Here is a 45,983-nt window from a genome sequence, read left to right as displayed (position 1 = left end):
GGCGAGGACGCCGACCGTTACGGCGCCGGATGCAACGCGACCTCCTGGGCCTTCACGGCCAGCGAGACGCGGTCCCCGGGAGTCAGGCGCAGTTCGGCGGCCGATTCGGCGGTGATGGCGGCCGCCAACCCGGGCACGCCCCCGGGCTGCTCCGCCGCCCGCACCCGTACCGCCGGCCCGCTGCTGTCCACCTCGGCGACCGTGACCTCGACGGTGTTGCGCGGGCTGCCGTGCGGACGCTGCCGGTACACCGCGACGGCCGCGGGCCGGAAGATCGCCACCGCCGGCTCACCGCTGACCACGTCGTCGGCCGCGACACCGTGCCAGTCGACGCCGCCCGCGTGGAGCACGCCCGCCGGCCCGGCAACGCCGACCACGAGGTTCACCCCGGCGAACCGGGCGCCGAACGGGCTGCGCGGCGCGGTGAGCACCGCGTCTGCCGGACCGGCCTCGGCGACCCGGCCGCCGTCGACGACCACGACCCGGTCGGCCAGTGTCGCGACGTCGACCAGGTCGTGGGTGACCAGCACCGCTGAGCGGCCGTCCTGGGTGAGCACCCGCCGCAGCACACGTCGCATCGCCCCCGCGACGGCGACGTCGAGACCGGCCAGCGGTTCGTCGAGGAGCAGCACGTCGGGTTCGGCGGCCAGCGCACGCGCCAGGGCGACCCGCTGCGCCTGGCCGCCCGACAGCTGTCGCGGCATCCGCCCGGACAGCTCGGCGGCATCCAGTTCACCGAGCCAATGCTGGGCGCTCGCACCGGCTTTCGCACGCGACCGGCCGGAGCTTCTGGCACCGAACGCGACATTGGCCGCGACCCGGAGGTGCGGGAACAGCAACGGATCCTGCAGGAGCAGCCCGACCCGCCGACGATGCGTCGGCAGGTGCACACCGGCGGCCGTGTCGGTGAGCAGACGGTCACCGACCCGGACCACGCCGTCGTCGGGCCGCACCACCCCGGCGATCACGTGCAGCGCGGTCGACTTGCCTGCGCCGTTGGGTCCGAGCACCGCGAGCACCTCCCCCGGGCCGACGGCGAAATCGACGTCGACACCGCGGCGCTCGACGCGCGCCCGCACCGCCAGCCCGGTCACGTCCAGCCCTGCGCGCGTAGGCGGCGACTGCCCAGGCCGACGACGACCACCGCCGCGACCGCCACCAGGAGCACCGACAACGCCACGGCCGCGTCCGGGTCGCTTTCGCGCTGCAGGTAGATCTCGAGCGGGAGCGTGCGGGTGACACCCTCGCGAGACCCGGCGAACGTCAGCGTCGCGCCGAACTCGCCGAGCGCCCGCGCGAACGCCAACACCGAGCCCGAGACCAGGCCGGGTGCGAGCAGCGGCAGCGACACCCGCCACCAGACGGCCGACGGCCGGGCCCCGAGCGTGGCCGCCACGACCTCGTAGTCCGTCCCCGCGGTCCGCGCCGCCCCCTCCAGCGCGATGACCAGGAACGGCAGCGACACGAACGTCTGCGCCAGCACGACGGCCGCGGTGGTGAACGCGATCTGGATGCCTGCCGCCTCGAGATACCGGCCGAGCAGCCCGAGCCGGCCGAAGGCGTAGAGCAGCGCGATACCGCCCACCACCGGGGGCAGGACCAGCGGCAGCAGCAGCACCGGGCGCACCGCCCGCACGACACGTGACCGGCTGCGGGCCAGCACCATTGCCATCGGCACTCCGAGCAGCACGCACAGCACGGTGCTCGCGGTGGCCGTCTGCAGGCTCAGGACCAGCGCGGCGACCGAGGATTCGCTGCTCACCAGCGTCGCGAAACGCGGCCAGTCGACCTTCGCGGCGACCGACACCAGCGGAAGCGCCACGAACAGCGCGCCGGCCACCGCCGGCACGTAGATCCACCGGGGCAGCGCGGACCCCTCGGTGACGGTCACGCGATGCACATTAGGTCACCGGCGTGCGCCTATACCGCATCGTCCGCGCGTCGATTAACCCGAGGTAGCTACCGTCCAGTAACATCGACGCGAGACCGCGGCCCCCGCGTGCTGTGGTCGAGCCGACGAGGAGGGTATGGCGATGGAGGTGCTGGTCACCGGCGGTGATACGGATCTGGGACGGACGATCGCCGCGGGGTTCCGCGACGACGGGCACCAGGTGGTGATCGCCGGCGCGCTGCGAGAGGACCTCGAGATCGCCGCCAAGGAACTCGACGTCGACTCCATCGTGTTCGACAACACCGACCCGGCCAGCGTCGAAGAGGCCCGGTCGCTGTTCCCGCACCACCTCGACACTCTCGTCAACGTGCCCGCACCCCGGTACGCCGCGGAGGACCCGCGCACCTTCGGCCTGGCCGACCACGCGCTCGCCTGGCGGCGCGCCCTGGACACCACCGTGCTGTCGGCGGTGCTGACCGTCCAGATCGTCGGCGACCACCTCCGTTCGGGCGGGTCGATCGTCAACGTCATCCCCGAGAACGTCGTCATCGCCCAGGCCCGCGAGGGCAGCGTCGACGCCGCGATCAAGGCGGCGCTGTCCGACTGGACCGCCGGGCAGGCCACCCACTTCGGCACCCGCGGGATCACCGTCAACGCCGTCGCGACCGGGAAGAGCGCCGAGCCGTCCTACGACGGTCTGTCGAGCACCCCGCCCGCCGTGGCCGCCGAGATCGCCCGGCTGGCCCTGTTCCTGTCGACGCCGGCGGCCCGCCACATCACCGGTCAGACGATGCACGTCAGCCGCGGAGCGATGGCCAACTTCGGCTAGCCCGATAGGGTCGATGGAGTGACGATTCGACTCGGACTCCAGATCCCGAACTTCAGTTACGGCACCGGCGTCGCCGAACTCTTCCCGACGGTCATCGCGCAGGCCCGCGAGGCCGAGGAGGCGGGCTTCGACTCCGTCTTCGTGATGGACCACTTCTATCAACTGCCCGGGCTGGGCACCCCCGATGCCCCGATGCTCGAGGCCTACACCGCACTCGGCGCGCTGGCCACCGCCACCGAACGCATCCAACTCGGCACGCTGGTCACCGGCAACACCTACCGCAACCCCACGCTGCTGGCCAAGGCGATCACCACGCTCGACGTGATCAGTCAGGGCCGGGCCATCCTCGGACTCGGCACGGGCTGGTACGAGCTGGAACACGATGCGCTGGGCTACGAGTTCGGCACGTTCACCGACCGGTTCAACAAGCTGGGCGAGGCGCTGCAGATCATCCTGCCGATGCTCGGAGGTGAGCGCCCGACGTTCGAGGGCCGGTACTACCGCGTCACGGAGGCGATCGCCGAGCCACGCTTCCGCGACCACATCCCGCTGATGATCGGCGGCAGCGGCGAGAAGAAGACGATCCCGTTGGCCGCCCGCCATTTCGACCACCTCAACATCATCGCGGGGTTCGACGAACTGCCTCGCAAGATCGAGGTCGTCAAGCAGAAGTGCGAGGAGATCGACCGGGACCCGGCGACGCTGGAGACCAGCATGCTGGTGGTGGCGATCATCGACGAGAACGTCACCGGCGACGTCATCCCCGACGACTTCAAGCAGCAGGCCGTGTACGGCAGCGCCGAGCAGATCGTCGACCAGATCAAGACGAAGGTGCTCGGCGCGGGTGTCGACAGCGTGATCCTGAGCCCCGTCACCAGCCTCAACGGATACCAGCCGGGCGGCATCACGGAGGTCGCCGCGTTGTTGAAGCCGGTGCTGGGCGTTTAGTTCCGCGCCTCGCGTGGCATAAGCCACAACCGACCGAGTGCCCAACGCCGGGCACCGCCGACTACCGTAGAGGGCGAGAATTCGCATGTCCCGCCCGTCGAGGAGCACTGATGAGCCATCCCGGAGCCACTCCAACGGATCGGCACAAAGTCGTCATCATCGGGTCGGGGTTCGGTGGCCTGAGCGCCGCCAAGACCCTCAAGCGCGCCGATGTCGACATCAAGCTGATCGCCCGCACGACCCACCACCTGTTCCAGCCGCTGCTGTATCAGGTGGCGACCGGCATCATCTCCGAGGGTGAGATCGCCCCGGCGACCCGCGTGGTGCTGCGCAAGCAGAAGAACCTGCAGGTGCTGCTCGGCGACGTGACACACATCGACCTGCAGAACCGGCTCGTGCACTCCGAGCTGCTGGGCCACGACTACGCCACGCCCTACGACAGCCTGGTCGTCGCCGCGGGCGCCGGTCAGTCCTACTTCGGCAACGATCACTTCGCCGAGTGGGCGCCCGGCATGAAGTCCATCGACGACGCGCTGGAGTTGCGTGGCCGCATCCTCGGCGCCTTCGAGCAGGCGGAGCGGTCGAGCGATCCGAAGCGACGCGAGAAGCTGCTCACCTTCGTCGTCGTGGGTGCCGGGCCGACGGGCGTGGAGATGGCCGGCCAGATCGCCGAGCTCGCGGACTACACGCTCAAGGGCACGTTCCGGCACATCGACCCGACCAGCGCCCGGGTGATCCTGCTCGACGCGGCACCGGCGGTGCTGCCGCCGATGGGCGAGAAGCTGGGCAAGAAGGCGGCGGCCCGGCTGGAGAAGATGGGCGTCGAGATCCAGCTGAATGCGATGGTCACCGACGTCGACCGCAACGGGATCACGGTCAAGGATCCCGACGGCAAGCTGCGGCGTATCGAATCCGCGTGCAAGGTGTGGTCGGCCGGCGTGTCCGCCAGCCCGCTGGGACGCGATCTGGCCAACCAGTGCGAGGTCGAGGTGGACCGCGCCGGACGCGTCAAGGTGCTGCCCGACCTGTCGATCCCGGGGCACCCGAACGTGTTCGTCGTCGGCGACATGGCCGCCGTCGAAGGCGTGCCGGGTCAGGCGCAGGGCGCCATCCAGGGTGCCCGCTACGCCGCGAAGCTGATCAAGAACGAGGTCAAGGGCGCGAACCCCGCGTTCCGCCAGCCGTTCGAGTACTTCGACAAGGGTTCGATGGCGACGGTGTCGCGGTTCTCCGCGGTCGCCAAGGTCGGTCCGCTGGAGTTCGGCGGTTTCATCGCCTGGCTGGCATGGCTGGCGCTGCACCTCGTGTACCTGGTCGGCTTCAAGACCAAGATCGTCACGCTGATCTCGTGGACGGTGACGTTCCTGTCGACCAAGCGCGGACAGCTCACGATCACCGAACAGCAGGCGTACGCCCGAACGCGCATCGAGGAACTCGAGGAGATCGCCGCGGCGGTCACCGAGACCGAACGGGAGAGGGAGCAGGCGGCTAGTTAGTCAGCCGCTCCCCCTGCCAGGTCGCCAGGCACCCGCCGGCCGCCAGCGCGAGCACCATGCCGTCGGACGCGAACGACGGTTCGGGATAGCGCAATTCGCTCACGCACGCCAGCGGGCGGCCGAGTGCGTCGTCGGCGGCCGATCCGCTGCCCAGCTCGACGCGGTGCCGCAGCAGCGGTGCGCCGTCGACGTCGGCGTGCAGGGCGCCGGACCAGAAGCCCTCTCGTTCACCGGTTCTGCCGATCTGCACCCGCTCCCGCAGGCGGATGCCGCCCGCGCCGGCCAGCCGGATGCGCGTGGTCGTCAGGTGCCGCGAGGCGCCCGCGACGACGGTGGGCTGCGGGTCGATGTCGAGGTCCCCGGCGGATTCGATGTCCCAGCACGTCCGCGACTCCGGGGTCGTCGCGCTCGGCAGCGTCACGGTGGCCGCCGCGCTGCGCACCACCAGCCGGGCGCCCGGTTCCACCACGACACGCACGCTGATCACGTCGCCACCCAGCGGCGTGGCCGCCGCGGACACCAGGTGCACGGTGTCGTTCCCGGTGTGGCGCACCGCGATCCCGCCGGTGTGCTCGATGCGGGGGGTGCGCCTCGGCGACGCGACGATGAGGACGTCGGAACGCACTAGCCCTGCACCGGCACCCTCAGCTGTGCGCGCACCCACTCGAGCACCGGCCCGGCCGTCGGATCGGCGGTCAGCGAGATGAGCACGAAGGGCCGGTCGCCGCGCACCGCGGCCGAATCGCGTCGCATCACGTCGAGATCGGCGCCGACCATCGGCGCCAGGTCGGTCTTGTTGATCACCAACAGGTCCGAGAACGTCACCCCCGGTCCACCCTTGCGGGGTACCTTGTCACCCCCGGCGACGTCGACGACGAAAATCTGCACGTCGACGAGCCCGGACGAGAACGTGGCGGTGAGGTTGTCGCCGCCTGATTCCACCAGGATGAGATCAAGCCCGCCGAGGCGGTCCTCCGGGCCGGAATGCGCGGCGATGAGGTCGTCGATGGCGTCGAGGTTGGCGGTGATGTCGTCGCGGATGGCGGTGTGCGGGCAGCCGCCGGTCTGCACGGCGGCGATCCGGTCGTCGGGCAGTACCGCGTGGCGCCGCAGGAAGTCGGCGTCCTCGGTCGTGTAGATGTCGTTGGTCAGCACCGCCAGCGACAGTTCGTCGCGCAGTTGCCGGCACAGGGCGGCCACCAGCGCCGTCTTACCGGAGCCGACGGGGCCGCCGACGCCGATGCGCAGGGGCTCCCCCGGCGTGCGGACCCGTCTCGGGCGGTCGGTGTGGCCGTGGGGTTGGCCGTCGAGCAAATGCGGTGGCATGACGAACCTTTCAGGAGGCGAACAACGGCCGCTCGCGGGCGCCGTGCCGCTGGGCCAGCACGTCGAGCAGCGGATCGGACAGATCGGCGGGCTCTTCGGTGGCGACCGCGGCGACCTCGTCGCACAGCGGGGCCAGCCCGAGGGTCAGTGCCGCGACGTCACCGGGGTCGAGCGCGAGCAACCGCTGCGCGGCGGTGGCCGAGCCCGTCATCGTGGTGTAGACGACCGACAGCGCCGTCTGCCCGGGGGTCAGCCCGGCCGCGGCACCCACCGCGCCCGAGGCGACGGGCAGGTGCGGCGTGCGGCCCAGGGCGTCCCAGTCGTGGTCCGGCCAGACCCGGCGGGCCAGCCGTGCCAGTCCCCTGCCCTGCGCCCGGGAGGCGGCGCGTGCGGCCGGAGCCGGTGTGCGCGCGTCGGTTTCGCGGTCGGCCACCGCCACCGTAAGGCTGCCCGCGTGTACGGCCGCGGCGATCGATGCGGCGACCAGACCCTGGGTGCGCACCCGCCGGACCAGGTAGGCGTGCAACGTCTCGACATCGGTGACGAGCCCGCTGGTGACGGCTTCCTCGACACCGCCGGAGTGGACGTGGCCACCGGTGGGAAGTCGGGAGTCGGCGAGGGCCAGCAGGGTGGTCAGTGCGGTCATCAGAACAGGAAATAGCGTTGCGCCATCGGCAGTTCGGTGGCCGGCTGCTCCTGCCACACGTCGCCGTCGATCCGCACGGTGAAGGTATCGGGGTCGACCTCGATGCGGGGCAGTGCGTCGTTGAGCGGCATCTGAGCTTTCCCGACTTGCCGGCAGTTCTTGACGGCGACCAACGAGCGCCGGATGTCGAGGCGGTCGGCGAGGCCGTCCTCGACCGCCTGCGGCGAGACGAAGTGCACCGACGTCGCGGCGGCCGAAGCCGGTGCCGCACCGAACATCGGGCGGGGCAGCACCGGTTGTGGTGTGGGGATCGAGGCGTTGGCGTCACCCATCGCGGCCCAGGCGATCATGCCGCCCTTGACGACCGCGTGCGGGCGGACGCCGAAGAACGCCGGCTCCCACAGCACGAGGTCGGCGAGCTTGCCCACCTCGACGGAGCCGATCTCGTGGTCGAGGCCGTGTGCGACGGCCGGGCAGATCGTGTACTTGGCGACGTAGCGGCGGGCGCGCAGGTTGTCGGCCCGGCCGTCGCCCTCCAGTGCGCCGCGGCGCCGCTTCATCACGTGTGCGGTCTGCCAGGTGCGCAGCACCACCTCCCCGATCCGGCCCATCGCCTGCGCGTCGCTGCCGATCATCGAGATCGCCCCGATGTCGTGCAGCAGATCCTCCGCGGCGATGGTCGACGGTCGGATGCGACTCTCCGCGAAGGCGAGATCCTCGGGGACGCTGGGGTTGAGGTGATGGCACACCATCAGCATGTCGAGGTGTTCGTCGAGGGTGTTGACGGTGTGCGGGCGGGTCGGATTGGTCGAACTCGGCAGCACGTTGGGGTGCGAGGCGACGGTGATGATGTCGGGTGCGTGGCCGCCGCCCGCGCCTTCGGTGTGGTAGGCGTGGATCGACCGGCCCTTGATCGCCGCCAGGGTGTCCTCGACGAAGGCCATCTCGTTGAGCGTGTCGGTGTGGATGTTGACCTGGACGCCCGCCGCATCGGCGACGGTCAGGCACGCGTCGATCGCGGCCGGGGTGGTGCCCCAGTCCTCGTGCAGCTTGAATCCCGCTGCGCCGCCCCGTAACTGCTCCCACATCGCCTCGGCGGACACGGTGTTGCCCTTGCCGAGGAGCACGACGTTGAGCGGCCAGGTGTCCAGCGCCTCGAGCATTCGGGCCAGGTGCCACGCCCCCGGGGTGACGGTGGTGGCCTTGCTGCCCTCCGCCGGCCCGGTGCCGCCGGCGACGATCGTCGTGATGCCGCCGCCGAGGGCTTCTTCCATGATCTGCGGGCAGATCAGGTGGACGTGGCAGTCGATGGCGCCCGCGGTGACGATGCGCCCGTTGCCCGCGATGACCTCCGTCGAGGGGCCGACCACCAGGCCGGGGTGCACACCGTCCATGATGTCGGGGTTGCCGGCCTTGCCGATCGCGACGATGCGACCGTCGCGGATACCGATGTCGGCCTTGACGATTCCCCAGTGGTCGAGGATGACGGCGCCGGTGATGACGGTGTCGGGGGCGCCGTCGGCGCGGGTCGCCCTGGCCTGTCCCATCGACTCGCGCAGGACCTTGCCGCCACCGAACACGGCCTCGTCGCCCGCGAGTCCGGGTCCACCGCTGTGATCCTCGGTGATCTCGATGACGAGGTCGGTGTCGGCCAACCGGATCCGGTCACCGACGGTGGGGCCGTAGAGCGCGGTGTAGCGATCGCGCGACAGGCTGGTCATCGCGTCCCGTCCAACCGGCCCGGCGGGTTCGGCGACAACCCGTGCACCTCACGCGTACCGCGCAGCGGGACGAGCCGGACACGCTGCGCGACACCGGGTTCGAAACGCACAGCGGTGCCCGCGGGGACATCGAGGCGGTGACCGTGTGCGACGGTCCGATCGAAGTCGAGTGCGGCGTTGGCCTGCGGCAGGTGCACGTGGCTGCCGACCTGCACCGGCCGGTCACCGGTGTTGACGACCTCCATCTCGAGACGCTCGGCACCGGCGTTGATCTCGATGGCCCCCTCGCCGAAGAGGATCTCGCCGGGCACCATGGGCGCGGTCACGGGATCGGGTGGTGGACGGTGACGAGTTTCGTCCCGTCCGGGAACGTGGCCTCCACCTGCACGTCGTGCAGCATCTCGGGCACTCCCTCCATCACGTCGTCGCGGCTGAGCACATCGCGTCCGCTGACCATCAGCTCCGCCACCGTGCGGCCGTCGCGGGCGCCTTCGAGCAGGTGGTCGGTGATGACGGCGACGGCCTCGGGATGGTTGAGGCGCAGCCCACGGGCTCGCCTGCGCCGTGCGAGGTCGGCGGCGTAGGAGATCAGCAGGCGGTCCTGCTCATGCGGGGTCAGACGCATAGTGGGCGATCCTGCCATGGTGCGCCATGCGCGGCAGCGCTCACGCCCGAGGACCCTAGGCGTCGGCGATGTTCTGCAGCCGAACCTGACCGCGCGCGACCAGCCTGTCGTTCTCGTCGGTGATGGTGATCAGCCACAACTGCTGTCGACGACCGCGGTGGATCGGCGTGGATACCGCGGTGACGGTTCCCGAGGAGATGGCGCGCAGGAAGTCGGTGTTGTTGTTGACGCCGACGACCGTGCCGCCGCCGTTCTCGCTCAGCCAGACGTGGCCGGAGACACTGGCGAGGCTCTCGACGATCGCGCAGTAGACGCCGCCGTGCACGATGCCCCATGGCTGCAATAGTTTGTCGTGGATCGTCAGCTGTGCCCGGCCGCCGTCGGGGGTGATCTCGAGATAGGTGAGGCCGAGTTCCGAGTCGTAGCCGTCGCCGAGGCCGTCGGGTACCTGTGTGGTCACAGCAGACGTGTCTACACCGCGGCGTGGGGCGGACGCGACACGGGTTGGGCGAGAAAGCGGACGGGCCCCGCACGTGATGTGCGAGGCCCGTCCTTTTCGATGGACCGGGGGTCTCTGCAGCCCTCAGGACTCCGGCGCGGTCCGGTGGAACATGATTAGAATAGGCAAGGCTGCCCTAATTAAGCAAGACCTTCCCCCCGCTGCCGCGCACCGCACCGCGGACGGGAAGGCCGAATCCGACGAGCGCGTCGAGCACGGCCTGGCCGCGGCGCATGCTGGTCCATTCGCTCGAGCCGGCGAGCAACGGAACCTGGGTGGCCGCGCCGACTACCGCCCCGCCGACGAGGTGCCACATCGCCGGCACGGACATCGCGCCGCCGCTGACGGCGGCCAGCCTGGTGAACAGCGGCGCGAGCGCACGGTGACTGCGATGGGCCACCCACGTGGCCAGCGCGGCCTCGCTCGGCAGCGCGACGATGCCCTGCGGCGCCCCGAGCCGCAGCCGGGCCGGGCCGTCGACGTGGGGATCGTCGGGCAGTGCGCGCAGGGTGGGGTCCACGACGCCGACCCAGTCGATGGCGCCCTCGGAGTCGACGTGCACCCACAGGTTCTCCAGCCCGGTGTCCCAGGCGCGGCCCTCGAGCACCAGCAGCGGGATGACCCGGCCGAGGACGACGTGGGCCAGCGTGGCGGCCAGCTGCTGGGCGACCGCGGCACGGTTGTCGGTCTCGGCGCTGGCCAGGTCGAACATCGCCTGCAGGCGATCACCGGTGAGCGCCTCGGTCAGCGGCCACCACCGGCGCCGGGACAGGTCACCCATGACGGCGACCCCGTAGACCCGTGGGCACTCGGGGTACAGCTCGCGCAGCCGTCGGCTCGATTCGTGCAGCGGGAGTGTCCGCTTGATGGTCATGCCCGCGATCAGCGGGTCCTCGATCAGTACGGTCACTGCACCTCCGGCGGCTGGCTTGAGTTAGGTTAGCCTTACTATAACTACGAGCCCGGGCGGGGCCAGAACGTGTGATCGGTCTCACAGGACCGCCCCGGTCACCAGGGCGGGAATGTCCGCGATGAGGAAGACTGTTGCTCCTCTGCATCGGATACGACGCGCGGTAGTACCCTGGTTCTACTGTTGGAGAGAGTGACGGGAACATGGCCAAGTTGACACGTCTGGGCGAGCTCGAGCGCGAGGTGATGGACCACCTGTGGTCCGCCCGCGAGCCCCAGACCGTGCGCCAGGTGCACGAAGCGCTCGCCGCTCGACGCGACCTGGCCTACACCACGATCATGACGGTGCTGCAGCGGCTGGCGAAGAAGAACCTGGTGGTGCAGCACCGTGACGACCGGGCGCACCGCTACGCCCCCACCCACGGTCGCGACGAACTGGTCGCCGGGCTGATGGTGGACGCCCTCGACCAGGCCGCCGATTCCGGTAGCCGGGAGGCCGCCCTGGTGCACTTCGTCGAGCGCGTCGGCGCCGACGAGGCCGCCGCGCTGCGCCGGGCGCTGGCCGAATTGGAGGGCAAGCAAGGTCTCACCGAGCCCGCTGGCGGTCCGGGCACCGCCTGAGCGACAATCGAGGGGTGTCCGCGCTGGCCTTCACCCTTGTCGCGCTGCTCCTCGTGGGGCCGGTGCCGGCATTGTTGGCGCGTGCGTCCTGGCCGATGCGGGCTCCGCGCGCCGCGGTGGTCCTCTGGCAGTCCATCGCGCTGGCCGGTGTGCTCTCGGCCTTCTCCGCCGGAATCGCGATCGCGAGCCGGCTGTTCGTCCCCGGCCCCGACGGCCGACCGACCGCCACCGTCACCAGTGAGATCGACGCGCTCGGCTGGCCGCTGTGGTTGCTCCACGTCGTGGCCTTCGCCCTCACCCTGCTGATCGGCGCCCGCCTGATCGTCTCGGTGCTGCAGGTGGCCGTCGCCACCCGCCGCCGGCGCGCCCACCACCGGATGATGGTCGACCTGCTCGGGGTGTCCCGCGACGCGGTGCCCACCGACGTCCGCAGGCAGGCGACCGGCCTGCGCGTCCTCGACGTCGAGCAGCCGCTGGCCTACTGCCTGCCCGGGGTGCGCAGCCGGGTGGTGCTCAGCGACGGGGCGCTCAAGACGATGACCCGCGAGGAGATCGCCGCGATCCTCACCCACGAACGCGCCCATCTGCGCGCCCGGCACGACCTGGTCCTGGAGATGTTCACCGCGGTGCACGCCGCGTTCCCCCGGTTCGTCCGCAGTGCCAGCGCCCTGGACGCGGTGCGGCTGCTGGTCGAACTGCTCGCCGACGACGCGGCCGTGCGCACGGCGGGCCCCACTCCGCTCGCGCGCGCCCTCGTCGCCTGCGCCGCGGGGCGTGCCCCCTCCGGCGCGCTGGCCGCGGGTGGCCCGACCACCGTGATCCGGGTGCGCCGTCTCGGGGGCCGGCCGAACAGCCTCGCCCTGGCCGCCGCCGCCTATCTGGCCGCGGCGGTGGTGCTGGTCGGTCCGACCTTCGCCGTCGCCGTCCCGTGGCTGACCGAGCTGCACCGCCTGTTCGTCCGCTAGGCCCACCCCGCGAGAACACAACAGAAGAGGAAAGGCTGCGCCCATGAGCTCGTCCGAGAAGTCCACCGCAGGCACCGCGCAGATCGGGGTCACCGGCCTGGCCGTGATGGGCTCGAACATCGCCCGCAACTTCGCCAGGCACGGCTACACCGTCGCCCTGCACAACAGGTCGGTGGCCAAGACCGACGCGCTGCTGGCCGACCACGGTTCCGACGGCTCCTTCGTGCGCACCGAGACCATCCCGGAGTTCCTCGCCGCGCTGGAGAAGCCGCGGCGGGTGCTGATCATGGTCAAGGCCGGCGAGGCCACGGACGCCGTGATCGACGAGCTCGCCGATGCGATGGAAGAGGGCGACATCATCATCGACGGCGGCAACGCGCTCTACACCGACACGATCCGCCGGGAGAAGGCGATCCGCGAGCGGGGCCTGCACTTCGTCGGCGCGGGGATCTCCGGTGGCGAGGAGGGCGCGCTGAACGGGCCGTCGATCATGCCCGGCGGACCGAAGGAGTCCTACGAGAGCCTCGGCCCGCTGCTGGAGGAGATCTCCGCGCACGTCGACGGCGTCCCCTGCTGCACACACATCGGACCCGACGGCGCGGGGCACTTCGTGAAGATGGTGCACAACGGCATCGAGTACTCCGATATGCAGCTCATCGGGGAGGCCTATCAGTTGCTGCGCGACGGTCTCGGCAAGTCGGCCCCCGAGATCGCCGACGTCTTCGACGAGTGGAACCGCGGTGACCTCGACAGCTTCCTGGTGGAGATCACCGCGCAGGTCCTGCGCCAGACCGACGCGAAGACCGGCACACCGCTGGTCGACCTCATCCTCGACGAGGCCGAGCAGAAGGGCACCGGCCGCTGGACGGTGAAGTCCGCGCTCGACCTCGGTGTGCCCGTCACCGGCATCGCCGAGGCCGTGTTCGCCCGGGCGCTGTCCGGTTCGGTGGCCCAGCGCAAGGCCACCACCGGCCTGGCCGCCGGTCACCTCGGCGAGAAGCCCAGCGACGCAGCGCAGTTCACCGAGGACATCCGCCAGGCCCTCTACGCCTCGAAGATCATCGCCTACGCCCAGGGCTTCAATCAGATCCAGGCCGGCAGCGCCGAATACGACTGGGGCATCACCCCCGGCGACATGGCCACCATCTGGCGCGGCGGCTGCATCATCCGGGCCAAGTTCCTCAACCGGATCAAGGACGCCTTCGACGACGATCCCGACCTGCCGACCCTGATCGTCGCACCGTACTTCCGCGACGCGATCGAGGCCGCGATCGACAGCTGGCGCCGTGTCGTGGCCACCGCCACCCAGCTGGGCATCCCGATCCCCGGATTCAGCTCCGCGCTGTCGTACTACGACGGGCTGCGCACCGAGCGGCTGCCCGCCGCGCTGACGCAGGGGTTGCGCGACTTCTTCGGCGCCCACACCTACGGCCGCATCGACACCGACCCGGCCAAACGCTTCCACACCCTGTGGAGCGGCGACCGCACCGAGGTCGAGGCGTAGCTCTCTCGCGAGCAGACACAGATTCGCGCTCTTGACGCGCTCATCACGCGAATCTGTGTCTGCTCGCGGCGGGGAGCGCGCAACTAGACTGGCCGGCGATGAGATTTCTCGACGGCCACCACCCGGCATACGACCTGACCTACGACGACGTCTTCGTCGTCCCGCAGCGGTCCGACGTGGCGTCGCGGTTCGACGTCGACCTGTCCACCGTCGACGGCTCGGGCACCACGATCCCGGTCGTGGTCGCCAACATGACCGCCGTCGCAGGCAGGCGGATGGCCGAGACCGTGGCCCGCCGCGGCGGTCTGGTGGTCTTGCCGCAGGATCTGCCGATCTCGGCGGTCCAGCAGACCGTCGACTTCGTCAAGAGCCGCGACCTGGTCGTCGACACCCCCGTCATGCTCGCGCCCGACGATTCGGTGTCCGACGCGATCGCGCTGATCCACAAGCGCGCGCACGGGGCGGCGGTCGTGGTGTTCGAGGGCCGCCCGATCGGGCTGGTGACCGAATCGACCTGCGTGGACGTCGACCGGTTCACCCGGGTCCGCGACGTCGCGATCACCGACTTCGTCACTGCACCGGTGGGCACCGATCCGCGCAAGGTCTTCGACCTGCTCGAACACGCCCCCGTCGGGCTCGCGGTGCTCACCGAACCGGACGGCACGCTGGCCGGCGTGCTCACCCGCACCGCCGCCGTCCGCGCCGGCCTCTACTCCCCAGCGGTCGACCGGCACGGACGACTGCGCATCGCCGCGGCCGTCGGCATCAACGGCGACGTCGGGGCGAAGGCGCGAGGGCTCGCCGAGGCCGGGGTCGACCTGCTGGTGATCGACACCGCGCACGGTCACCAGACCAAGATGCTCGAGGCGATCCGGGCGGTGGCCTCCCTCGATCTGGGCCTGCCGATCGCGGCGGGCAACGTGGTCTCGGCCGAGGGCACGCGCGACCTCGTCGCCGCGGGCGCATCGATCATCAAGGTCGGTGTCGGCCCCGGCGCGATGTGCACCACCAGGATGATGACCGGCGTCGGCCGGCCGCAGTTCTCGGCGGTCGTCGAATGTGCCGCGGCGGCAAAGGATCTCGGGGCACACGTGTGGGCCGACGGCGGGGTGCGTCATCCCCGGGACGTGGCGCTCGCCCTCGCGGCGGGTGCGGCCAACGTGATGATCGGATCGTGGTTCGCCGGCACGTACGAATCCCCCGGTGACCTCATGCACGACCGCGACAACCAGCCGTACAAGGAGAGCTACGGAATGGCCTCGAAGCGGGCGGTCGCGGCGCGCACCGCCGGGGACAGTTCGTTCGACCGTGCCCGCAAGGCGCTCTTCGAGGAGGGCATCTCGAGGTCGCGGATGAGCCTCGACCCGACCCGTGGCGGCGTGGAGGACCTGCTCGACCACATCACCTCCGGGGTCCGCAGCACCTGCACCTATGTCGGCGCCACGACCCTGCCCGAACTGCACGACAAGGTGCTGCTCGGGGTGCAGTCGGCCGCGGGCTTCGCCGAGGGCCGCCCACTGCCGACCGGCTGGTGAGAGTCCGGCTACGATTGGGCATTCGCGCCGTCACTCGCTGACGCCCGACGTCCGACCGAGGAAGGGATCACGTGCCGCAGGCACCCGCCGAGGCCCGGTCTGCACCGGAGGCCTGCCGGGCCGAGCACCCGTCCATCGAGCCCCCCGACGCCGAACCGTCTTCTAGACTGCCGGGCTCACGGCCCGGCGCACCGGTGACGATGCGATGAGCGTCGTGTACACCCTGCTCTCACTGCTGGCGATCGTGCTGTTGACCGCGGGTACCGCGGTGTTCGTCGCCGCCGAGTTCTCGTTGACGGCGTTGGAGCGCAGCACCGTCGAGGCCAACGCGCGCAGCGGGCACCGACGCGACCAGATGGTGCGTCGTGCCCACCGCACCCTGTCCTTCCAGCTCTCGGGCGCCCAGGTGGGTATTTCGATCACCACGCTGGCCACGGGCTACCTTGCCGAACCCGTGGTGGCCCGGCTGCTGCATCCGGTTCTGGACGCGATCGGACTGTCGGAGCGGGCCGCCGGCGGCGTGGCCCTGTTCCTGGCGATCCTCATCGCCACCTCGCTGTCGATGGTCTTCGGTGAGCTCGTCCCGAAGAACCTGGCCGTGGCCAGGCCGGTGCCGACCGCGCGCGCATCGGCCCCTCCGCAGCTGCTGTTCTCCGCGATCTTCACGCCGCTGATCCGGTTGACCAACGGCACCGCGAACCTGATCCTGCGCCGGCTGGGCATCGAACCCGCCGAGGAGCTCCGGTCGGCGCGCTCGGCGCAGGAGCTGATCTCGCTGGTGCGCAATTCGGCGCGCAGCGGGTCACTCGACCCGGTGACCGCCGTGCTCGTGGACAGATCGCTGCAGTTCGGCGACCGCACCGCCGAGGAGCTGATGACACCGCGCACCGAGATCGAGGCCCTGCAGGCCGACGACACCGTCGCCGATCTCATCGCGGCGGCGATCGAGACGGGGTACTCGCGCTTCCCGATCGTCGAGGGCGACCTGGACGAGACGATCGGTGTCGTCCACGTCAAACAGGTGTTCTCGGTGCCGCGCGACGACCGCGGACGCACCCGCCTCGCGGCGCTGGCGATTCCGGTCGCGACCGTCCCCTCGACCCTGGACGGCGATGCGGTGATGACCCAGATCCGCGCCAACGGCCTGCAGACCGCGCTGGTGGTCGACGAATACGGGGGCACCGCGGGCATGGTGACCGTCGAGGACCTGATCGAGGAGATCGTCGGCGACGTCCGCGACGAGCACGACGACGCCACACCCGACGTCGTGGCCGCCGGCGAGGGCTGGAAGGTGTCGGGTCTGCTGCGGATCGACGAAGTCGCCGCCGGAACCGGCTTCCGCGCCACCGAGGGCGAGTACGAGACCATCGGCGGGTTGGTGCTGCAGGAACTCGGGCACATCCCGGAGGTCGGTGATGCGGTCGAGCTGACCGCTTTCGATCCGGACGGACCGCTCGAGGACCCGATCCGCTGGCAGGCCAGGGTCGTGCAGATGGACGGCCGCCGGATCGACCTGGTGGAACTGACCGAACTCGGGCGCCGCGGCGACACCGATCACGAGCACGCCGGCGACGGTGCCGAGCCGGAGGAGGACCGCTGATGGGTGGCGATCTGTTCGGCGTGCTGCTGACCGTGCTGCTGCTGGGTGCCAACGCGTTCTTCGTCGCGTCCGAGTTCGCGCTGATCTCGGCGCGCCGCGACCGGCTCGAGGCGCTGGCCGAGCAAGGCAAGAAGAGCGCGGTGACGGTCATCCGGGCCGGTGAGAACCTCTCACTGATGCTGGCCGGATCCCAGCTGGGCATCACGATCTGCTCGATCCTGCTGGGCCGGGTCGGCGAACCCGCGGTGGCGCATCTGCTGGAGAAACCGTTCGGGCTGCTCGGCATCCCGGACGCGGTCCTGCACACCGTGTCGTTCGTGGTGGCGCTGAGCGTGGTGGTGACGCTGCACGTGCTGCTCGGCGAGATGGTCCCGAAGAACATCGCGATCGCCGGACCCGAGTCGGCGGCGATGCTGCTGATCCCCGTCTATCTCGTCTACATCAGGGCGGCGCGCCCGCTCATCGCGTTCTACAACTGGTGCGCCAACGCCACGCTGCGGGCCGTCGGCGTGGAGCCCAAGGACGAACTCGACGTCAACGTGTCGACGGTCGAACTGTCGGAGATGATCGCTGAGTCGGTGTCCGAGGGTCTGCTCGACCCCGAGGAGCACACCCGGCTGACCCGCGCCCTGCAGATCCGCAACCGCGCCGTCAAGGACGTGGCGATGCCACTGGACACCATCCACGCCATCCCGGCGTCGGTGCCGGGGCAGGGCCCGACGGTCGCCGCGGTCGAACGGGCGCTGGCCGAGACGGGGTACTCCCGGTTCCCGGTGACCGCACCGTCCGGGCAGTTCCTGGGCTACCTGCACATCAAGGACGTGCTCCCGCTGGTCGGTGACCCCGACGCGGTGCTGGACCGGTCGATGGTGCGCCCGCTCCCCCAGCTGCCCGCGTCGCTGCCGTTGCCCGAGGCGCTGACCCGGCTGCGCCGCACCAACAGTCACCTCGCTCTGGTCACCTCCGACGGGGCGATCACCGCGATGGTGGCGCTCGAGGACCTCGTCGAGGACCTCGTCGGAACGGTGCGCGACGGAACGCACCGGCGGTGATGGTCGAGGTCCTCGACGAGTCGGTCTGGGTGCGGCGGGAACGCACCCACCGCGATCGCGTGGACGCGTTCTGCGCACCGCATCAGGCGAGGCGCAGTGCGGGCCGGACCCACCCGGTGTGGGACTTCCTGTTCACCTACTACAGCCTGCGTCCCCGCCAGTTGCGGCGCTGGCACCCCGGATTCGGCGTGGTGCTCTCGGGGCCCGCCGCCCGCGACCGTCCGGGCCGTTCCGGCTACGGCGCGGTTCCCGGTGGGGCGACCGTGACCGTCGAGCACCTGCGCTCGCGGGCCGACACCGTGGCGTTCGTGGCCGGCCTGCTGCGGGCCACCGCCGCGCGCCCGGCGCGGCTGAACTGCTTCGGATTACACGAGTGGGCCATGGTGTACCGCTGCCCCGAGACCCGCCACGACGCGGTGCCGTTACGCCTCGGACGGCGGGGAACGGACGCGGTGGTGGAATCGATGTCTCTGCGCTGCAGTCATTTCGACGCCTACCGGTTCTTCACCGACGCTGCGGTCGGCCGCAACGTCGAACCGTTGAGCCGCGCGCGTCAGATCGACACCGAACAGCCTGGCTGCCTGCACGCGGCGATGGATTTGTACAAGTGGGCGTACAAACTCACACCGCTGGTGGCGTCCGATCTCGTGATGGACTGCCTGGAACTGGCGGCCGACGCGCGGGTGCTCGACATGCGCGCGAGCCCATACGATCTCCGCGGCTACGGATTCGACGCCATCGCGATCGAAACCCCGGCGGGGCGGGCCGAATACGTCCGCGCGCAGCAGGACATCGCCGACCGGGCGGCCCCGCTGCGCGCCACACTCGCGGCGCGATGTGACGCACTGCGCACCGCACTGGCAGCAGACGGCGCGGCGCCGGTGCGCGCTGGATTCGCCGAGGTTACCCATGGGTAAGCTGGATCGACGGCGGCGCGCCGGGTGGCGCCCGCGGAGTACGGCCGAGGAGGAAGACGATGACTGATCGGGTGACGGTGGGAAACCTGCGCGTGGCCCGCGCGCTCTACGACTTCATCACCGATGAGGCGCTGGCCGGTACCGACCTCGACCCGGACAGCTTCTGGGCGGGCGTCGACAAGGTCGTCGCCGACCTGACTCCGCGCAACCAGGAACTGCTCGCGCGCCGCGACGACCTGCAGGCGCAGCTCGACAAGTGGCACCGACAGCGGGCGATCGGTCCGCACGACGCCGACGAGTACAAGCGCTTCCTCACCGAGATCGGCTACCTGGAGCCCGATCCGGGCGACTTCACGATCACCACGACGAACGTCGACGACGAGATCACCACGACCGCAGGCCCACAGCTGGTGGTGCCGGTGCTCAACGCCCGCTTCGCGCTCAACGCCGCGAACGCGCGGTGGGGTTCGCTCTACGACGCGCTCTACGGCACCGACGTCATCAGCGAGGAGGACGGCGCCGAGAAGGGCACCAGCTACAACCGCGTCCGCGGCGACAAGGTGATCGCCTACGCCCGCGAATTCCTCGACGGCGCAGCGCCGTTGGAGTCGGGCGGCTGGAGCGACGCCACCGGCTTCAAGATCGAGGACGGGCAGGTGCTCGTCGAGGTCGGCGAGCGGTCGGTCGGCCTGGCCGACCCGGCCCAGTTCGTCGGCTACACCGGCGAACTCGGTTCGCCGCAGTGGTCGATCCTGCTGTGCAACAACGGCCTGCACATCGAGATCCTCATCGACCCCGAGTCACCCGTCGGCTCGACCGACAAGGCCGGTGTCAAGGACGTCGTGCTCGAATCCGCCGTCACCACGATCATGGATTTCGAGGATTCGGTGGCCGCGGTCGACGCCGAGGACAAGGTGCTGGGTTACCGCAACTGGCTGGGACTCAACCGCGGCGACCTGAGCGAAGAGGTGAGCAAGGGTGGCGAGAGCTTCACCCGCGTGCTCAACCCGGACCGCACGTACACCACCCCGGACGGTTCCGGCGAGCTCACGCTGCCCGGGCGCAGTCTGCTGTTCGTGCGCAACGTCGGGCACCTGATGACCAACGACGCGATCACCGACGCCGAGGGTCATGAGGTGTTCGAGGGCATCCAGGACGCCCTGTTCACCGGCCTGATCGCGATGCACGGCCTCAAGGAGAGCGAGTCGAACGGCCCGCTGCGCAACAGCCGGACCGGCTCGGTGTACATCGTCAAACCGAAGATGCACGGACCTGCCGAGGTGGCGTACACCGTCGACCTGTTCAGCCGCGTCGAGGACGTGCTCGGGTTGCCGCAGAACACCCTCAAGGTCGGCATCATGGACGAGGAGCGGCGGACCACACTGAACCTCAAGGCGTGCATCAAGGCCGCCGCCGACCGGGTGGTGTTCATCAACACCGGCTTCCTGGATCGCACCGGCGACGAGATCCACACGTCGATGGAGGCGGGCCCGATGATCCGCAAGGGCGCGATGAAGAGCCAGCCGTGGATCAAGGCCTACGAGGACCAGAACGTCGACGTGGGTCTGGCGACCGGCTTCTCGGGCCGGGCCCAGATCGGCAAGGGCATGTGGGCGATGACGGACCTGATGGCCGACATGGTCGAACAGAAGATCGGTCAGCCGAAGGCCGGTGCCACCACCGCGTGGGTGCCGTCCCCGACGGCGGCGACGCTGCACGCCATGCACTACCACCAGGTCGACGTGTACTCGGTGCACAAGGAACTCGAGGGCAAGCAGCGCGCGACGATCGACGACCTGCTCACCATCCCGCTGGCCAAGGAACTGGCCTGGGCGCCGGAGGAGATCCGCGAGGAGGTCGACAACAACTGCCAGTCGATCCTGGGTTACGTGGTGCGCTGGATCGACGCCGGCGTCGGCTGCTCGAAGGTGCCCGACATCCACGACACGGCCCTGATGGAGGACCGCGCGACGCTTCGGATCTCCAGCCAGTTGTTGGCCAACTGGCTGCGTCACGGCGTCATCACCGAAGAGGACGTCACGACGAGCCTGCGCCGGATGGCCGCGGTGGTCGACGAGCAGAACGCGAAGGATCCCGATTTCAGGCCGATGGCCACCGATCCGGATGCGAGCATCGCCTTCCAGGCCGCCCAGGAGCTCATCCTCGCCGGCGGGGCCCAACCAAACGGCTACACCGAGCCGATCCTGCACCGGCGCCGCCGCGAGTACAAAGCCGGCGTTGCCGGCGCCTGAGAGCGGCGATGACCGAGCGATGATCAAGCGACGACGCCAAGACGGGAGCTGGAGTGGGTAGGCACAGCATTCCCGATCCCGAGGACTCCGACAACGAAGCCGGTGTCCCCTACGACGGGATCGACGAGGGCGGGTACGGCGCCGAGTCCGGTCCGTCGGGCCGGCACAGTGGCGAGTTCCCGGCACAGCCCGGGGGCGGGGACGAGACCCGCAACCCCGACGGCGGCTACGACAGCGGCGAATGGACGGGCAGCCACCGTGCGGTCACACCCGGCCGGCGCGGCATCAGCGTAGGGGTCATCGCGGCGCTGGTCACGGTCGTCGTGGTGGTCGGCGCGGTGATCTTGTGGCGTTTCTTCGGCGACGCCCTCTCCGAGCGCAGCGATGCCGCATCGGCCCGCTGCGTCGACGGCAACCTCGACGTCTCCGTGCTGGCCGACCCGTCGATCGCCGATACGATCCGCGGATTGGCCGACCGGTACAACGAGAACGCCGCGCCGGTCGGTGACCGCTGCGTGAAGGTCGGCGTCACATCGGCCGGATCCGACCAGGTGATCGCCGGTTTCACGAACTCCTGGCCGTCCGACCTCGGCGAGCGGCCGGCGCTGTGGATCCCGGCGAGCGGCGTCTCGGCGGCCCGGCTCGAGGCGGCGACGGACCAGAAGACAGTCAGCGATTCCCGCACCCTCGTCAGCACCCCGGTCGTGCTCGCGGTGCGGCCCGAACTCAAACCCAAACTGGCGCAGCAGAACTGGGGCACCCTGCCGGGTCTGCAGACCAACCCGACGGCACTCGACGGACTCGGCCTGCCCGGATGGGGCGCACTGAAGCTGGCCTTGCCGCGCAGCGGGAACGCCGACGCGTCGTATCTGGCGGCCGAGGCGGTCGCGGCGGCCACCGCACCCGACGGCGCCCCGGTGACCGACGGGGTCGGCGCGATCAACACGCTGGCCGCCGGCGCACCGGATTTGAAGGCCGACAGCGCTGACGCCGCCATGGAGGCACTGCTGCGCTCCGGCGACCCGGCCAGGGCACCGGTGCACGCCGTGGCGACCACCGAACAGCAGGTGGTGGCGCGGGCCGCGTCGATGCCGAATGCGAAGTCCACCCTCGCCTCGTGGCTGCCTCCCGGCCCCGTCGCGACCGCCGACTATCCGACGGTGCTGCTGTCGGGCGACTGGCTCGAGCGGGAACAGGTGACCGCCGCCAGCGAGTTCGCCCGGTTCATGCGCGAACCCGACCACATGAGCGAACTCGCCAAGGCCGGTTTCCGCACCCAGGGCGGCACTCCCCCGCGCAGTGACGTCACCGACTTCCCGAGACTGGCCGCCCCGTTGTCCGTCGGCGACGGTGCGGCGCGGGTCGAGCTGGCCGAGGCCCTGACCTCGCCGGCGCAGGCGTCGACGACCACGATCATGCTCGACCTGTCCATGCCCGGCCTGGAGGGTGCCAACACGCGGATGGGCAACGTCGTCAACGCGCTGATCCCACGGGTGGAGGCGCTACCGCCGACGACCGCGGTCGGGCTGTGGACGTTCGATTCCACCGCGGGCAACTCACAGATCACCACCGGTCCGCTCTCCGAACCGGTGGGTGATCAACCGCGCTCGGCCGCGCTGACCTCGACGCTCGACACGCTGTCGTCCACGTCCGGTGGCGCGGTGTCGTTCACCACGCTACGGCTGGTCTACAACGACGCGCTGGCCAAGTTCCGCCAGGGGCAACCCAACTCGGTGCTGGTCATCACCGAGGGGCCGCACACCGACCGGACCCTCGACGGTGCGGGGCTCGAGGCGTTCATCCGCGACGCGTTCGATCCCGCCCGGCCGGTCGCGGTCAACGTCATCGACTTCGGTGACGACTCCGACCGGGGAACGTGGGAGACCGTCGCGCGGACGACCCGAGGCCAGTACCAGAACCTCGCGACGTCGGATTCGCCCGAGTTGGCGGCGGCGATCACCGCGATGCTCAAGTGATCAGCCTCAACGCGTCGAGGTTCTAGCCTTCGCAAAAACCCCGGGACGAGGGTGCGCATTGCCCGCCCACGCGATCCGGAGCCGATGTTAGATACGGACCATGGCGGGGCAGAGCAGCGATGACCTCATCGTCGAGGATGCGACCAGCGGGGACGACACCCGCGGTGATGCCGCGGTGCGGGCGTACGCGCGAGCAGGCGGCTCCCGGAGGCTGATCGTCGCGGCGGTCGTCGGGTTCGTGGCCTTCAACGCCGGATCCACCTGGCTCTTCGGGATCGCCGGGAAGTGCGGGATCCTGCATTTCGCCTCTCAGTTCTCCGGCGGGAGTGAGCGGTTCGACTGGCTCGTGCAGGGGTGCACCGTTCCGGCTTCGGTCCAGATGATCCTGCTGCCCGACTTCCTCGTGATGGCCGGATATTGGCTCATGTTCACAGCCATCATCGTCGGTGGCTGGTGGCGGATCACGGTGCCCGCACTGCGCCGCGCCGCGTGGGTGCTGTGGCTGCCGACGATCGCCTTCGCCTGCGATGCGGTCGAGTACGTTCTGCTCTCGGTGCTGATGCACAAGCGGCCCGACGGTCAATTCGCCTACCGGGGCGAGGGCGGGCTGCTGAATGTCGTCCAGATGGCGTTCTCGTCGGCCAAATGGCTGGCGGTCGCTGCGATGGTGGTCGCGGGCCTGGTGGCGGCAGCGGCGTGGTTCACCCGGCGGGATGCCGCCTTTCCACCCGGGGTGTCACCGCCCCCGGATACCGCGCCGGTCGCGGTCGACGATGACTGGACGACAGGACGCAGGCTGCTCGACCGCCTCACCGCGGCCGTCCTCGTGGCCCTGACGACTTTTGTGGTGGCGTGGGTTCTCGGATTGTTCATGACGCACTGTGCGATCGACAGCGGTCAGCTCGGACCGGCTTACTGTGCGCCACCGCCCATCCCGACCGACCACTTCCAGGCGCCGAGTGTGGTTTTCGCGGTGGTCGGCGTGTCGTGCCTGGCGGTGGGGGCGCTGGCGCGCACGCGGGGGGCCGGCCTGCGGGCCGCGGGAGCGGTCCTCGTGGCGGCGTCGCTGTTCCTGGCCGTATGGCTCGTCTGGGCCCCCTCGGTGTTTCGTTCTCTCGACGATGCCCGCGGGGCGGCCGTGGTCGCGGCGGGGGTGATCGCGCTCGGTGTGGCCGCCGGCATCGCCGCCGGGTGGGCGAACGGGCCGTGGTTGTCGCGCGCACTCAGGGCGGTCGCTGCTGCGGGAACAATCCTCTGGGCCCTCGCGGTGATGTACGCCGTCGCCACGTCGGCCGAGTGGTCGGTCCATGCGCCGTGGGGCACCCTTCGGATCTCGGCCATGTCCCGGTGGACGGTGATCGTCGCCGCCGCGGTCCTGGTCGCGGTCTACGTCGTGCACACCGCCGGCCGGCGGCGGGCCGGGCAGACAGTCGATCAGGCCGAATCGTAGGTGTCGATGAACGCGCGCTGAGTCTTGCTGCGCAGCAGCAGATTGTCGAGCTGCACACCGAGCGGGCGGACGACGTTGAGGAAGTTCCAGCGCGCCGGGATGATCACCCGCACCTTCTCCTTCTCGACCGCCCGGATGAGCGCGGCAGCCGCCTTCTCCGGCCCGATGGTCAATCTCTGTTTGGCCCGCGACGGCGGGGTGAGGGACTGCTCGAGCATGGCCGTGTCGATCGGACCGAAGTAGGCGATCGTGACACCGACGTGGTGCGGCGCGAGTTCCATGCGCAGTCCGCGCCCGAGCATCTCGACGGCGGTCTTGCTCGTCGAGTACGCGACTCCTCCCACCGCCGGGAGGAGAGTCCCGTACTCGGTGTTGGGCGGCCACCCCATCGACGACACCACGACGATGTGCCCGCGCGCGGCGATGAGCGCCTCGAGTGCGGGGTGGACCGTGTTGAGGGTGCCGAGCAGGTTGACGTCGATGACACGCTGCGGTTCGCCCGGTTTGAGTGTGCGCAGCGTCGCGGGGAGGTGGGTGACTCCGGCCGTGCAGAAGACCGCGTCCAGCCTGCCGTACCGCTCGGCGACCCGGTCGACGGCCGCGGCCATCGCCTCGCGGTCCGCCACGTCGGCGCCGATCGCCAGATCTGCACCGCTACGTGCGGCGGCCTCCTCGTCGATGTCGACGGCGCACACCGTCGCGCCCTTGTCGCGCAGCAGCTTCACCTGCGCCGCACCGATCCCGCCCCCGCCGCCGGTGACCAGTGTGATGGCGTTCGAGAAATCCCGCATGGGCGCTCCGATCGATTCCGCGCCGTCCCCTGTCCACGTGGACCCTACACGGCGGGTCGCCACGGGGGTCGAAAGTCACAGCGGCGTCCAGCTTTTGATTCCCAATGCAAAGACGCTGGGCGTGGCGTCCGCCGGCTTCTAGACTTGGCCGATCGTGCGCGGGAGCGGACGGAAACCAACCTGACTCAGCGTCGTTCGGAGGCTTCACTTGGCGGACAACTATTCGGATGCGGCCTGGTTCGGCGATTTACCCGACACGCCGAAGGCGCGGGGTGTGCGGTCGTTCTCCTGCTACGTCCCCATGCGCGACGGGGTCGGTATCGCGGTGAGCGGGTACCTGCCCGCGGCAGCGAAGCGGGGTGCCCGACTCCCCACGATCGTCAACCAGACCCGCTACTACCGAGCGATGGAACTCCGGCAACCCCTGCGGACGGTCATGGGGGGAAAGCCTTTTCACCACATCCCCTCCACGGCGCGCTGCCGACGGCGCTTCCTGGCCGACGGCTACGCCTGGGTCGACGTCGACGTGCGAGGGTCGGGCGCCTCGTTCGGCCACCGACTGTGCGAGTGGTCCCCGGACGAGATCCGTGACGGCGCCCAGATCGTCGACTGGATCGTGTCCCAGCCGTGGTCGGACGGGTCGGTGGGCGCTCTCGGAAGCTCGTACAGCGGCGCTGCGGCCGAATTGCTCTCCGTCGCCGCACATCCCGCCGTCCGCGCTGTCGCCCCCCGGTTCTCCCCGTTCGACGCCTACACCGACATCGCCTTTCCGGGCGGGATTCACGCGGCGTGGTTCACCGACACATGGGGGCGGTACAACGCCGCACTCGACCGCAATGCCCCCCACGAGGTCGCCGGCTGGTGGGTTCGGTTGCTGGTCACGGGAGCGCAACCCGTCGACGGCGACCGCCGTCGGCGCCTGCGCCGAAGCGCGGTGGCGGCTCACCGGGACAATTACGACATCGAGAGCCAGGCACGGTCATTGACGTTCCGCGATGACGTCGCACCGTCGGATCCGTATTACTCCGACGAGGGCGACGGCCCGGAGCTGGTCGGGCACCCGATCGACGAATCAGGGAGCATCAACCTGTTCAGCCCTCACAACTACTGGAACGACGTGATGAAATCCGGTGTTGCGGTCTACAGCTACAGCGGGTGGTTCGACGGGGCCTATTCGCACTCCGCAGCCAAGCGGTTCCTCACGTTGGGCGCCGACCGGCACCGGTTGATCCTCGGCCCGTGGAGCCATGGCGGGCATTGGCACATCGAACCGCACCGGGACCCGGTCACTTCGCGATTCGATCACGAGGGCGAATTGGTGCGGTTCTTCGACCACCATCTGCGCGATCGGGACTCCGGCCTGGGCGTGGAGAACCCCGTGCACTACTACACCATGGGCGAAGGCCGCTGGAAAAGCTGTCCATCGTGGCCGCCGCCGGCTGATACACAGACCTTCTACCTGGCCGCGGAGCGCCGTCTGAGCACGGAACCGCCCGACATCGACAGCGGGGCGGATGAGTACGACGTGGACCCTACGGTGGGCACCGGTGAGCATTCCCGTTGGCGCACGCAGGTTGCCGTCGGCGAGGCCGTCCGCTACCCGGACCGCAGCGCTATGGACCGACGCCTGCTCACCTACACCTCCGCGCCGCTCGACGCCCCAGTGGAAGTGACGGGGCATCCGATGGTCACCGTTTTCCTCAGTGCCAGCGGCGACGACGCAACCGTGTTCGTCTATCTGGAGGACATCGACGCCGCCGGGCGCGTCGCCCCGGTCACGGAAGGGCAGTTGCGTGCCCTTCACCGGCAACTGAGCGATGCGCCCGCGCCGTACCGGCAGGCGGTCCCCTACCGCACGTTCAAACGCGCCGATGCCCGGCCTCTGGAGCCGGGCGAGGTGGCGGAGCTGACCTTCGACCTCATACCCACGTCACACCTGTTCCGGCCGGGCCACCGTATTCGCGTCGCAATCGCCGGGGCAGACGCCAGTCACTTCGCCACCCTGCCCGGCTCCCCACCCACATTCGGTGTGCATCGCAGCCGATTGTGCGCTTCCCGCCTCGACCTGCCGGTCGTGTCGACGTCCTTAAGTCAGTAGTGGCCGGCGATCCAGTCGTTGGTGAAGTGCTGCAACCTCGTGATCTCGTCGACGGTCTGGCGGCCCATGAAACTCTCGATCCGCCCGCCGACGAACGGGACCTTCACGCTGACGCTGCCGGAGTATGTCATCCGCGACCCCGTGTCCGCGGCGGTCAGCACGCTCTGACCCACTGCGGACACCGGCGCACCGGTTACGGTCACATCAATCTCACCGCGCACCCGCCCGTCCTCGAGCCAGCACCACCTCTCGTCACGAATCATCTCGATCTCCCCCGCGTGCAGTTGTGTGACCACCTTCGGCAGGCGTTCTCGCAGCAGGCCGAGCGCGATCCGAACGGCGACAGTGCCGCTCGGATCCGATCGCAGTGATGTCAATCTGGCGGTGCCGTCGGCGAATCTGTTCAGCCGTGCCGACCAGTACTGTTCGTCGGCGAACGCCGACAGGATCTGCACCACCGTCGCGGGTGAGTTCAGCGAGATCTCGAAGTTGCGCGGCATCTCAGCACTTCCTGTATTCGAAAGGGTTTTTCGCGCGGTTATCGGCGTAGTCGATGCTCTGCGCGGATGTCGGTGACATGATCGGACGATGGGGAAAAGCATTCGATCGGTTGAGGGTTCGTCGCCGTGTTCGGCGCCCGCCGAGACGGTTTGGGAGGTCTGGACAGATCCGTCGGCATGGCCGGGAGACGTCATCGAGATGGGTTCCGTCGACGGCGACTTCGCCGTGGGTGCCCGCGTCGGCGTGAAGGTGAAGGGTGGCGTGAAAACCTACTCGACGCTGACACGTGTTGAGCGACCGTCGATCTGGACGTCGGAGACCACGTTCCCGGGCCTTACGTTCACCTACGAGCACACGATCGAGGCTCACGGAGAAGGAACGCTTCTGACGGAGCGGGTGATCATGAGTGGGGCTCTCGCCGGCGTGGCGCATCGACTGCTCCGCCGCCGGCTGGAAGAAACCTTCACTGCGGTGACTGGGTATATCGGTCGGCTGGCAGAGGCGCGTCTGCCAACGTAGGCCCCCGATCGGCCGCCAACTGAGAGAGGTGTCCGGCCAGCACGAACGCGGTGAAGACGAAAACGGCTATGGCCAAGAACATCTCCTTGACCGGGTCGTTGACGCGGCGGTGCGCAACAACCGCACCGATCAGCAGGAGAAGCAGACCGATCGCCGCGGCGATCGCGAGCGGCCGCCAGAACAAGCCGCCGATGAGGCCGACCACCGATGCCCACTGACACCAGCCGATGAAGCGCGTGAGTCCCACGGAGATCCGCAGATGCACCTGGTTCTCCCGCGCATCACCGACGAAGAAGACGTTGAGGAAGCCGGCGACCGCCATGAAGATGGCCAGGCCGACGGAGACGATGATGATGGCGATTTCCATGGATCAGTCCTCTCGAGACACCGCAGTGGTGCTGGACCGCCGACGGGCGATCCAGCACCACTTTGGGTGGTTATGCAGTTGTCTAAGCCGCGGGCTCGCTGTCGTTCGCGGGTTCGTTGCCGCCGCTCGGCTCCGATTCCGTCGGTCCCGGGTCCTGCGTCGCCGGACTGGGGTCCTGAGTGGTGGTGGTGCCACCGCTACGCGGCTTGGGGGTGAGCGCCCCGACCACTGTGTTGACGGTCCCGGTGATGGCCTTGTTGATCTGCTGCAGGGACTTGTTGAGGTTCACCTGCGGCTTTGATGTGCTCGGCGTTGCAGCTTCGCCACCCGTGGACGCCGGGGCCTGTTGCACCGGCGGCGTCACAACCGGCTGGACGACGGGTGTGGCTGGTGCGACCGGAACCGTCTGCGTGGTCACCGGCGCAGCAGGCTGCGTGTATGCCGCCGTCACACCGCCGCCGCTCGTCTCCGTCCCCGTAGGGGCCGGCGGGGTGGCAGCAGGCTTGGCGTCAAGATCCGTCGAGCCCTCCGAGGCGATTTTAAGATTCGATTCAGGTGCAACCGTGTTCGCCTGCATAAGGTTGGCATGGTTGAGCTCTTCGAGGTTTTCCTGCGTCTGCTCCATGCCGGCGGCGATCGCGTGGAAGTCCTCGATCCACTGATGCGGGTCGGGGATCAATTCGAGGTGAACCGGCTTCGCCGGGTACTTGCCATCGATCGGCCGGTCGTACCCCGTCTCGATGATGGCCCGCAGCAGCGGATCGAGCGCCTTGACGATCTCGGGCGGAACGCCGAGATCCAACAACGGCCGAGTGAGCGGCAGCTGCCCCTCCGGATTCTTGATAAGGACATCGACAATGTTGCCCTCTTGCGTAATCACGTACTGCTCAGGCGCGTCGTCGATCTCGTCCTGAGATAGCCGGCCGTCGCCATCTGTGTCCAAGTCCGCGATGCTTACGTCGTTGTAGTAGCCGTTGTGCACGTAGATGAAGCCCAGTGCGGCATTCGCCCACGCGACCGGATTCATCACGTACTTCGGCACATCCGAGGCGCCGTCGTACTGCTTGCTTATCTGGATCACCTGTGGCGCGTTGGGATTGGTACTTGGATTCGTCGACGCCCCGAAGCGCAGGCCGATCAGCGGAACATATACGCCCGCCGGCATCCTCGCCCACAGGCCGCCGTCGTTTCGCGCTCCATTGCCGAGCAGAACGAAGGTAACTTTCGAGAAGTCCTTATTAGGGTATTCCTTCTCCAGATCGGCGAGGACATCGGACGCCGCGTTGGAGCCCTGCGAGAACCCGACGACATACACCGGGTCACCCGGATTCTGGCTGACCGCGTCGAGGATTGCGGCCTTCGTCTTCTCTGCCGCAATCGCCTTCGACTCCTCGTAGCCATGGCTGCCGAGGCCTGTCATCACACCGAATTCCCGTGGGTAGACGATGTACTTGTTATTTGCGCAGTCCACCGCACACTGGTCGTACGCGCCATTCAGCGCGCCCCTCATCCGATCCGGCGCCTGGCTGTCGTTCGTCGGGAGGATGTCCTTGGTGCCATCGATGAAGATCGACACGGCCGCCATCGGGCTGATGCCCGGGAGATGACTGTCCGTCGCGTAGGCGAGGCCGAAGAGCGTCACCAGTTGCAGCGCGGCGCCAGTCGTCACGACCGACGCCGTCCTTTTGTTGTTGCGAGCTTCTGCTCGATGGTTCCCCACGTTGGTCCTCCACCCCGGAATTGCTTGATGCGGGCTAATTCGTTACCCGCGTGTCGAGCAGCGTAGCGCAGGGTGGGCAGCCCGAGGAATACCTTTCGCTGAATTCTGAGGGCAAGCTGAATTTCATGCTTGCGATCGGGCGGATCGGCGGGCGTGGATACCGTGCCGGCAAGCGCGACTAGACCCAGAGCCGGCTGGTTCCGGCAACGCTCGCCTCACGATTGCCGTAGTCGTGTGCTTCATTATAACCGTTGTAATACAACAGGTTTTGCTAGCCCGCTGTTGATCACGAGACGATCACAGGTTCGTAGCAAACAAGACAACTCGGCCGGGCTGCCATTGCGGCAACGGGTTCGCAGCACCCTAGCGGGAGGTCTTGGCGAAAGGAATAATTGCGTACTCAATCGGTTTGCCATCGCTGGACAACTATATGCCCGACCCGTTGAGCGTCTGAGAGTGCATCTTTTTTACAGCAAACACCTTTTACGGTCCCGAAGTCGCGCCGGGCGGCGCCTCCGGCGGTACGGTGGAACGATGGATTCGGAGGTCTTGGACGTCATCATCGTGGGGGCCGGCTTCGGCGGAATGGGCGCCGCGATCGAGCTCAATCAGCTGGGCTACAAAGACATCGCGATTCTCGATCGCGAGGACGACCTCGGCGGCACGTGGTACGTCAACCACTATCCCGGTCTTGCGGTGGACATCCCGTCCACCACGTACTCATATTGGTTCGAACCGAACCCCTACTGGTCCCGACTGCACGCCCCGGGTGCCGAGCTCAAAACCTATGCCGACCACGTGGCGGACAAGTACGACCTCCGGCGCTTCATGCGGTTCAACACCACGGTCGACGGTGCCCGGTGGGACGAGGATGCCCAGTTGTGGCGGGTCGCGCTCGCCGGGGGACGGTCGATGTCCGCGCGGTTCCTCATCACCGCCACGGGATATCTGTCGCAGCCACGCATCCCCGACATTCCGGGGGTCACCACCTTCGGCGGCACGATGGTTCACACCGCGCAATGGGATCTGGCCTCCCCCATCGAGGGCCGCCGGGTCGGCATCATCGGCACCGGCGTGACCGCCGTACAGCTCATTCCGGAACTCGCGCAGCAGGCGGCGGAGTTGACCGTCTTCCAGCGCACCCCCATCTGGGTGGTTCCGAAGGTCGACTTCGCCATACCGTCGGCCGCGCAGCGCCTGTTCGCGAGGTTCCCCCTCGCGCAGCGCCTTCTGCGCCTGGTCACCGACGCATTCGCCGAGATCGGCGTGTCCAGTGCAGTCGTCCACTACAAGCAGGTCCGGTTGCTCAACGCCGCCGCGGCCGGGCTGTCCCGTCTGCACCTGTTCGCCTCGGTCCGGGACCGGTCGACCCGGAGGAAACTCACCCCGGCCTACGAATTCGGTTGCAAACGTACGACGTTCAACAATGACTACTACCGGATCTTCAACCAGTCACACGTCCACCTCGAGACGGCGGGGATCGAGCGCGTCGAGCCGGACGGTATCGTCACCCTCGACGGTCGGAAGCGATCGCTCGACACTCTCGTGTTGGCAACGGGATTCGATCTCTGGGAGGCCAACTTCCCGGCTATCGAGGTGGTCGGTCGGGATGGCCGGAACCTCGGCAAGTGGTGGCGGGAAAACCACTTCCAGACCTACGAGGGCATCTCCGTCCCGAACTTCCCGAACTTCCTCAACCTCGCGAGCCCGTACGCGTTCACCGGCGCATCGTTCTTCACGATGATGGAAATTCAGATGCGCCACATGCGTCGGCTGTTCGGGGAATTGCGCCGCAGCGGCCGTGAGACGTTCGAGGTGACGGAACAGGCCAACACCCGCTACTACGAGCAGATGTCGGCGAAGCTCGGCAATATGGTCTACTTCCGGGGGAACTGCGCCGGATCGCGGTCCTACCACTTCCGCGGTGACGCGACCATCGTTCGCCCCGTTTCCCGCGGTCGGGCGGTGCGGGAATCGACCCGGTTCCCGGTCAGCGATTACGCGTTCCGCTGACCGGCCCGGGTCGTCCGCGCTCAGAAGGCGTAGCGGTGGAGCTGCACTATTTTGCGCAGCACCGGCGTACGTGACGCGACGCGGCTGAATCGGCGAAGCCCTCTGGGCAGACGCTGCGCCGTCTCCGCGTCGAACAGTGAGATCGCGGCAATCAAACGCGTGCCCGGCACCTTCGCCAGGACGTCGTCGGGCTGATCGACCGACCATCCCAACTCCGACCCCGACCACCGCACGACGGTGTTGTTCTTCTGTTGCGCACGGGTTCCGAAGCGGCTCCAGAAGTCCAGCTGCAGTTCACCGGCTGGGAAATGCTCGACCACGCGACGCATCAGGGCAATTCCGTCCTGCTCCTGCAGGTACATGCTGACCCCCTCGGCGAGGACGAGCACCGGCCGGTCGCCGGGCAGATCCTGCAACCAGGCCGGGTCGGTGACCGAGGCGGCCACGAGATGATAGTGCTCACGGGTCGGATAGAACCGCTCACGCAGGGCGATGACGTCCGGAAAGTCGACGTCGAACCACTCCACGCCGGGCCCGGGATCGATTCGGAACACCCGGCTGTCCAGCCCGCAACCGAGATGCAGCACCACCGCGCGCTCGTTCGCCGCCAGGAACTGCCTCACCCAGATGTCGAATTGGGCCGCCCGCACGGTGATCGACGAGACCTGCCGCCTGCGCTGTTTGGTGATGGGATTGCGGCGCCTGTCGTAGTCGACCCGGTTGATCAGGTCGCGGGCATAGGTGTCTGCGAGGACCGGGTGCGGCGACTCGGCGTCGAGGGCCTTCGCGAACACCATGTCGAGCATGGTCTGCGGCGGTCCGCTCAGTTCGACGTGCACGGTGTCGGCTGCGTCGGGCCGCAGGTCTGTGGCGCGTCGGCGAGCGAGCCAACTCGGTGAGCTCATGGTTGACATCCCCTTCAGTGTTGGTGTTCTGAGACCGCGGCCCGCAGGAGCGAGTGAATCAGGTCGATGGTGGTCTCGGCCGCGTCGACGTGGTGTTCGATCAGCAGCTCGCCGCCGACCACGCCGAACGAGTAGACGTCGATGACCGCCGACGACGCGCGGTAGAACTGGGATTGCACGCCGACCACCGCCAGTCCAGGCGGCGTGCTCATGGCCACCGCGTTACCGAGGTTCGTCGACAGCACCACATCGGGCAGACCTGGAATCGCGCCCTCATACTGCATGTTGAAGTGCAGAAGTGATTGCTGCACAACGCCGTCGGCCAGGTCGGCCTGGAACATGTCCGCAATGCCGCGGGCCAGTTCGACCATCGTGGTCTCGGGCGTGATGTGCGCGAGGTAGGTCGCGACCCCGATCGCCAGCGTGCAGCCCGTCGCGCTCACCGGCGGTTCCACCAGCGCACGCAGGTTCACGTTGTAGACGTACGGGATCGGGATGTGCGGCGTGCGTCGAACCTGCCACTCCGCCAGCAGGATCGCCGCCGATATGAGGTTGTTCACGAACAGCCGGTTGACCCGTCCGTACTTCACCAGGCTCGACGTCTCGGCCTTGCTCAGCCGGCATCGCGTGGTCGGGACCGCCGCCGGCCGCTCGGCTGCGCTTCTGGTGGTGAGACGTTTGGGTGGGAGGTCGTAGGCGAACATGGCCGGGATGAAGCGGTCCAGCCCCGACCGCTGCTGCTTGTGAATGCCCCGCTGCTCGAGAATCGTCTCGATCGGCTCGGGGGCCGGATTCGGGCTCACCGTGCCCGCGCTGCCCGTCGTGACAACCCCGGTGTAGCGCGCAAAGAGCTCGAACAGCAGCCCGGCCATGTGCGTTCCGTCGGCGAGGCTGTGGTGGATGAACAGGGTGAGCTCGGCGGGTGTCGCATCGGGCTTCACCAGGAGGTAGATCAGCGCCACACCCTGATCGAGTTGATCTGTGGGCGCGGGGTCACCCTCGAACTGCACCCACACTCCGGGGTGGAGGAGGTCATCGGCCACCAATTGGAAACTGCCGTCAGTATCGGGCTCGAGGTGCCCCGCGTACACCGGATAGGTCTCCAGTAGTGCGTCGAATGCATCCGTCATCGCATCGATGTCCACCTCACCGTCGAGCAGCACGGTGATGGACGTGAAGGTCTGCGTCTCGGCGAAGAACTTCTCGCTGGGGGCGAGCCGTCGGATCACCGACGTCGAGTACGCCATCAGAGTCCTTCCCGGTGCGCTGCCCGGTGTTTGGGGCCGGTGTGCGGAGGCCGTCCGCGGCGTCGTCCGCTCATCCGCGCATGCTGGCTTTGCGGTAGCCGATGATCATCGGGATCAGGCAGGCGAGGATGATGCCGGCCGACCAGGCCAGCGTTCCGATGCCGGGCTGCAGAACGGGGCCTCCGAGAGACAGCCCGCGCATCGTCTCGATCGCGTACGACACCGGCTGGTGCTCGACGGCCGGCTGCACCCACGCCGGGTACTGGTTCAGCGGGACGAAACCGCTCGAGAAGAACAGGCACAACGAGTTCACCAGGACGATCGCGTTCACCATGGTCGGGCTCGGCCAGTACAACGCGACGGTGAGAACCAGGATGGCGAAGGCGACGCCGAACAGCACCGGCACGCACAGCCAGGCCACCGCCGCGAGCGGGCCGTGTTCGAAACGAAGCCCGAGCGCGAAACCGACGGCCAACAGCAGCACGGAGTTGATCACCACGCGCAGGGCCTCCGCGGTGATCCGCGCCAACAGCCCCGAGGCGCGATGGATCGGCGTCACCCACAACCGCGCCAGCATCCCGTCGTTCTGTTCCGCGATAATGCCGACGGCGCCGACGGATGCGCCGTTCATGGCACCGATCACCGTCATGAGCGGGACGCTGCCGTACACCGCGGAGGCGCCCGTGACGGCTTTGATCGCGTCGCCGAGAACGATGTCGAGCACCAGGAGCATGAAGATCGGGAACACGACACCGAAGAAGAACGTCATCGGATCCCGCAAGAAGCGGGTCAACAGCCGCTTCGTCTGCACCCAGGCATGCGGGAGAAGCAACCGCAGCGAGTTCTCCCCGCGGGATCGGTCGATCGTCGGAAAGCTGTCGTCCCGCAAGATCGTGGATTCGGCCGGCCGAGCGCCGTTGTGGGTCATCGTCATCAGGACCGCCTCCGCAGGAGCATCACCGACACCGGCACCATGATCACCATCACCCCGACCAGCCAGGCCACTGACGGGCCGATGACCGACCAGCTGACCTCGCCGGCGCCCGGGGTGGTGTCGCCACCGAGCGCGCGCAGCGCATAGATGAACTGCGAGATCGGCTGGTTACGCACGATAGGTTGTATCCAGTCGGGGAAGTTCTCGGCGGGCTGGATTCCCACCGAGATCAGCCCGAAGATCAACTGCGGCAACATCAGCCACTGCGAGGTCGCCTCCGGATTCTTCGAATTGCTGCCCAGCAGGTCCGCCAGGAAGGACAGGACCAGACCGATCGCCAACAGCAGCACACAGAACAGGACCGCATTCAGCACGCCGCCGTGGAAGCGGAAGCCGATGATGTGACCACTGACCAACGCGGCGAAGGTGCCCACGGCGCACCGGTACAGGCCGGCCGACATGCGGGCGGCCATCGGCGTGAACGCCGGTATGGGCATCGAGTCGAACCGCCGGTTGATGCCCTTCACCGAGTCTGTCGCGGCACGGAGGGCGCCGGTGATCGCGGCGAAGGAGATGCCCTGGAGCGCAACAAGCGGCATCAGGAATTGCGCGTAGCTGCTCATCCCGGATCTGGGGCCGAGGATGTTGTTCAACGGGATGTACCACCCCACGGTGAACACCACCGACGCGACCAGAGCGGTGGCGACCTCGCCGTTGCGCAGCGTGGGCGACACCAGCCGGTTGGTCAGCACCCACCACTGTCCGAGCGTCTTCGGTTCCGGCCGGGGGTCGGTCAGCGCAGCCGTCATGACACCAGATCCGACGACGCGAGCGAGCCACGTCCGTTGCGGCGGTGCCGCCCCGTGCCGCCCGCGGAGCTGCCGACCAGTTCACCCGAGTTGCCGTCGTCCACCGCGTCGGAAGTCTTGGCCGCCGCCGACTCCGAGTCGGCGGTCAGGGCCAGGAAAACGTCATCGAGCGACGGACGCCGAAGTGCGATGTCCGTCAACTGAATAGACGCCGAGTTGAGCCGCGACAGAGCCTCGACGAGTGTGTTCGGCCCATCCGGCGCGGGCATCGCGATCCGGTCCGACGCGGCGGTCATGGCCGCTCGGTTCTGCTCCGGCAGAAGGGATCCCAGGGCGTCGACGATCGCCGGGAGGTCGTTGAGGTCGCGGGGGACAATCTCGCAGTAGCTACCGCCCGTGCGCTCCTTCAGCTCGTCGGCCGTTCCCTCGGCGACGATGCCACCGTGGTCGATGACGATGATCCGGTCGCTGAGCGCATCCGCCTCCTCGAGGTACTGGGTCGTCAGCAGTGTGGCGATCCCGACGTCCTTGAACCCGGAAACCAGGTCCCAGATGGTCTGCCTGCTCCGCGGATCGAGCCCCGTTGTCGGCTCGTCGAGGAACACGACCTCCGGACGCACCACCAGACCGCAGGCGATGTCGATCCGCCGCCGCATTCCACCGGAGTACGTACTCAATTTGCGGTTCGCGGCGTGGACCAGGTCGAAGGCGAAGAGCAGTTCCTCGGCCCGCGCTTCCGCGGCCTTCTTCGGCAGACCCTGCAGTCGGCCGAACAGCACGAGATTCTCTCGACCGGTCAGCATGTCGTCGAGCGCGACCTGCTGACCGGTCAGCATGATCGACCGCCGGACGCTCGATGCCTCGGTGACGACGTCGAATCCGGCGATCGTCGCCGTGCCGCTGTCCGGTTTGGTCAGGGTGGACAGGATGTCGACGGTCGTCGTCTTCCCGGCACCGTTGGGTCCGAGGAGGGCGACCACCTCGCCCCGCCCGACATCGAAGCTCACGCCTCGGACGGCATGGACGTCACCGAACGACTTGCTGATCCCATTGACGACGACGCTCCTGTCGGAGTTCGCCGTTCGGCTGTTCTGCATCGCATTCCTCTTCGTCGGTTGGTGCTTCGTCTGACGGTGCTTCGTCGGGTGGGGGCCTCGGGAGTCCCGGCTCATTCCGCGGACAGGTCCACGAGCGCGAGCTCCTCCATGGCGTCGGCGAGTTCGCCGTTCTCGCCTGCCGATGCGGTCGCCTCGGCCACGAGGTCGTTCAAGCTGGCGGGGAACCGTGCGGCCAACGTCTCCACGGTCGCCTGTGGGACGCGCCGCGTGTCGTGCCACCAGTCGAGGTGCAGTCCACCGGACGAACGGAACACGCGCAGTTCGATCGCGTGGCCCAACCCCGGGATCTTGTCGCGCAGGGACAAGGCCACGTCGGCGTCCATCTGGATGGGACCGTCCCCCAGGTCGATGTCGGGCACCACACCCTCGTTGGACAACAGGATGTCCGGCGGCGGGACGGCGCTGAGGGTGCGCGCGGTCGGTCCGTAGAGGAAGCGGAGCAGCCCGTACGCGATCCCCTGATGCGGCACGCGGTCCAGCGCGGTGTGGACGTCGTTCAGCGCGTCCACCGCCGACGACCTCTCGCGCCCGGCACAGGTCAGCGCCAGTGGGTAGAGCGTCGTGAATGCCCCAACGGTTCGCCGGGGGTCCACGTCCGGTTTCAGGATCGGCCGAGCGTCGCCGCGGACACCGACGGCCAGCACACCGTCACCGAGCGCATCCCCCACGGTCCGGGTGAGCGCGGCCAGCAGCAGCTCGTCGAGCGTGTACTGGTACATCCGCCGTGCGCGGTCGACCTCCTCGGTCTGCGCGGCGGACAGCGTCGTCCCGATCCGCACCAGGTGTTCGCTGGACGGCGGATCGCCGACGTGGTGGTCGGCGATGTGCATCGTCGTCCTGGTGGCCGTCTCCATCCAGTACTCGCGGCCGGCCAGCACCGAGGGGTGGGTGGTCAGTTCGGCGCAGCGTTGCGACCACGCCTGCCAGGACGCGGTGGCGGGCGGCAGGCTGATCTCCTGACCGGCGAGCCGCTGACCGAATGCGGTGATGATGTCGGTCAGCAGGATCTCGCGCGAGGTGCTGTCGACGACCATCTCGTGCACCGAGAGGGCGAGGAACCGCGGAGTCCCGTTCGCGTCGAGGATGTGGGCCGCGCGCAGCGGGGACATCGACAGATCCTCTGCCGACAGGTGGTCCGCCAGGAGCTCGAGAACCGCTTCACGTTCCCGGGCGGTGCCGTGGCCTGTTTCGTCGGGCAGGGTCAGGACCGTCGGGTCGACCGATTCCACCGCCTGGGTGATGCGCTGTTCCCAGCTACCGGCATGTGCGTCGACCTGCACACGCAGCGCGTCGTGGTGGTTCGTCACGGCGGTGAGCACGGAACGGACGTCGTCGACGCTGACGTCGGACCGCACCGTGAACAACAGTGGCACTCGCCACCGACCGGGGTCCCGGATGCCGTATTCGAGGAAGTGGGCGACGCTCGGTGGCACCGGCGGGTTGATCGCGTCGGCGGCAGGCATCTCGGCCAGCCCGCCGACCGAGAATCGCGCACCGAGTGCCCCGGCGAGCGCGGACACCGTCGGATACTCGTACAGATCCTGCGGTGTCAGGTCGAGACCCTTGTTCGTGGCGTTCATCGCGACCCCGATCGCGATCAGTGAGTCGCCGCCGATCTCGAAGAAGTTCTCCGTCGGATCGATCGAGGCGACACCGAGGCATTCACACCAGCTCTGTTGCAGTCGTTGCTCGATCGACTGACCGCTGTTGGCCGCGGCGGAAGTGACGACGGGTGCGGGCGCCCCGGATGCGTCGGAGGTCGAAACCCCCTGCGACCATTCAAGGCTCCGGTTCGGCTCGATCCAGTGCCGTTGCCTGTCGAACTGGTAGCCGGGCAACGTGACCCGCTGGGGCTGCGCCTTCGACAGTCGCGACCAGTCGAGGTCGACACCGGCGGTCCACAGTTGACCGAGGGCGAGCAGGAATGTGTCGTGGTCGTCACGGGTCTGGACCTGGTGGCGCATGAGCCGGACCGCTCGATGGTCGTCGGACCACCGCGGATGGCGAACGGCCGCCCCGGTCAGCGTCCCCCCGGGTCCCACCTCGACCAGTACCCGCTTCGGGGTGGCGAGCACCGTGGTGAGCTCGTCGGCGAAGCGCACGGTCGCACGGATCTGGCGCGCCCAGAACTGGGGGTCGGTCGCTTCCGCGTCGGTCATCCACGTTCCGGTGACGTTGGACAGCAGAGGAATTCGCGGGGCGTTCAGCCGCACCCCGGACAGGTACTCCGCGAACTGCGGGACCACGGCGTCCATCAGACGGGAGTGGAAGGCGTGCGAGGTCCGAACCCGGCGAGCGAGGATGCGACGCCGGCGCAGTTCGTTCTGGAGCGTCTTGATGTCCTCCTGTGAACCCGAGATGACGCAGCCACCGTGTTCGTTGATCGCGGCGACGTCCAGAGCCGGGCCGAGCAGATCGCCGATGTCCTCGCGGCCCGCGCCCACCGCGACCATCGCGCCCTCCGGCGAGGCGTGCATGAGTCGGGCCCGCTGCGCGACCACGCTGATGGCGGTGGGCAGGTCGAACACGCCGGCCAAGGTGGCCGCGGCGTATTCGCCGATGGAGTGTCCGGCGTAGGCCGCTGCCGTCACGCCGTAGAACTCGGCCAGCTTGCCGAGCGCGTATTCGACGGCGAACAGGGAGGATTGCGCCAGATCGGTGCGCTCCAGCTCCGGTGTTGCCGGCCCGAAGATCGACGCCTTGAGGTCGATGCCGAGCTCGGCGTCGAATCCCGCCGCGCATTCGTCGAATGCCGCCGCGAACACCGGTTCCGCGTCGTGAAGACCACGGGCCATGTCGCTGTGTTGGGCGCCCTGACCGGGGAACAGGAACACCACGCGGTCTGCTTCGTCTCCGGTGTCGACGCTGTCGCCGACGAAGACGTCGTCGCTGTCCGGTGTTCGGAGGACGGCGACCGCGTCGGCACGGTCGTGGACGACCGCACTCATCCGCACCGCATCGGTGCGCCGGCCGGCCAGCGTGAACGCGACATCGTCGAGATCGACGGGGTCGTCGCCTGCCAGCTCGTCGGCCAGCGCCGTGCGCAGCGCGCTCAGCGACTCCTCGGTTCGCGCGGACAGCCGCAGAACCTTGGGACCGTCGACCGGGGCGGTCACCGGGCGGGTGGGCGCCTCCTCGACGACAAGGTGGACGTTGGTGCCGCCGACGCCGAACGAACTCACCCCGGCCCGGCGGATCCCGTCCCACTCCCAGGGGGTGTACTCGCTCTGGATGACAAAGGGCCCGCGGTCGAGATCGAGCGCCGGATTGGGTTCGGTGTAGTGCAGCGTCGCCGGGATAGCCTTGTGCTGGAGGCTCAGGATGGTCTTGATCAGGCCCGCGATGCCGGAGACCTCGGCGAGATGGCCGATGTTCGACTTGACCGAACCGACCGCGCACGGGCCGGGCCGCGGGGTGTCGGAGACCCCGAACGCCTTTCTGAGCCCGTCGATCTCGATCGGGTCGCCGAGTGGCGTTCCCGTCCCGTGCGCCTCGACATAGCTGATCGTCGCGGGGTCGACGTCGGCGACCGCGTGCGCCTCGGCGATGACGTCGGCCTGCGCCGCGCCGTTGGGTGCCGCGTAGGTCATCTTCATCGAACCGTCGTTGTTGATGGCCGATCCCCGGATGACGGCGTGGATGCGGTCACCGTCCTCGAGTGCGGTGGCCAGTGGTTTGAGCACCACCACCGCGACGCCGCTGCCGAACACCGTGCCATCGGCCCGCGAGTCGAACGGCCGGCAGTGCCCGACGCCCGACACCATGGATCCTGGTTCGTGGAAGTAGCCGACGTGATGGGGCACCCGCAGCGACACCCCGCCGGCGAGCACGATGTCGGATTCCCCGTTGAGCAGGCTCTGGCAGGCCGAGTGGATGGCGACCATGCTCGACGAGCACGCCGTCTGCACCGTGACACTCGGTCCGCGCAGGTTGAACTGGTGGGAGACGCGGGTGGCGAGATAGTCCTTGTCGTTGAGCAGCGACATGTTCACCAGGTCGAAGGTCGCGCCCTGACCGAGGATGGTGTTCGGGTCGTGATGGGTGAGCAGGTTGTGCAGCAGGTAGATGCTCGATCCGCTGGTGGCGTAGACACCGATCGAACCGTCGAACCCCGCGGGGTCGCATCCGGCGTCTTCCATGGCGTGCCAGGCGGTCTGGAGGAACAGCCGGTGCTGCGGGTCCATCATGCGGGCCATCTGCGGCGGGAACCCGAAGAAGTCATTGTCGAATTCGTCGATGCCGTCGACGATGGGGGCCCGGCGGATGTAGAACGGGTTGGCCAGTGTCTGCTCGCTAATCCCGGCGGCGAGGAGTTCTTCCTCGGACAGCGTGACGATTGATTCCTCGCCACGGCGCAGGTTGTCCCAGAATGCCGACACCGAATTCGCGCCCGGGAGCCGTGCTGCCATGCCGATGACGGCGACCGCGTTGGGTGGTGGATCCTCCGGTGTGCCGAAAGCGTTCACAGCAGTTGTCCTTTCTTCCGCCGCACTGCGGCACCACGGCGCGCGGCGGCGCGCTGGTTGGCTTTCTCACGCACGTTGTCGACGGCGGTCGTTCCCGGCTCGGCGACTCCCAACTGGCTCAGCACGTCGGCGGTCACATCGTTGAGCGACCCGCCCTGGAGCAGCAGGGATACGGCGGGCTCGACGCCCAGGTCCGCGCGCGTGGCTTGCCGGATCCGCACGGCCATCAGCGAGTCCATGCCGAAGTCGATCAGCGGCGCCGAGGCGTTGATCGACGAGGGCTCGACGTATCCGAGCACCCCGGCCAGCCGCGAGAGCACCCTGTCGGCGATCACCCGCCGCGCCTCCGCCGCTTCCATACCCCGAACGGCGTCCAACCCGACCCAGCTGTCGCCGGCGTTCCCCTCGTCGGTCTCCGGCGTCGTGAGGTCGTCGAGGATGTGCATCGGCGCCCTGGTTCGGTAGGCGGCTCCCAGCCGGGTCCAGTCCGCAGCGACGACCGTCGACCGCACCGGGCTGTCGGAACCGATGGTCGACCAGAGAGCCTGGATGGCGACCTCGTCGGGCATCGGCTCGAGCCCCGAGTTGATGGTGACCTGGCGGTACTCGTCGGACTCGTTGTCCGCCAGCGATTTCCAGAACCCCCAGTTGATGGCGGTGGCCGGCAGGCCGGCGGCCCGGCGGGCGTAGGCGAAGGTGTCCAGGAACGTTGTGGTCGCGGTGTAGTGCGCCAGCCAGCGTGACCCGATCAGCCCGGAGATCGACGTGAAGAGGACGAACTGGCGCACCGGATGCCCCAGCGACAACCTGTGCAGGACGGCTGCCGCATCGAGCTTCGCGGTGAACATCGGGGTCACGTCGTCGTCGGTCATGTCCAGCAGCGTCACCGGTCCGCCTCCGAACGCGGCGAGGTAGATGCCGCCGAGCGGGGGCAGGTCGGCGCCGAAACGCTCGAACAGCGGGCGCATCGCGGTTTCGTCGGAGGCGTCCGCGGCGACCGTGACCAGCGTGACACCCCTGTCCGCCAGAGCCTGGGTGAGGTGCTGCAATCGGTTCCCCGGGTTGCGGGACACCGCGACGATGGTGCGGGCGCCCATGTCGGCCAACTGCTGGACCAGGTGCGGGCCGATGTTGCCGGTGGCACCCACGACGAGGTGTGCGGCGTCCGGATCGATCGACGCCTGGGCGGCCACCGCGTTGCCGCGGCGTTCCAGCCGGGGGACGCGGCGTACGCCCGCCCGGTAGACGACCTGGTCCTCCTCGTCGCCGGCGGCGGCCTCATCCAGCAGATACCGGGCCACGAGTTCGGCGGGCACGAGTTCGTCGACGTCGACGACCCTGCCCCAGATCTCGGGATGTTCGAGTGCGAGGGTGCGGCCGAGGCCCCACAGCACCGCATGGCCCGGATTGGCCCTGTCCCCCTCCTCGATGGGCTGTGCGTTGCGGGTGAGGATCCAGAGCTTCGCAGGCGTCGACGCCGTCACGAGGTGGTTGACCAGGTCCCGTGCCGCATCGAACAACGACCGGGCAGGCGCAGCGTCGAAACAGCGCGGCGCGGTCGCGGGCGCGTACACCACCCGGGTGGCCCCGGCCAACGCCTCCGTGAGCGCGTGGTGGTCGTGGACGGCGTGCTCGGCGAGGGTGGTCGCGGTGTGGCCCGCCCGGGTCAGCTGAGTGGCCACGTCGGCGCTGCCGATGACGAGCCACTGGTGCGCGGTGGTGTCCTGCGCGGTGAGATCCGCCGCGGTCCAGGTGAGATCGCAGCGCCATTCAGCGGGGATGACGTCCCCGGCGGTCTGTCCGGTGGTGTGGCGCACGGTGTGCGTGGCGCGGCGCGGCCCCTCCGATGCGAACCAGTGGCGGGTGTGATGCCACGGAGTGGTGGGCAGTTGAAGGTGGGGTTCGGGCGCGTGCGGGGTGACCGGCGGCCGGGTGGTGTGCGTGGTGTTGAGGTTGGTGTGGAAGGTGTGGGTGTCGTCGGTGTCGCGGGCCAGCGTGCCGATCGCGTGGTGGTGGCCGTCACCGAGCGTCTCGGCGATGGCGTGCGTGAGGATCGGGTGCGGGCTGACCTCGATGAAGGTGGTGTGTCCGTCGGCGGCCGCGGCCGAAACCGCCTGGTGCAACCGCGCGGGCCGACGCACGTTGGCGACCCAGTAGTTCGCGTCCAGCAGCGGAGTCGAGATGGTGTCGTCGACGGTCGACACGAACGGCACGGACGGCGTCTGCGGTGTGAGATCGGCGAGCGTCTGGCGTAGTTCGTCGAGGATGGGGTCCATCAGCGCGGTGTGCGAGGCGACCTCCATGTTCACCCGCCGCGCGAACCGCCCCTCCCCCACGACCGCCTCGATGACCGCGTCCACCGCTGCCGGCGGACCGGCCACCACCGTCTGTGTCGGCGACACGAAACCCGCGATGTCGACGTGCGGATGTGAGCCGACGACCGCCTCCGCGGCGGGCGCATCGAGTTCCAGGAGTGCGACCGCGCCCTGGCCGGCCAGCCGGGACATCAACCGGGACCGCACAGCGATCACCCGCAGCCCCTCAGCCGGGGTCAGAGCACCGGCCACCACCGCCGCGGTCACCTCACCCATCGAATGACCGATCACCGCATCCGGAGTCACCCCATAGGACCGCCACAACTCCGTCAACGCCAACTGCAACCCCATGATCACCGGCTGCACCCGCGAATCCCCCGACACAGCCTCACCATCGGCAAGCACCTGCTGCAACGAAAAACCCACCTGCTCAACAAAATGCGGCTCCAACTCCGCCACCGCCGCCGCGAACACCGGCTCATCGGCCAACAACCGCCGACCCATCCCCGCCCACTGCGAACCCTGACCCGAGAACACGAACACCGTCCCCGAACCACACGGACCCTCATGCGGCCGCACCACACCATCAGCCGGCCGCCCCGCCGCCAACGCCTGCAGACCCGCCACGGCCTGGGCGCGATCGCGCGCGCACACCGTCGCGAACCTGGCATGCCGGGCCCGGTGATGGTTGAGCGTGTGGGCCACCTCGGCCAACGGCACCCCGGCGCCGGTCATCCACTCCGCCAACGCCCCTGCCGTGGAGGCGATCCGGTCGTCGGACTTCCCCGACACCACCAGCGTGCACACCGCCGGATCCGACACCTTCTCACCGGCCACCACATCCGGGGCCTGCTCGACGATGATGTGCGCGTTGGTCCCACTGACGCCGAACGACGACACGCCGGCCCGGCGCGCCCGGGTCACCGCCGGCCACTCCATCCCGTCGGCCGCGATGGTGAACTGCGATGCACCAGGGCCCGCGTGCGGCGTCAACCGCTCGAAGTTCAGGTGTTTCGGAATGTACCCGCGTTGCACGCTGAGCACGGTTTTGATGAATCCCGTAACCCCCGCGCCGGATTCGAGGTGTCCGAGGTTGGTCTTCACCGAACCCAGCACCAGCGGCGCCGCGTCCCCCCGGTCGCCGAACACGGCGCTGAGGGCGTCCAGTTCGATCGGATCGCCCAGTGCGGTGCCCGTGCCGTGCGCCTCGATGTAGTCGATGTCGGTCGGACCCAACTGTGACGCCGTCAGCGCCTGCCTCATCAGTGCCTGCTGCGCGGGCCCGTTGGGAACCGTCTGCCCGCTGCTGGCCCCGTCCTGATTGACCGCCGACCCCCGCACGAGCGCCAGCACCCGGTCACCGTCGCGCAGCGCGTCGCCGAGGCGCTTGAGCACGACCACACCGCACCCCTCGCTGC

37 protein-coding genes (1 of these 37 running past the window's edge) are annotated in these 45,983 nt (G+C 68.8%); 16 read left to right on the top strand and 21 right to left on the bottom strand.

Features of this window, described 5'->3' with window-relative positions; all coding sequences use genetic code 11:
* Positions 1 to 17 precede the first annotated feature (17 nt).
* Complete coding sequence (locus AU196_RS04325; protein ID WP_059093853.1) at positions 18 to 1,094, bottom strand: sulfate/molybdate ABC transporter ATP-binding protein; 1,077 nt, start codon at positions 1,092 to 1,094, stop codon at positions 18 to 20.
* Positions 1,091 to 1,867, bottom strand: a complete 777-nt coding sequence (locus AU196_RS04320) for an ABC transporter permease (RefSeq protein ID WP_502687210.1) — start codon at positions 1,865 to 1,867, stop codon at positions 1,091 to 1,093. The genes AU196_RS04325 and AU196_RS04320 overlap by 4 nt, the downstream gene beginning before the upstream one ends.
* Positions 1,868 to 2,033: 166 nt before the next feature.
* Here AU196_RS04320 and AU196_RS04315 point away from each other — a divergent pair, with 166 nt between their 5' ends.
* The 3 genes from AU196_RS04315 to AU196_RS04305 all read left to right on the top strand — a co-directional run bounded on the left by AU196_RS04315 (position 2,034) and on the right by AU196_RS04305 (position 5,164).
* On the top strand, positions 2,034 to 2,720 hold the full coding sequence (locus AU196_RS04315) for an SDR family oxidoreductase (protein ID WP_059093872.1): 687 nt from the start codon (positions 2,034 to 2,036) through the stop codon (positions 2,718 to 2,720).
* Positions 2,721 to 2,738: 18 nt separating this feature from the next.
* Positions 2,739 to 3,668, top strand: coding sequence for an LLM class F420-dependent oxidoreductase (locus AU196_RS04310; protein WP_059093851.1), 930 nt, complete (start codon positions 2,739 to 2,741; stop codon positions 3,666 to 3,668).
* A 110-nt stretch (positions 3,669 to 3,778) separates the two neighbouring features.
* Entirely contained in the window at positions 3,779 to 5,164 is a 1,386-nt protein-coding gene (locus tag AU196_RS04305) for an NAD(P)/FAD-dependent oxidoreductase (protein WP_059093850.1), read from the top strand.
* On the opposite strand, the gene AU196_RS04300 is transcribed toward AU196_RS04305, so the two are convergent.
* The 8 genes from AU196_RS04300 to AU196_RS04265 all read right to left on the bottom strand — a co-directional run bounded on the left by AU196_RS04300 (position 5,157) and on the right by AU196_RS04265 (position 10,891).
* Complete coding sequence (locus tag AU196_RS04300; protein WP_059093849.1) at positions 5,157 to 5,789, bottom strand: urease accessory protein UreD; 633 nt, start codon at positions 5,787 to 5,789, stop codon at positions 5,157 to 5,159. The genes AU196_RS04305 and AU196_RS04300 overlap by 8 nt on opposite strands.
* On the bottom strand, positions 5,789 to 6,490 hold the full coding sequence (gene ureG, locus AU196_RS04295) for an urease accessory protein UreG (RefSeq protein WP_059093848.1): 702 nt from the start codon (positions 6,488 to 6,490) through the stop codon (positions 5,789 to 5,791). The genes AU196_RS04300 and ureG overlap by 1 nt, the downstream gene beginning before the upstream one ends.
* 10 nt (positions 6,491 to 6,500) lie before the next feature.
* Positions 6,501 to 7,136, bottom strand: a complete 636-nt coding sequence (locus tag AU196_RS04290; RefSeq protein WP_059093847.1) for an urease accessory protein UreF — start codon at positions 7,134 to 7,136, stop codon at positions 6,501 to 6,503.
* A complete protein-coding gene (locus AU196_RS04285) occupies positions 7,136 to 8,857 on the bottom strand; it encodes an urease subunit alpha (protein WP_059093846.1) in 1,722 nt (573 codons plus the stop codon). Before AU196_RS04285 ends, AU196_RS04290 begins: the two co-directional genes overlap by 1 nt.
* Positions 8,854 to 9,171 carry an urease subunit beta gene (locus AU196_RS04280; protein ID WP_059093871.1) on the bottom strand — a complete coding sequence of 106 codons (318 nt, stop codon included), beginning with the start codon at positions 9,169 to 9,171 and terminating at the stop codon, positions 8,854 to 8,856. The genes AU196_RS04285 and AU196_RS04280 overlap by 4 nt, the downstream gene beginning before the upstream one ends.
* An 8-nt stretch (positions 9,172 to 9,179) precedes the next feature.
* Positions 9,180 to 9,482, bottom strand: coding sequence for an urease subunit gamma (locus tag AU196_RS04275; RefSeq protein ID WP_059093845.1), 303 nt, complete (start codon positions 9,480 to 9,482; stop codon positions 9,180 to 9,182).
* A gap of 55 nt (positions 9,483 to 9,537) precedes the next feature.
* Complete coding sequence (locus AU196_RS04270) at positions 9,538 to 9,942, bottom strand: PaaI family thioesterase (protein WP_059093844.1); 405 nt, start codon at positions 9,940 to 9,942, stop codon at positions 9,538 to 9,540.
* A gap of 175 nt (positions 9,943 to 10,117) precedes the next feature.
* The gene (locus tag AU196_RS04265) at positions 10,118 to 10,891 is read right to left on the bottom strand and encodes a hypothetical protein (protein ID WP_059093843.1); all 774 of its coding nucleotides are present in this window, start codon (positions 10,889 to 10,891) and stop codon (positions 10,118 to 10,120) included.
* A gap of 203 nt (positions 10,892 to 11,094) precedes the next feature.
* Here AU196_RS04265 and AU196_RS04260 point away from each other — a divergent pair, with 203 nt between their 5' ends.
* From AU196_RS04260 to AU196_RS04215, 10 genes are all read left to right on the top strand, one after another.
* Complete coding sequence (locus tag AU196_RS04260) at positions 11,095 to 11,511, top strand: BlaI/MecI/CopY family transcriptional regulator (RefSeq protein WP_059093842.1); 417 nt, start codon at positions 11,095 to 11,097, stop codon at positions 11,509 to 11,511.
* Positions 11,512 to 11,525: 14 nt separating this feature from the next.
* On the top strand, positions 11,526 to 12,476 hold the full coding sequence (locus tag AU196_RS04255) for a M56 family metallopeptidase (RefSeq protein WP_059093841.1): 951 nt from the start codon (positions 11,526 to 11,528) through the stop codon (positions 12,474 to 12,476).
* A gap of 43 nt (positions 12,477 to 12,519) precedes the next feature.
* Positions 12,520 to 13,980 carry an NADP-dependent phosphogluconate dehydrogenase gene (gene gnd / locus AU196_RS04250; RefSeq protein WP_059093840.1) on the top strand — a complete coding sequence of 487 codons (1,461 nt, stop codon included), beginning with the start codon at positions 12,520 to 12,522 and terminating at the stop codon, positions 13,978 to 13,980.
* Between the two features lie 98 nt (positions 13,981 to 14,078).
* Positions 14,079 to 15,515: a GuaB1 family IMP dehydrogenase-related protein gene (locus AU196_RS04245; RefSeq protein ID WP_059093839.1), complete on the top strand. Its 1,437-nt coding sequence runs from the start codon at positions 14,079 to 14,081 to the stop codon at positions 15,513 to 15,515.
* Positions 15,516 to 15,720: 205 nt separating this feature from the next.
* Positions 15,721 to 17,115, top strand: coding sequence for a hemolysin family protein (locus tag AU196_RS04240; protein WP_059093838.1), 1,395 nt, complete (start codon positions 15,721 to 15,723; stop codon positions 17,113 to 17,115).
* Positions 17,115 to 18,167 (top strand): hemolysin family protein, encoded by a 1,053-nt coding sequence (locus AU196_RS04235; protein ID WP_059093837.1) that lies wholly within the window; start codon positions 17,115 to 17,117, stop codon positions 18,165 to 18,167. The genes AU196_RS04240 and AU196_RS04235 overlap by 1 nt, the downstream gene beginning before the upstream one ends.
* The gene (locus AU196_RS04230) at positions 18,167 to 19,084 is read left to right on the top strand and encodes a hypothetical protein (RefSeq protein ID WP_059093836.1); all 918 of its coding nucleotides are present in this window, start codon (positions 18,167 to 18,169) and stop codon (positions 19,082 to 19,084) included. The genes AU196_RS04235 and AU196_RS04230 overlap by 1 nt, the downstream gene beginning before the upstream one ends.
* A gap of 59 nt (positions 19,085 to 19,143) precedes the next feature.
* Entirely contained in the window at positions 19,144 to 21,336 is a 2,193-nt protein-coding gene (locus AU196_RS04225; protein WP_059093835.1) for a malate synthase G, read from the top strand.
* Between the two features lie 53 nt (positions 21,337 to 21,389).
* Positions 21,390 to 23,312, top strand: a complete 1,923-nt coding sequence (locus AU196_RS04220) for a hypothetical protein (RefSeq protein ID WP_059093834.1) — start codon at positions 21,390 to 21,392, stop codon at positions 23,310 to 23,312.
* A gap of 100 nt (positions 23,313 to 23,412) precedes the next feature.
* On the top strand, positions 23,413 to 24,762 hold the full coding sequence (locus AU196_RS04215) for a hypothetical protein (protein WP_059093833.1): 1,350 nt from the start codon (positions 23,413 to 23,415) through the stop codon (positions 24,760 to 24,762).
* Here AU196_RS04215 and AU196_RS04210 read toward each other — a convergent pair.
* On the bottom strand, positions 24,747 to 25,553 hold the full coding sequence (locus AU196_RS04210) for an SDR family NAD(P)-dependent oxidoreductase (RefSeq protein WP_059093832.1): 807 nt from the start codon (positions 25,551 to 25,553) through the stop codon (positions 24,747 to 24,749). The genes AU196_RS04215 and AU196_RS04210 overlap by 16 nt on opposite strands.
* Positions 25,554 to 25,827: 274 nt before the next feature.
* Here AU196_RS04210 and AU196_RS04205 point away from each other — a divergent pair, with 274 nt between their 5' ends.
* Positions 25,828 to 27,651, top strand: coding sequence for a CocE/NonD family hydrolase (locus tag AU196_RS04205; protein WP_231737337.1), 1,824 nt, complete (start codon positions 25,828 to 25,830; stop codon positions 27,649 to 27,651).
* On the opposite strand, the gene AU196_RS04200 is transcribed toward AU196_RS04205, so the two are convergent.
* Entirely contained in the window at positions 27,645 to 28,151 is a 507-nt protein-coding gene (locus AU196_RS04200; RefSeq protein ID WP_059093830.1) for a DUF2505 domain-containing protein, read from the bottom strand. The genes AU196_RS04205 and AU196_RS04200 overlap by 7 nt on opposite strands.
* Before the next feature lie 88 nt (positions 28,152 to 28,239).
* Between AU196_RS04200 and AU196_RS25010 the strand changes: the two genes are divergently transcribed.
* The gene (locus AU196_RS25010; RefSeq protein ID WP_082695619.1) at positions 28,240 to 28,671 is read left to right on the top strand and encodes an SRPBCC family protein; all 432 of its coding nucleotides are present in this window, start codon (positions 28,240 to 28,242) and stop codon (positions 28,669 to 28,671) included.
* Here the strand turns inward: AU196_RS25010 and AU196_RS04195 are convergent.
* A complete protein-coding gene (locus AU196_RS04195) occupies positions 28,616 to 29,038 on the bottom strand; it encodes a DoxX family protein (protein ID WP_059093829.1) in 423 nt (140 codons plus the stop codon). The genes AU196_RS25010 and AU196_RS04195 overlap by 56 nt on opposite strands.
* 82 nt (positions 29,039 to 29,120) lie before the next feature.
* Positions 29,121 to 30,707, bottom strand: coding sequence for a PE-PPE domain-containing protein (locus tag AU196_RS04190; protein WP_231737333.1), 1,587 nt, complete (start codon positions 30,705 to 30,707; stop codon positions 29,121 to 29,123).
* 585 nt (positions 30,708 to 31,292) lie between these two features.
* On the opposite strand from AU196_RS04190, the gene AU196_RS04185 reads away from it, so the two are divergent.
* Complete coding sequence (locus AU196_RS04185; RefSeq protein WP_059093827.1) at positions 31,293 to 32,771, top strand: flavin-containing monooxygenase; 1,479 nt, start codon at positions 31,293 to 31,295, stop codon at positions 32,769 to 32,771.
* Between the two features lie 20 nt (positions 32,772 to 32,791).
* On the opposite strand, the gene AU196_RS04180 is transcribed toward AU196_RS04185, so the two are convergent.
* From AU196_RS04180 to AU196_RS04150, 7 genes are all read right to left on the bottom strand, one after another.
* Positions 32,792 to 33,676 (bottom strand): class I SAM-dependent methyltransferase, encoded by an 885-nt coding sequence (locus AU196_RS04180; RefSeq protein WP_059093826.1) that lies wholly within the window; start codon positions 33,674 to 33,676, stop codon positions 32,792 to 32,794.
* 14 nt (positions 33,677 to 33,690) lie between these two features.
* Positions 33,691 to 34,923, bottom strand: a complete 1,233-nt coding sequence (locus AU196_RS04175) for a phthiocerol/phthiodiolone dimycocerosyl transferase family protein (protein WP_059093825.1) — start codon at positions 34,921 to 34,923, stop codon at positions 33,691 to 33,693.
* A 70-nt stretch (positions 34,924 to 34,993) separates the two neighbouring features.
* Positions 34,994 to 35,857 (bottom strand): ABC transporter permease, encoded by an 864-nt coding sequence (locus tag AU196_RS04170; RefSeq protein ID WP_059093824.1) that lies wholly within the window; start codon positions 35,855 to 35,857, stop codon positions 34,994 to 34,996.
* Positions 35,857 to 36,666: an ABC transporter permease gene (locus tag AU196_RS04165; RefSeq protein WP_059093823.1), complete on the bottom strand. Its 810-nt coding sequence runs from the start codon at positions 36,664 to 36,666 to the stop codon at positions 35,857 to 35,859. Before AU196_RS04165 ends, AU196_RS04170 begins: the two co-directional genes overlap by 1 nt.
* The gene (locus AU196_RS04160; RefSeq protein ID WP_059093822.1) at positions 36,663 to 37,763 is read right to left on the bottom strand and encodes a daunorubicin/doxorubicin resistance ABC transporter ATP-binding protein DrrA; all 1,101 of its coding nucleotides are present in this window, start codon (positions 37,761 to 37,763) and stop codon (positions 36,663 to 36,665) included. The genes AU196_RS04165 and AU196_RS04160 overlap by 4 nt, the downstream gene beginning before the upstream one ends.
* 71 nt (positions 37,764 to 37,834) lie before the next feature.
* Positions 37,835 to 42,250, bottom strand: coding sequence for a type I polyketide synthase (locus AU196_RS04155; protein WP_059093821.1), 4,416 nt, complete (start codon positions 42,248 to 42,250; stop codon positions 37,835 to 37,837).
* Positions 42,247 to 45,983: the 3' portion of a type I polyketide synthase gene (locus tag AU196_RS04150; protein ID WP_059093820.1), read on the bottom strand. It continues 817 nt past the right edge of the window; 3,737 of the gene's 4,554 nt are visible here — the last part of the coding sequence; its start codon lies off the right edge, out of view; it ends in the stop codon at positions 42,247 to 42,249. The genes AU196_RS04155 and AU196_RS04150 overlap by 4 nt, the downstream gene beginning before the upstream one ends.

The organism is Mycobacterium sp. IS-1742 (genome assembly GCF_001500125.1).
Classification (GTDB): Bacteria; Actinomycetota; Actinomycetes; order Mycobacteriales; family Mycobacteriaceae; genus Mycobacterium.
The sequence above is the reverse complement of the archived record's forward strand: the minus strand, read 5'-3'. Positions and strand labels throughout refer to the sequence as shown.

Excerpts from the sequence above, each read along its gene's own strand:
- AU196_RS04180 (WP_059093826.1), bottom strand. The coding sequence starts at position 33,676 with ATGAGCTCACCGAGTTGGCTCGCTCGCCGACGCGCCACAGACCTGCGG.
- AU196_RS04240 (WP_059093838.1), top strand. The coding sequence starts at position 15,721 with ATGAGCGTCGTGTACACCCTGCTCTCACTGCTGGCGATCGTGCTGTTG.
- AU196_RS04315 (WP_059093872.1), top strand. The coding sequence starts at position 2,034 with ATGGAGGTGCTGGTCACCGGCGGTGATACGGATCTGGGACGGACGATC.
- AU196_RS04160 (WP_059093822.1), bottom strand. The coding sequence starts at position 37,763 with ATGCAGAACAGCCGAACGGCGAACTCCGACAGGAGCGTCGTCGTCAAT.
- AU196_RS25010 (WP_082695619.1), top strand. The coding sequence starts at position 28,240 with ATGGGGAAAAGCATTCGATCGGTTGAGGGTTCGTCGCCGTGTTCGGCG.
- ureG (WP_059093848.1), bottom strand. The coding sequence starts at position 6,490 with ATGCCACCGCATTTGCTCGACGGCCAACCCCACGGCCACACCGACCGC.
- AU196_RS04185 (WP_059093827.1), top strand. The coding sequence starts at position 31,293 with ATGGATTCGGAGGTCTTGGACGTCATCATCGTGGGGGCCGGCTTCGGC.
- AU196_RS04175 (WP_059093825.1), bottom strand. The coding sequence starts at position 34,923 with ATGGCGTACTCGACGTCGGTGATCCGACGGCTCGCCCCCAGCGAGAAG.
- AU196_RS04225 (WP_059093835.1), top strand. The coding sequence starts at position 19,144 with ATGACTGATCGGGTGACGGTGGGAAACCTGCGCGTGGCCCGCGCGCTC.
- AU196_RS04165 (WP_059093823.1), bottom strand. The coding sequence starts at position 36,666 with ATGACGGCTGCGCTGACCGACCCCCGGCCGGAACCGAAGACGCTCGGA.
- AU196_RS04285 (WP_059093846.1), bottom strand. The coding sequence starts at position 8,857 with ATGACCAGCCTGTCGCGCGATCGCTACACCGCGCTCTACGGCCCCACC.
- AU196_RS04200 (WP_059093830.1), bottom strand. The coding sequence starts at position 28,151 with ATGCCGCGCAACTTCGAGATCTCGCTGAACTCACCCGCGACGGTGGTG.
- AU196_RS04305 (WP_059093850.1), top strand. The coding sequence starts at position 3,779 with ATGAGCCATCCCGGAGCCACTCCAACGGATCGGCACAAAGTCGTCATC.
- gnd (WP_059093840.1), top strand. The coding sequence starts at position 12,520 with ATGAGCTCGTCCGAGAAGTCCACCGCAGGCACCGCGCAGATCGGGGTC.
- AU196_RS04280 (WP_059093871.1), bottom strand. The coding sequence starts at position 9,171 with ATGGTGCCCGGCGAGATCCTCTTCGGCGAGGGGGCCATCGAGATCAAC.
- AU196_RS04230 (WP_059093836.1), top strand. The coding sequence starts at position 18,167 with ATGGTCGAGGTCCTCGACGAGTCGGTCTGGGTGCGGCGGGAACGCACC.
- AU196_RS04210 (WP_059093832.1), bottom strand. The coding sequence starts at position 25,553 with ATGCGGGATTTCTCGAACGCCATCACACTGGTCACCGGCGGCGGGGGC.
- AU196_RS04195 (WP_059093829.1), bottom strand. The coding sequence starts at position 29,038 with ATGGAAATCGCCATCATCATCGTCTCCGTCGGCCTGGCCATCTTCATG.
- AU196_RS04245 (WP_059093839.1), top strand. The coding sequence starts at position 14,079 with ATGAGATTTCTCGACGGCCACCACCCGGCATACGACCTGACCTACGAC.
- AU196_RS04215 (WP_059093833.1), top strand. The coding sequence starts at position 23,413 with ATGGCGGGGCAGAGCAGCGATGACCTCATCGTCGAGGATGCGACCAGC.
- AU196_RS04290 (WP_059093847.1), bottom strand. The coding sequence starts at position 7,136 with ATGACCGCACTGACCACCCTGCTGGCCCTCGCCGACTCCCGACTTCCC.
- AU196_RS04260 (WP_059093842.1), top strand. The coding sequence starts at position 11,095 with ATGGCCAAGTTGACACGTCTGGGCGAGCTCGAGCGCGAGGTGATGGAC.
- AU196_RS04275 (WP_059093845.1), bottom strand. The coding sequence starts at position 9,482 with ATGCGTCTGACCCCGCATGAGCAGGACCGCCTGCTGATCTCCTACGCC.
- AU196_RS04170 (WP_059093824.1), bottom strand. The coding sequence starts at position 35,857 with ATGACGATGACCCACAACGGCGCTCGGCCGGCCGAATCCACGATCTTG.
- AU196_RS04235 (WP_059093837.1), top strand. The coding sequence starts at position 17,115 with ATGGGTGGCGATCTGTTCGGCGTGCTGCTGACCGTGCTGCTGCTGGGT.